52 protein-coding genes and 2 pseudogenes (2 of these 54 cut by a window edge) are annotated in these 57115 nt (G+C 67.8%); 22 read left to right on the forward strand and 32 right to left on the reverse strand.

Annotated features, from left to right (window positions below):
• The 10 genes from rapZ to AC1EJR_RS12860 all read right to left on the reverse strand — a co-directional run.
• On the reverse strand, positions 1-801 hold the 5' portion of the coding sequence (rapZ, locus tag AC1EJR_RS12815) for an RNase adapter RapZ (RefSeq protein WP_441593632.1). 102 nt of this gene lie to the left of the window's left edge; the window shows 801 of its 903 coding nt (coding positions 1-801); its start codon is at positions 799-801; its stop codon lies beyond the left edge, outside the window.
• A 64-nt stretch (positions 802-865) separates the two neighbouring features.
• A complete protein-coding gene (locus tag AC1EJR_RS12820; RefSeq protein WP_092291688.1) occupies positions 866-1198 on the reverse strand; it encodes a PsiF family protein in 333 nt (110 codons plus the stop codon).
• 108 nt (positions 1199-1306) lie between these two features.
• Positions 1307-2278: an HPr(Ser) kinase/phosphatase gene (gene hprK, locus AC1EJR_RS12825; protein ID WP_477147158.1), complete on the reverse strand. Its 972-nt coding sequence runs from the start codon at positions 2276-2278 to the stop codon at positions 1307-1309.
• A 56-nt stretch (positions 2279-2334) separates the two neighbouring features.
• Positions 2335-2790, reverse strand: a complete 456-nt coding sequence (locus AC1EJR_RS12830; RefSeq protein WP_092291690.1) for a PTS sugar transporter subunit IIA — start codon at positions 2788-2790, stop codon at positions 2335-2337.
• Positions 2791-3268: 478 nt separating this feature from the next.
• Positions 3269-3622: a ribosome hibernation-promoting factor, HPF/YfiA family gene (gene hpf / locus AC1EJR_RS12835; protein WP_092291692.1), complete on the reverse strand. Its 354-nt coding sequence runs from the start codon at positions 3620-3622 to the stop codon at positions 3269-3271.
• A 50-nt stretch (positions 3623-3672) separates the two neighbouring features.
• On the reverse strand, positions 3673-5154 hold the full coding sequence (locus tag AC1EJR_RS12840) for an RNA polymerase factor sigma-54 (RefSeq protein WP_092291696.1): 1482 nt from the start codon (positions 5152-5154) through the stop codon (positions 3673-3675).
• Positions 5155-5287: 133 nt separating this feature from the next.
• Positions 5288-6088 (reverse strand): LPS export ABC transporter ATP-binding protein, encoded by an 801-nt coding sequence (gene lptB, locus AC1EJR_RS12845; protein ID WP_092291698.1) that lies wholly within the window; start codon positions 6086-6088, stop codon positions 5288-5290.
• 40 nt (positions 6089-6128) lie between these two features.
• The gene (gene lptA, locus AC1EJR_RS12850) at positions 6129-6773 is read right to left on the reverse strand and encodes a lipopolysaccharide transport periplasmic protein LptA (protein ID WP_441593631.1); all 645 of its coding nucleotides are present in this window, start codon (positions 6771-6773) and stop codon (positions 6129-6131) included.
• A gap of 63 nt (positions 6774-6836) precedes the next feature.
• Complete coding sequence (gene lptC, locus AC1EJR_RS12855; protein ID WP_092291702.1) at positions 6837-7472, reverse strand: LPS export ABC transporter periplasmic protein LptC; 636 nt, start codon at positions 7470-7472, stop codon at positions 6837-6839.
• Between the two features lie 12 nt (positions 7473-7484).
• Positions 7485-8468 carry a KpsF/GutQ family sugar-phosphate isomerase gene (locus AC1EJR_RS12860; RefSeq protein ID WP_092292131.1) on the reverse strand — a complete coding sequence of 328 codons (984 nt, stop codon included), beginning with the start codon at positions 8466-8468 and terminating at the stop codon, positions 7485-7487.
• Between the two features lie 173 nt (positions 8469-8641).
• Between AC1EJR_RS12860 and AC1EJR_RS12865 the strand changes: the two genes are divergently transcribed.
• The gene (locus tag AC1EJR_RS12865; protein WP_477147159.1) at positions 8642-10621 is read left to right on the forward strand and encodes a monovalent cation:proton antiporter family protein; all 1980 of its coding nucleotides are present in this window, start codon (positions 8642-8644) and stop codon (positions 10619-10621) included.
• Positions 10622-10645: 24 nt separating this feature from the next.
• Here AC1EJR_RS12865 and AC1EJR_RS12870 read toward each other — a convergent pair whose 3' ends face one another.
• Positions 10646-11029: a ribbon-helix-helix domain-containing protein gene (locus AC1EJR_RS12870; RefSeq protein ID WP_092291706.1), complete on the reverse strand. Its 384-nt coding sequence runs from the start codon at positions 11027-11029 to the stop codon at positions 10646-10648.
• A 76-nt stretch (positions 11030-11105) separates the two neighbouring features.
• Complete coding sequence (locus AC1EJR_RS12875; RefSeq protein WP_477147160.1) at positions 11106-11684, reverse strand: DJ-1/PfpI family protein; 579 nt, start codon at positions 11682-11684, stop codon at positions 11106-11108.
• Between the two features lie 135 nt (positions 11685-11819).
• Here AC1EJR_RS12875 and AC1EJR_RS12880 point away from each other — a divergent pair, with 135 nt between their 5' ends.
• A complete protein-coding gene (locus AC1EJR_RS12880) occupies positions 11820-12392 on the forward strand; it encodes an adenine phosphoribosyltransferase (RefSeq protein WP_477147161.1) in 573 nt (190 codons plus the stop codon).
• Positions 12393-12539: 147 nt separating this feature from the next.
• Positions 12540-14222 (forward strand): Na/Pi cotransporter family protein, encoded by a 1683-nt coding sequence (locus AC1EJR_RS12885; protein WP_477147162.1) that lies wholly within the window; start codon positions 12540-12542, stop codon positions 14220-14222.
• An 18-nt stretch (positions 14223-14240) separates the two neighbouring features.
• On the opposite strand, the gene uvrA is transcribed toward AC1EJR_RS12885, so the two are convergent.
• Positions 14241-17105, reverse strand: coding sequence for an excinuclease ABC subunit UvrA (uvrA, locus tag AC1EJR_RS12890; protein WP_092291714.1), 2865 nt, complete (start codon positions 17103-17105; stop codon positions 14241-14243).
• Between the two features lie 291 nt (positions 17106-17396).
• Here uvrA and AC1EJR_RS12895 point away from each other — a divergent pair, with 291 nt between their 5' ends.
• Both AC1EJR_RS12895 and AC1EJR_RS12900 read left to right on the forward strand, forming a co-directional pair.
• The gene (locus tag AC1EJR_RS12895) at positions 17397-18653 is read left to right on the forward strand and encodes an MFS transporter (RefSeq protein ID WP_092291716.1); all 1257 of its coding nucleotides are present in this window, start codon (positions 17397-17399) and stop codon (positions 18651-18653) included.
• A gap of 207 nt (positions 18654-18860) precedes the next feature.
• Positions 18861-19424 carry a single-stranded DNA-binding protein gene (locus AC1EJR_RS12900; protein ID WP_092291718.1) on the forward strand — a complete coding sequence of 188 codons (564 nt, stop codon included), beginning with the start codon at positions 18861-18863 and terminating at the stop codon, positions 19422-19424.
• Positions 19425-19539: 115 nt separating this feature from the next.
• Here AC1EJR_RS12900 and AC1EJR_RS12905 read toward each other — a convergent pair whose 3' ends face one another.
• Positions 19540-20862: an HdeD family acid-resistance protein gene (locus tag AC1EJR_RS12905; protein ID WP_092291721.1), complete on the reverse strand. Its 1323-nt coding sequence runs from the start codon at positions 20860-20862 to the stop codon at positions 19540-19542.
• A 243-nt stretch (positions 20863-21105) separates the two neighbouring features.
• Between AC1EJR_RS12905 and AC1EJR_RS12910 the strand changes: the two are divergent.
• Positions 21106-21573 (forward strand): annotated as a pseudogene (locus AC1EJR_RS12910) (isochorismatase family protein); the annotation flags it as partial.
• Here AC1EJR_RS12910 and AC1EJR_RS12915 read toward each other — a convergent pair.
• Positions 21563-22255: pseudogene (locus AC1EJR_RS12915) on the reverse strand (IclR family transcriptional regulator); the annotation flags it as partial. The pseudogenes AC1EJR_RS12910 and AC1EJR_RS12915 sit on opposite strands and share 11 nt — an antisense overlap.
• Entirely contained in the window at positions 22252-23067 is an 816-nt protein-coding gene (locus AC1EJR_RS12920; RefSeq protein WP_477147163.1) for an IclR family transcriptional regulator, read from the reverse strand. The gene AC1EJR_RS12920 and the pseudogene AC1EJR_RS12915, both read right to left, overlap by 4 nt.
• Before the next feature lie 128 nt (positions 23068-23195).
• Here AC1EJR_RS12920 and AC1EJR_RS12925 point away from each other — a divergent pair, with 128 nt between their 5' ends.
• The 6 genes from AC1EJR_RS12925 to AC1EJR_RS12950 all read left to right on the forward strand — a co-directional run bounded on the left by AC1EJR_RS12925 (position 23196) and on the right by AC1EJR_RS12950 (position 28818).
• Entirely contained in the window at positions 23196-24125 is a 930-nt protein-coding gene (locus AC1EJR_RS12925; RefSeq protein ID WP_477147164.1) for a LysR family transcriptional regulator, read from the forward strand.
• Positions 24126-24255: 130 nt separating this feature from the next.
• Positions 24256-25215 carry an MBL fold metallo-hydrolase gene (locus AC1EJR_RS12930; protein ID WP_477147165.1) on the forward strand — a complete coding sequence of 320 codons (960 nt, stop codon included), beginning with the start codon at positions 24256-24258 and terminating at the stop codon, positions 25213-25215.
• 3 nt (positions 25216-25218) lie between these two features.
• Complete coding sequence (locus AC1EJR_RS12935) at positions 25219-26976, forward strand: FAD-dependent oxidoreductase (protein ID WP_477147166.1); 1758 nt, start codon at positions 25219-25221, stop codon at positions 26974-26976.
• A gap of 35 nt (positions 26977-27011) precedes the next feature.
• The gene (locus tag AC1EJR_RS12940; RefSeq protein WP_092291752.1) at positions 27012-27203 is read left to right on the forward strand and encodes a DUF2783 domain-containing protein; all 192 of its coding nucleotides are present in this window, start codon (positions 27012-27014) and stop codon (positions 27201-27203) included.
• Between the two features lie 48 nt (positions 27204-27251).
• Entirely contained in the window at positions 27252-27668 is a 417-nt protein-coding gene (locus AC1EJR_RS12945; protein WP_477147167.1) for a hypothetical protein, read from the forward strand.
• A gap of 229 nt (positions 27669-27897) precedes the next feature.
• Complete coding sequence (locus tag AC1EJR_RS12950; protein ID WP_477147168.1) at positions 27898-28818, forward strand: glutamate/aspartate ABC transporter substrate-binding protein; 921 nt, start codon at positions 27898-27900, stop codon at positions 28816-28818.
• Between the two features lie 18 nt (positions 28819-28836).
• Here AC1EJR_RS12950 and AC1EJR_RS12955 read toward each other — a convergent pair whose 3' ends face one another.
• Entirely contained in the window at positions 28837-29736 is a 900-nt protein-coding gene (locus AC1EJR_RS12955) for a MurR/RpiR family transcriptional regulator (RefSeq protein WP_477147169.1), read from the reverse strand.
• 182 nt (positions 29737-29918) lie between these two features.
• On the opposite strand from AC1EJR_RS12955, the gene AC1EJR_RS12960 reads away from it, so the two are divergent.
• Genes AC1EJR_RS12960 through AC1EJR_RS12970 form a run of 3 tightly spaced genes read left to right on the forward strand, consistent with a single transcriptional unit; the run spans position 29919 to position 33364 of the window.
• Positions 29919-31244, forward strand: coding sequence for an aspartate aminotransferase family protein (locus tag AC1EJR_RS12960; protein ID WP_092291759.1), 1326 nt, complete (start codon positions 29919-29921; stop codon positions 31242-31244).
• Positions 31245-31259: 15 nt separating this feature from the next.
• Positions 31260-32108, forward strand: coding sequence for a beta-keto acid cleavage family enzyme (locus AC1EJR_RS12965; RefSeq protein WP_218158018.1), 849 nt, complete (start codon positions 31260-31262; stop codon positions 32106-32108).
• Between the two features lie 59 nt (positions 32109-32167).
• Positions 32168-33364: a pyridoxal phosphate-dependent aminotransferase gene (locus AC1EJR_RS12970; RefSeq protein ID WP_092291761.1), complete on the forward strand. Its 1197-nt coding sequence runs from the start codon at positions 32168-32170 to the stop codon at positions 33362-33364.
• Between the two features lie 132 nt (positions 33365-33496).
• On the opposite strand, the gene AC1EJR_RS12975 is transcribed toward AC1EJR_RS12970, so the two are convergent.
• Genes AC1EJR_RS12975 through AC1EJR_RS12995 form a run of 5 tightly spaced genes read right to left on the reverse strand, consistent with a single transcriptional unit; the run spans position 33497 to position 38745 of the window.
• Positions 33497-34921, reverse strand: coding sequence for an efflux transporter outer membrane subunit (locus tag AC1EJR_RS12975; protein ID WP_477113344.1), 1425 nt, complete (start codon positions 34919-34921; stop codon positions 33497-33499).
• Positions 34922-34930: 9 nt separating this feature from the next.
• Positions 34931-36073: an ABC transporter permease gene (locus tag AC1EJR_RS12980; RefSeq protein ID WP_441591645.1), complete on the reverse strand. Its 1143-nt coding sequence runs from the start codon at positions 36071-36073 to the stop codon at positions 34931-34933.
• The gene (locus tag AC1EJR_RS12985; protein WP_477147170.1) at positions 36070-37056 is read right to left on the reverse strand and encodes an ABC transporter ATP-binding protein; all 987 of its coding nucleotides are present in this window, start codon (positions 37054-37056) and stop codon (positions 36070-36072) included. The genes AC1EJR_RS12980 and AC1EJR_RS12985 overlap by 4 nt, the downstream gene beginning before the upstream one ends.
• Positions 37053-38024, reverse strand: a complete 972-nt coding sequence (locus AC1EJR_RS12990; protein ID WP_477113346.1) for an HlyD family secretion protein — start codon at positions 38022-38024, stop codon at positions 37053-37055. Before AC1EJR_RS12990 ends, AC1EJR_RS12985 begins: the two co-directional genes overlap by 4 nt.
• A 16-nt stretch (positions 38025-38040) precedes the next feature.
• A complete protein-coding gene (locus AC1EJR_RS12995; RefSeq protein ID WP_092291771.1) occupies positions 38041-38745 on the reverse strand; it encodes a TetR/AcrR family transcriptional regulator in 705 nt (234 codons plus the stop codon).
• Positions 38746-38946: 201 nt separating this feature from the next.
• Between AC1EJR_RS12995 and AC1EJR_RS13000 the strand changes: the two genes are divergently transcribed.
• Positions 38947-40305, forward strand: coding sequence for a carbohydrate porin (locus tag AC1EJR_RS13000; RefSeq protein WP_477113347.1), 1359 nt, complete (start codon positions 38947-38949; stop codon positions 40303-40305).
• A gap of 13 nt (positions 40306-40318) precedes the next feature.
• On the opposite strand, the gene queF is transcribed toward AC1EJR_RS13000, so the two are convergent.
• Complete coding sequence (queF, locus tag AC1EJR_RS13005; RefSeq protein ID WP_477147171.1) at positions 40319-41152, reverse strand: NADPH-dependent 7-cyano-7-deazaguanine reductase QueF; 834 nt, start codon at positions 41150-41152, stop codon at positions 40319-40321.
• Between the two features lie 10 nt (positions 41153-41162).
• Positions 41163-42752, reverse strand: coding sequence for a threonine ammonia-lyase, biosynthetic (gene ilvA, locus AC1EJR_RS13010; protein ID WP_092291775.1), 1590 nt, complete (start codon positions 42750-42752; stop codon positions 41163-41165).
• A gap of 251 nt (positions 42753-43003) precedes the next feature.
• Between ilvA and otsB the strand changes: the two genes are divergently transcribed.
• The 3 genes from otsB (at position 43004) to AC1EJR_RS13025 (ending at position 47128) form a co-directional block, all read left to right on the forward strand.
• Positions 43004-43816: a trehalose-phosphatase gene (gene otsB / locus AC1EJR_RS13015; RefSeq protein ID WP_477147172.1), complete on the forward strand. Its 813-nt coding sequence runs from the start codon at positions 43004-43006 to the stop codon at positions 43814-43816.
• Positions 43817-43944: 128 nt separating this feature from the next.
• Positions 43945-45702 (forward strand): glycoside hydrolase family 15 protein, encoded by a 1758-nt coding sequence (locus tag AC1EJR_RS13020; RefSeq protein WP_092292137.1) that lies wholly within the window; start codon positions 43945-43947, stop codon positions 45700-45702.
• A 31-nt stretch (positions 45703-45733) separates the two neighbouring features.
• The gene (locus tag AC1EJR_RS13025; protein ID WP_092291779.1) at positions 45734-47128 is read left to right on the forward strand and encodes an alpha,alpha-trehalose-phosphate synthase (UDP-forming); all 1395 of its coding nucleotides are present in this window, start codon (positions 45734-45736) and stop codon (positions 47126-47128) included.
• A 132-nt stretch (positions 47129-47260) separates the two neighbouring features.
• Here the strand turns inward: AC1EJR_RS13025 and AC1EJR_RS13030 are convergent, their stop codons facing one another.
• The 5 genes from AC1EJR_RS13030 to AC1EJR_RS13050 are packed head-to-tail and all read right to left on the reverse strand — an operon-like array spanning position 47261 to position 51587.
• Entirely contained in the window at positions 47261-47878 is a 618-nt protein-coding gene (locus tag AC1EJR_RS13030; RefSeq protein ID WP_092291781.1) for a nucleotidyltransferase family protein, read from the reverse strand.
• Positions 47875-48930 carry an XdhC family protein gene (locus AC1EJR_RS13035; RefSeq protein WP_092291783.1) on the reverse strand — a complete coding sequence of 352 codons (1056 nt, stop codon included), beginning with the start codon at positions 48928-48930 and terminating at the stop codon, positions 47875-47877. Before AC1EJR_RS13035 ends, AC1EJR_RS13030 begins: the two co-directional genes overlap by 4 nt.
• Positions 48903-49466, reverse strand: coding sequence for an SRPBCC family protein (locus tag AC1EJR_RS13040; RefSeq protein WP_454756799.1), 564 nt, complete (start codon positions 49464-49466; stop codon positions 48903-48905). The genes AC1EJR_RS13035 and AC1EJR_RS13040 overlap by 28 nt, the downstream gene beginning before the upstream one ends.
• Positions 49457-50686, reverse strand: coding sequence for a vWA domain-containing protein (locus AC1EJR_RS13045; RefSeq protein WP_477147173.1), 1230 nt, complete (start codon positions 50684-50686; stop codon positions 49457-49459). Before AC1EJR_RS13045 ends, AC1EJR_RS13040 begins: the two co-directional genes overlap by 10 nt.
• 4 nt (positions 50687-50690) lie before the next feature.
• On the reverse strand, positions 50691-51587 hold the full coding sequence (locus tag AC1EJR_RS13050; RefSeq protein ID WP_092291789.1) for an AAA family ATPase: 897 nt from the start codon (positions 51585-51587) through the stop codon (positions 50691-50693).
• Positions 51588-51692: 105 nt separating this feature from the next.
• On the opposite strand from AC1EJR_RS13050, the gene AC1EJR_RS13055 reads away from it, so the two are divergent.
• Positions 51693-52127: a T6SS amidase immunity protein Tai4 family protein gene (locus tag AC1EJR_RS13055; RefSeq protein ID WP_218158019.1), complete on the forward strand. Its 435-nt coding sequence runs from the start codon at positions 51693-51695 to the stop codon at positions 52125-52127.
• Positions 52124-52627, forward strand: coding sequence for a type VI secretion system amidase effector protein Tae4 (locus tag AC1EJR_RS13060; protein ID WP_255370712.1), 504 nt, complete (start codon positions 52124-52126; stop codon positions 52625-52627). The genes AC1EJR_RS13055 and AC1EJR_RS13060 overlap by 4 nt, the downstream gene beginning before the upstream one ends.
• Before the next feature lie 59 nt (positions 52628-52686).
• Here AC1EJR_RS13060 and AC1EJR_RS13065 read toward each other — a convergent pair whose 3' ends face one another.
• Genes AC1EJR_RS13065 through AC1EJR_RS13075 form a run of 3 tightly spaced genes read right to left on the reverse strand, consistent with a single transcriptional unit; the run spans position 52687 to position 56387 of the window.
• A complete protein-coding gene (locus tag AC1EJR_RS13065) occupies positions 52687-53487 on the reverse strand; it encodes an FAD binding domain-containing protein (RefSeq protein ID WP_441591663.1) in 801 nt (266 codons plus the stop codon).
• 17 nt (positions 53488-53504) lie between these two features.
• Positions 53505-55883, reverse strand: coding sequence for a xanthine dehydrogenase family protein molybdopterin-binding subunit (locus AC1EJR_RS13070; RefSeq protein WP_477113349.1), 2379 nt, complete (start codon positions 55881-55883; stop codon positions 53505-53507).
• 9 nt (positions 55884-55892) lie between these two features.
• Complete coding sequence (locus tag AC1EJR_RS13075; protein ID WP_477113350.1) at positions 55893-56387, reverse strand: (2Fe-2S)-binding protein; 495 nt, start codon at positions 56385-56387, stop codon at positions 55893-55895.
• A 294-nt stretch (positions 56388-56681) separates the two neighbouring features.
• On the opposite strand from AC1EJR_RS13075, the gene AC1EJR_RS13080 reads away from it, so the two are divergent.
• A protein-coding gene (locus AC1EJR_RS13080) for a YqaA family protein (RefSeq protein WP_092291800.1) crosses the window boundary here: on the forward strand, positions 56682-57115 show its 5' portion. The gene runs 145 nt beyond the window's last position; 434 of the gene's 579 nt are visible here — the first part of the coding sequence; the start codon lies at positions 56682-56684; its stop codon lies beyond the right edge, outside the window.

The following is a 57115-nucleotide window of genomic DNA, read 5'->3' on the forward strand; positions in this document are numbered from 1 at the left end:
GCCCGTGCAGCCGATCGCCACGGTCAGGTAGCTGCGGTTATCGGCAATGAAACTCGGTAGCCACTTCTCCACGTAGGCGCGGATGTCCTCGGCCATCGCCAGCACCATCGGCTGGCTTTGCAGGAAGTCGATCACCGGCACGTCGCGGCCCGTGAGGGGGCGCAGCGCGAGGTCGTAGTAGGGGTTGGGTAGCGAGCGCACGTCGAAGACCATGTCCGCGTCACTCGGCACGCCATGCTTGAAGCCGAACGATTCGAACAGCAGCGTGAGCTGCTGGCTGTCCTCGCCCCGGATCAACTCTTTGATCCAGCTGCGCAGCGTGTTGGTGCGGACGTTGCTGGTGTCGATACGGTGCGCCGATTCGGCCAGCGGGCTCAGCAGCTCGCGCTCCATCTCGATGGCTTCGATCAGCGAGGTATCGTGCGGTGCCGCATCGGCATTGGCGCTGCCCGGCAGGGCGGGTACCTCGGCCACGCGCCCGGACAACGGGTGGCGGCGGCGTGTTTCGGAGTAGCGCTGCACCAGCGCGTCGGTGTTGGCGGTCAGGAACAGCACCTGCACCTGATGGCCGGCGGCGGCCAGTTGGCGCACGGTGTCCGGCAGCCGCGCCAGCGACTCGCGGCTGCGAATGTCGGTGGCCACGCCCAGGTGGGTATAGCCCTGCTCGGCCAGGTAGCTGGTCAGCTCGGGCAGGAATTGTGCCGGGAGGTTGTCGACGCAGTAGTAGCCTGCATCTTCCAGGACATTGAGGGCGACAGACTTGCCGGAGCCGGAGATTCCGGTGATGAGGAGGATCCGCATAGCCCTGCAAGGATAGCACCGGGTGATGGCTGCGTCATGACACCCGGCGCACAAAAAGTGACGATCAGGCCGCCGGCTTGGACAGGCAATCGCTCATGAACTTCTTGTAGTCGTCGCCCTTCTTGCCCTTGCCCTGCTTGCTGCAGGCGGTCATCTTGTCCTGCTGGGTCTTGGGTTCGGCGGCGGCGGCGGGCTTGTTGGAGAGGCAGTCGCTCATGAACTTGTTGCGCTCGTCGCCCTTCTTGCCGGTGGCCTGGGCGTTGCAGGCCTTCATCTTGTCCTGTTGGGCGTTGGGCGCCTTGGCGCCAGAGGCGGCGGGGGCCGAGGCACTCTGGGCAAACGCGCCCGTGGCCAGCAGCGGGGTCACCAGCAAACACATCGCGATCAGCTTCTTCATGCTTCTCTCCTTGGCTGTGGAAACACTACGAATGGGTCCGATCCATTGGCTCGATGCCCATTACAGCACAAACGATGGAGAGCCGTGGCGCGTTGACGCGCCACCGCATCAGAGCAGGCGGCCCTGGCCGCGCGAGACCACGTCCGCCTGCATGGCGGCGCGCTGACGGTCCATGAAGTCGCGCAAGGTGTCGATGCCGCGCAGGCGCAGTATCGTATTGCGCACCGCAGCCTCGAMCAGCACGGCCAGGTTGCGGCCGGCTGCCACCTGGATCTTCACCATGTGGATTGGCAGGCCCAGGACATCGAGGTATTGCGAGTCAAGCGGCAGGCGCTCGAACTCGCCGTCGTTGCGGCGCACGAGCTGCACCACGAGCTTGAGCTTCATCTTCCGGCGCACGGCCGTCTCGCCGAAGATCGTCTTGATGTCGAGCAGGCCCAGGCCGCGCACTTCCAGCAGGTTCTGCAGCAGCGGCGGGCAGCGGCCCTCGATGAAGTCGGGTCCGAGTCGCACGAAATCCACCGCATCGTCGGCCACGAGACCGTGGCCGCGCGAGATCAGTTCCAGGCCCAGTTCGCTCTTGCCCAGGCCGGACTCGCCCATGATCAGCACGCCCATGCCGAGGATGTCGAGGAACACGCCGTGCATCGTCACGCGCGGGGCGGAGATGCGCGACAGGTAGAGCCGCAGATGGTCGATCACAGCCGCCGACGACACCGGCGTGGTGAACAGCGGCGTGGACGAGCGCGTGCAGCGCAGCTCCAGGTCTGGCGGCGGCTCCATGCCATCCGCCACGACGAGGAACGGCGGCTCGAGCAGGATCAGCTCGCCCATCTGGCGCTTGCGCGGCTCGTCGTCGAGGCGCTGGTAGTAGAGGATTTCCGGCTTGCCGAGCACCTGGATCCGGTTCGGGTGGATCAGGTTCAAGTGGCCGACGAGGTCCGCCGCCGAGGTGGCTTCGCGGGCGAATTCCACGTCGAAGGCCCGGTCGGCCCCTTCCAGGCCAGCGACCCACGAGAGCTTGATATCGGCTGCGTTGTCGTCGAAGATCGACTGCGAGGTGACGCCGGTGAGTTCCATGCGCGTATGACTTTCGGGGGCGGACAGGCCGTTTCAGGCGGCCGTTGGGGCGGGAGTCAGGGGTGCCACTGCGTCAGCAGATCATGCACCGCTTCCGACGTGGGCAGTGTGGCGAGGCCCTCGCGCATCTCGCGGTCCGAGAGCAGTTGGGCGATTTCCGACAGGATTTCCAGATGTTGTTGCGTGGCCTGTTCCGGCACGAGCAGGAAGATCAACAGCGACACCGGCTTGCCGTCCGGCGATTCGAACGGAATGGGCTCGGCCAGGCGCATGAAGCCGGCCAGCGGCTGCTTGAGACCCTTGATGCGGCCATGCGGAATGGCCACGCCGGCACCCAGACCCGTGGAACCCAGCGATTCGCGCGCGAACAGGTTATCGGTCACGGTAGCACGCGCCACGCCATGGTTGTTCTCGAACAGGAGCCCGGCTTGCTCGAACACCCGCTTCTTGCTGGTGACGGTGACGTCGAGATGGATGTTGCCGGGTGGCAGCAATTTGGCCAAACGATTCATGGGCGATGCGCGAGAAGTCAGGTTAGCGGGCCGGGGCGCGAAGGCCGTCCCGCCGGATTCGGGGCGAAACTTGGGTACCGAGATCTTGTCTGGGACGCCCGCATTGGAGCGTCCGGCCATTATAGAGCAGGGCTCCACCGCGATTTTGCGATGCAGCGCCGGGGTCGCGGCGGTGCCACGACGTGCCGGCCGGCTTGCCCACCCGGGGTGTCCCGGGGCCGTCCTGTCGTTATTTGTATGGCGGAGCATACACCGAGGCGGGCGGCTTGCGAACACTTGTTCCCATTTTGACCGCTCCCGGGGGCCCCGGGTCGCCCTCCGGCGTGGCAATAAGGTAACGAAACATTCCAGGTGCCCGCACCGTCACCGCCATGGCGCGCGCCCATCAAAAAAGCCGCGCTGATTGCGCGGCTTGAGCTCTTCTTTTCAGTCCTCTGCAGGGTCGGCAACCGCTCTGTTTTCGGTTGCCTGCAGGTGTCTACTGCTGCGTCAGTTGCTGGGCGGCCATCTGGTACTTCACCGCCTCGCGATCGTGGCCCTGTACGCGGTCCTTGTAGCGGATGACCTGGCGGTCGAGCTTGTCGACCAGACAGTCGATCGCCGCATACAGATCTTCATGATGCGCTTCGACGAAGATGTCCTTCCCCTTCAGATGCAGATTGATTTCCGCGTACTGGCGCCGGTCCTTCTCCTTGTGGTTGTCCACCGATAGCAGCACGCTCACGCCGATGACCTGATCGAAATGCCTGACAATTCGCTCCAGTTTCGTTTCCACATACTCACGCAGCGGGGGCGTGATGTCGAGGTGGTGTCCACTGATCTTGAAGTTCATAGCGCTTCTCCTTCTGAAAGAGCCGCACCAGGCAGGCGGTTGCGGCTCGGCTACAAAGTCTTGCGGAGATTGACTGCGGGGATCTTGAGCGCTTCGCGGTATTTCGCCACCGTGCGGCGTGCGACCACGAAGCCTTGCTCACCCAGCAGTTCGGCGATCCGGCTGTCGGAAAGAGGATTCCTGGGGTCTTCGGCTCCTATCAGTTGCTTGATCAGCGCGCGGATTGCCGTGGAGGAGGCCGCGCCGCCAGTCTCCGTAGAGACGTGGCTCCCAAAGAAGTACTTCAACTCGAAAGTACCCATGGGCGTGGCCATGTACTTATTCGTGGTGACCCGGGAAATGGTCGACTCATGTAAACCGAGTGTATCGGCTATTTCCCGCAAAACCAAGGGGCGCATCGCGATTTCGCCATGCGTGAAAAAGTTCTTTTGACGTTCCACAATTGCCTGCGAAACACGCAGGATCGTATCGAATCGTTGCTGGATGTTCTTGATAAGCCACCGCGCCTCCTGAAGCTTCTGCTGCAGGCCTGCCGTCCCCGTTTCGCCCTTCGCGCCGCGCAGGATCTGCGCATACATGTCGTTGATGCGCAGCCGTGGCATGACATCCGGATTGAGCGCCGCGATCCACCCGCTGCCGCTCTTGCGCACGAACACGTCGGGCACCACGAAGTCGGCCTCGGGACGGTTGAACGCGTGCCCCGGATACGGCGCCAGCGAGCGAATCAGTTCGTGTGCCGCCTTCAGTGCTATTTCGTCCACCTGGAGCGCTTTCTTTAGCCGCGTGTAGTCGCGCACGGCCAGCAGTTCCAGATGATGATTGACGATGGTCAGCGCCAGCTCACGATGCGAGTGCTTCAGGCGACGCAATTGCAGGCTGAGGCACTCCGCGGCATTGCGCGCGCCCACGCCGGGCGGGTCGAAGCTCTGCAGCAGGGTCAGGATCGCGTGGACTTCGTCGATCTCGAATTCGAGTTCCTCGGGCAGTTCGGTGCAGATTTCCTCGAGCGAGGCGCTCAGGTAGCCGTCATCGTCGAGCGATTCGATCAGGAAGATGGCCAGGCCCTTGTCGCGCACCGAGATCTTCAGCGGGGCCAACTGCCCCATCAGGTGCTCGCGCAGCGTGGGTTCGGCATCGCGCAGTTGCATCGGCGACTTTTCGTCCTCGTCGCCCTGGGGGCGGCGGGCGAAGTCGTCGAGGCTCCAGTCGCTGCCGTAGTCCTCGCTGCCGTTGTCGTTGTAGTTGTCGTCCTCACCGCCGGACGCGCCATCGGTGCGCGCGTCGCCGTTGGGCTGAGGCTCGGAGGAGGCCGGCGCGGGGGCGCTCTGGAGGTTGACCGAGCCATCGGCGGCTACCCGCAACGGGCTTTCGATCCAGTCGTTTTCGCGTTCGAGCAGGGGATTTTCGGTCAGCGCCTGTTCCACTTCCTGCTGGAGTTCAAGCGTCGAGAGCTGCAACAATCGAATCGACTGTTGCAGCTGCGGGGTCAATGCCAGATGTTGCGAGAGACGAAGCTGAAGCGACGGTTTCATGCGACCTATTCTATGCGCATCCTTCCGACTATGGAACGGAAATTGCTATCGCCTATCGCTCTGACTTCCTGATCGACCCCGGCTGTCGCCGTGGAGGCCGGGAGAAGCGCGGCCGCACGCGGCGGCCGATGGGTCACATGCGGAAATTTTCGCCCAGGTACACGCGTCGCACGGACTCGTTGGCGATGATTTCCTCAGGCTGGCCGGCGGCCAGCACCGTGCCTTCGCTGATGATGTAGGCGTGGTCGCAGATGCCGAGCGTCTCGCGCACGTTGTGGTCGGTGATCAGCACGCCGATGTTGCGCGCCTTCAGGAAGCTCACGATGCGCTGGATTTCGCCCACGGCGATGGGGTCCACGCCGGCGAACGGCTCGTCCAGCAGGATGAAGCGCGGCGCGGAGGCCAGCGCCCGGGCAATTTCCACGCGGCGGCGCTCGCCGCCGGAGAGCGACAGCGCCGGGTTGTTGCGCAGATGGGCGATCTGCAGGTCATCCAGCAGCGAATCCAGGCGGCGTTCGATCTCGGCCTTCGGCAGCGGCTTGCCCTTCTCCAATTGCAACTCGAGCACGGCGCGGATGTTTTCCTCGACGTTGAGCTTGCGGAAGACCGAGGCCTCCTGCGGCAGGTAGGACAGGCCCATGCGGGCGCGCTCGTGGATCGGCAGGCCGCTGATGTGCTGGTCGTCCAGCACGATGTCGCCCTCATCCAGTGCCACCAGGCCCACGATCATGTAGAACGACGTGGTCTTGCCGGCGCCGTTCGGACCGAGCAGGCCGACCACCTCGCCGCTCTTCACGTCCAGCGAGACGTCCTTGACCACGGTGCGCGAACCGTAGCGCTTCTTCAGGTGGCGCACGACCAGCGTGCTGCTGTCGGTACGGGCGGCCGACGGGGCTGCGGAGGCGTTTGGGGCGAGCGTGGCGGAGTCGTTCATCAGGTCAATGCATGCGTGACGCGGCGGGCGCGTCCGGGGTTCAGGGCTTGCCGGGCGCGGGCGCCGGCTTMAGTTCCAGCGGCGGTGGCGGCGCGGCGGCGCCGCTGGCCGGGTCCGCGCGCGGCGAGAGCACGGCGCGCACGCGGCCGGACGGGTTGCCGGTGGAGGTGTTGTTGTCGCCGCCGGCAGCCGTGTAGTACTCGTTGCGGCTGTCGTAGGTGATCACGGCGCCGCGGATCTCGTCGACGGTCTTCGCGCCGGCGATGCGCGCCGCGCGGGCATGACCGATCAGCTTCGACATTTCCTGCTTGCCGTCGTACTCGATGCGGTCGCCCCAGCCATCGATGTATTCGTCCACGCCGTCGCGCTTCTGGCGGATATACGCCTGGCGTCCCGGATTGGCCGTGGCCACCGCGTACTGGTAGCCCTCGGGGTCGGTGCGGATCTGCGCGGCGTCCGACTTCAGCACCATCGTGCCCTTGGTCAGCACGACGTTGCCGGTCAGCGTATAGATCTGCTTCACGTCGTCATAGCTGGCGTTGTTGGCCTCCAGCACCAGCGGCTTGTCCTTGTCGGCACGCTCCGCCAGGGCCGGCTGGGCCAGGGTCGCGCCGAGCGCGGCGATTGCCACCGCCAGGGCGGGCACGATGCGGCGACAGGACAACGTCGTCAGGGATGGGGTCATGTTGGTCAGCTGAGAGAATGACGGGCGATCCGTTGCCGGCGCCTGGCGTGCTTGTTGTTGTGCTTACTGCGTGGTCCGGGCCTGCCCCGACGGCGGATTCATGACGATGGTGCCGCGTACGTTGCCGAGCAATTGTACTTCGCGCGTGACATTGTTGAAGACCAGTCCGTTGGCCGTCATCACCGACGGGCCGCGCGTGAGTTGTACCGCTTTATCGGTCTTGACGATGTCGTCATTGACCAGCAACTGGAAATATTGCGATGCAGCGGTCATGCGCGGGTCCTTCGACGGATCCACGCCGGGTTGCCGCACCAGGAAGGCATTGCCGTACAGGTCGATGACCGAGCCCTCCGAGTTCATCACGCCCCGGTCCGCGTTGACCGTGACCGGGGGGCGGTCCGGCTGGTAGGCGCGCATGGCCGGCGTGGTCACCTCGTAGGTCTGGTCGTCCTCGAAATGGATCATCTTCACGCCGGTGAAGCGCATCTTGGTGGCGCCGGTCGTGTCCAGTTCCGTGGCCGAGAAGCGGTCCATGTAGTAGTCCGCCTCATGGCGCTTGGCGCGGTTCTGGGCGGCCTCGTCCTCATGGGGCGAGTTGATCTGCACCAGCCAGAACGTGCTGCCGGCGACCATCGCCATTAGCAGCAGCGGCAGCAGCCGCATGACCAGACCGGAGATCCTGCCGAAGAAGTCGCGCATCGCCGGCCCCGCTCAGATGACCTTGGCGCGGGTCAGGTCATGGATGTGGAGCGCGCCCACGAGCTTGCCGTCGCCATCGACCACCAGCAGCTGGTTGATGCGGTTCGCTTCCATGATCTGCACCGCTTCCACGGCCAGCTGGTCCTGGTTCACCACGTGGGGGTTACGGTGCATGACCTCGCCGATGGGCACGGTGCGCCAGTCGCGCGGGGTTTCCAGCAGGCGGCGCAGGTCGCCGTCGGTGAACACGCCGATGGCGTGGCCGTCCGGGTCCACCACGGCCGTCATGGCCAGGCCCTTGCGGGTGATTTCCATCAGCGCCTGGGCCAGCGGGGTGTTTTCACGCACCTCGGGCACGCCGTTGCCGGTGCGCATGACGTCGCGCACGTGGGTCAGCAGCTTGCGGCCCAGCGCGCCGCCCGGGTGCGAACGGGCGAAGTCTTCCTCGCCAAAGCCGCGCGCATCCAGCACGGCCACGGCCAGGGCGTCGCCCAGCGCCAGCGCCGCCGTGGTGCTGGCCGTCGGGGCCAGGTTCAGCGGGCAGGCCTCCTGGGCCACGGCGCCGTCCAGATGGGCATCGGACAGCTTGGCGAGGTTCGATTCCGGGTTCCCGGTGACCGAGATCAGCCCGGCGCCGATGCGCTTGACGATCGGGACGATCGACAGCAGCTCGGCCGTCTCGCCGGAATTGGAGAACGCAATCAGCACGTCGTCGCGGGTGATCATGCCCAGGTCGCCGTGGCTGGCCTCGGCCGGGTGCACGAAGAACGACGGCGTACCCGTGGAAGCCAGCGTGGCCGCCACTTTGCGGCCGATATGGCCGGACTTGCCGATGCCGGACACGACCACGCGTCCGGTGCAGCCCAGGATCATCTGGACCGCCTTGGTAAACGCGGGCGTCAGTCGGTCAGCCAGCGCGGAAACGGCGTCGGCTTCGATCTGGAGGGTATGGCGGGCGAGCTTAAGTGCTCGTTCCGCATCGAAATTGGCTATCATGGCGACGAAGTATACCAACGAATGCGATGGCGACCGGCCCGGCTTTTCTGCCATGGGGTCCGGGCGACCGCCGCTTGCCGTGTTTCCCCGGCGAGGCACCGATGCCGGGACGGCGCGCGTGCCCGGCCGGCTCGTTCCAGGTCAAGCCCCAAGTCTTCCCCGAAGCCCGCCGAATGCATTCTCCGCTGGAACTGACCCTCGTGCTGCTGGCCGCCGCCGTCCTTGGCGTGGTGGCCTTCCGCATGCTGCAACTGCCACCCATGCTGGGCTACCTGGCGGTGGGCATCCTGATCGGTCCCCACGCGCTCGCGCTGGCCAACGATTCCGCCCAGACCAAGTACCTGGCCGAATTCGGCGTGGTCTTCCTGATGTTCTCGATCGGGCTCGAGTTCAACCTGGGCAAGCTCCGCTCGATGAAACGGCTCGTATTCGGGCTGGGCGGCTCCCAGGTGGTGCTGACGATGCTGCTCGTGGTAGCGGCCGGATGGGCGCTCTCGGCCTGGATCGGGCTGACCTGGCAGGCCTCGGTGGCGCTGGGCGGGGCGCTGGCCATGTCCTCGACGGCCATCGTCTCCAAGATGCTTTCCGAGCGCATGGAGCTGGAGGCGGAGCACGGCCGCAACATCATCAGCGTGCTGCTGTTCCAGGATCTGGCCGTGGTGCCGCTGCTGATCGTCATCCCGGCGCTCTCGCGCGACCCCGGCGAGCTGGCGGCGGCGCTGGGGGTGGCCACGGTCAAGATCGTGGTGGCCCTCGGCCTGATCTTCTTCCTTGGCCAGCGCGTGATGAGCCGCTGGTTCCACGTGGTGGCGGCGCGGCGCTCGCAGGAACTGTTCATGCTGAACCTGCTGCTGGTCACGCTCGGCATGGCCGCGCTGACCGAGCGGCTGGGCCTGTCGATGGCGCTCGGCGCGTTCATGGCCGGCATGCTGATCTCGGAAACGCCTTACCGGCACCAGGTGGAGGAGGACATCAAGCCGTTCCGCGACGTGCTGCTGGGGCTGTTCTTCGTCACCATCGGCATGCTGTTGAACATCAATGTGGTGATCGACCACATCTGGCTGGTGCTGGGCCTGCTGTTCGTGCCGATCCTGTTCAAGCTGGTGCTGATCACGGTGCTGGCGCGGCTGTTCGGCTCCCGGCAGGGCGTGGCCATCCGTACCGGGCTGGGGCTGGCGCAGGCGGGGKAGTTCGGCTTCGTGCTGCTGAACCAGATCGATGGTATCGGGCTGGTGGATCCGGTGCTGATCCAGGTCATCCTGGCCTCGATGCTGCTGTCGATGCTGGCGGCGCCGTTCCTGATCCAGTACAGCGACACCATCGTGCTGCGCTTTGCCGCCAACGAATGGCTGATGCAGTMGCTGAACATGACCCGCATCGCCGCCCAGAGCCTGCAGACCGAGAAGCACGCGATCATCTGCGGATTTGGCCGCAGCGGGCAGAACCTGGCGCATATGCTCGAGCGCGAGGGCATCAACTACGTGGCGCTCGACCTCGACCCGGACCGCGTGCGCGAGGCCGCCGGGGCCGGCGACACCGTGGTCTATGGCGATGCCGGCCGCCGCGAGGCGCTGATCGCCGCTGGTATCCACCGCGCCGCCGCGCTGATTGTGACCTATGCCAACACGCCGTCGGCGCTGCGGGTGCTGCACCACGTGCAGGAGCTGGCGCCGGCGCTGCCCGTGATCGTGCGGACCGTGGACGATTCCGAGCTGGACACGCTCCAGAAGGCCGGCGCCACCGAGGTGGTGCCCGAGATCATCGAGGGCAGCCTGATGCTGGCCTCGCACGCGCTGGTGTTGCTGGGTGTGCCGATGCGCCGCGTGGTGCGCGGCGTGCAGCAGGCCCGTGACGCGCGCTACAGCCTGCTGCGCGGCTACTTCCACGGTCGGGACGACGAAGAGGACATGATCGAGCGCGACACCGTGCGGCTCCATTCGGTCTCGCTCGGCGCCGAGCACACGGCCGTGGGCCGCCGGCTGGGCGCGCTGGGGCTGGAGCGGATCGGGGTGGAGGTGACGGCGGTGCGCCGGCGCGGCATCCGCGCCTTCGATCCGCAGCCGGAGACCGTGCTGGAACCGGGCGATATCGTGGTGCTGCGCGGCACGCCGGAGGCACTGGAGTCCGCCGAGGAACGGCTGCTGCGGGATTGAGCGCCTCTATATATAGAGAGCGGCTCAGGAATTGAGGGAGGAGCCTTCGCCGCCCCAGGACGGCGGCAGGCCGTCCAGCACCGCGTGGGCGTCAAGTGATCGGATCGGCACGTGGCTATCGGCTGGAATCCGCCCTTCGCCCTGCAGCATCAGGTAACGCAAGCAGCACACACGCAGGAATGACGCGAAATTGGCCGACAGCGACACTTCGCCGCGATGCTCGGCCAGTTCGTCATGGAGCCGGGTCAGCAACTGGTTGACCGTCATCGCGTCGCGCTGCGCCAGTTCCTCCAGCACTTCCCAGAACAGGTTTTCCAGGCGGATGCTCGTGGCCACGCCGTGCAGCCGCAGCGAGCGGGACTGGGTCTGGTAGGAATCGGGATTGGCCCGGACGAAGATCTCGCACATCGGCATGCCTCCTGCGACGGCGGCGCCGGGGGCTGGCGCCGCGTTCGGAAGGCTCTACTGTACGTCGACTGGATGACTACTGGGTGATCCGGGTCCCGAGCACGGTCAGGAACTGGGCCAGCCATGCCGGGTGGGCCGGCCACGCGGGCGCGGTGACGAGGTTGCCGTCGGTATGGGCCTGATCGACCGGAATATCGGCGTACTTGCCGCCCGCCAGCCGGACTTCCGGCGCACAGGCCGGGTAGGCGGAGCAGGTGCGGCCTTCGAGCACGCCGGCCGCGGCCAGCAACTGGGCGCCGTGGCAGACCGCCGCGATCGGCTTGTTCGCCGTGGCGAAGTGGCGCACGATCTCCAGCACGCGGTCGTTCAGGCGGAGGTATTCGGGGGCGCGGCCGCCCGGAATGACGATTGCGTCATACGCAGCCGGATCGACATCGGCAAACGTCGCGTTCAGCGTGAAATTGTGGCCGCGCTTCTCGGTGTAGGTCTGGTCGCCCTCGAAGTCGTGGATGGCCGTGGCGCAGTGGTCGCCGGCCTTCTTGTCCGGGCAGACGGCGTGGACCACGTGGCCCACCATCTGGAGTGMCTGGAAGGGCACCATCGTTTCGTAGTCTTCGGCGAAGTCGCCAACCAGCATCAGAATTTTCTTGGCCATTGCAGTCTCCTGTATGGTTACGGGTGTCCGKAGCCGGTCCAGGCCGGCCGGGCCATTGTGCGGCGGCCCTGCGCGGGGCGGGTGGTAGCCCGTTACCGCAGGCGGCACGCGATTTCCATTTCGACGCAAATCCCCATGGCAGATTCCCTCATCCAGTCCCCCGACCTCGGCGACGTCACCGGTTACCTGCGTGACCGCATCCGCACCGTGCCGGACTGGCCCCAGCCCGGCGTGATGTTCCGCGACATCACCCCGCTGCTGCAGAACCCCAAGACCCTGCGCGTGCTGATCGACGTATTCGTGCACCGCTACATGGACCAGGAGCTGGACCTCGTGGCCGGCATCGACGCGMGCGGCTTCATCCTTGGCTCGATCATCGCGTACGAGCTGAACCTCGGCTTCGTGCCGATCCGCAAGAAGGGCAAGCTGCCGTTCCAGACCGTGGCCGAGGAGTACGAGCTCGAGTACGGCAGCGCCACCGTGGAGATCCACGCCGATGCCTGCAAGCCCGGTGATCGCGTGCTGCTGGTCGACGACCTGATCGCCACCGGCGGCACCATGATGGCCGGCCGCAAGCTGCTGGAGCGTCTGGGTGCGACCGTGGTGGAGGGCGCGGCGATCGTCGACCTGCCTGAACTCGGCGGCTCGAAGCTGTTGCACAAGAGCGGCCTGCCGCTGTTCACGGTCTGCAATTTCGAGGGCCACTGAGCCCTGCGCCCGCGCCCGCCGTTGTTTTCCCCTCCATTGCCGGGTCCGGGGGCGCGGCGCATAATGCCCCCTTGACAACAACATGATGACCGGGCGGAGCCTCGATTGCTGACATCGGCACCGGTCACGAAGGAATAAGGACGCGCAATGGGCGTACTTCTCCATCTTCTATCTGGCGTGGCGCTMCTGGTCTGGGGCACCAACATCGTCAARGTCGGCATCCTGCGCGTGTATGGCGCCAATCTGCGCCATGTGCTGTCAGTCAGCGTGTCGAACCGCTTCACGGCTTTCGCGGCCGGGCTCGGCGTGACCGGGCTTGTGCAGAGCAGCAACGCCACCGCCGTCATCGTCAGTTCGTTCGTGGGACAGGGCCTGATCGCCGTGGCGCCCGCGCTCGCCATCATGCTCGGCGCCAACGTCGGCACCGCGCTGATGGTGCAGGTCTTCTCGATGGACCTGTCGTGGCTCTCGCCGCTGCTGATCTTCGTCGGCGTGATTCTCCACCTGAGCTGGAAGGGCAGCCGCCCCGGGCACGTGGGCCGGGTGCTGATCGGGCTCGGGCTGATTACGCTCGCGCTGGAGCTGATCTCGATCGCCACGCGCCCCGTGGTGCAGGCGGCCGGCGTGAAGGTGCTGTTCAGCACGCTGACCGGCGATGCCGCGCTCGACATGCTGATTGGCGCGGTGCTGACCATCCTCTGCTATTCGAGCCTGGCCGTGGTGCTGTTCTGCGGCGCGCTGGCGTCGGCGGGCGTGGTKTCGATCCATGTGGCGCTGGCGCTGGTGCTCGGCGCCAACCTGGGGTCGGGGATCTCGGCGCTGCTGACCACCTCGGGCAACAACCAGCCGGGCAAGCGCGTGACGCTGGGCAACCTGCTGTCGCGGCTGCTCGGGTGCGTGATCGCGCTGCCGCTGCTGAACCAGGCCGAGGAACTGCTGGCGCTGGTCAGCACCGACCCGCAGCGGCTCATCGTCAATTTCCACCTGCTGTTCAACCTGACGCTGGCTGCGCTGCTGCTGGGCGCCACGGCGCCCCTGGCGCGGATCTGCGAGGCCATCCTGCCCGGCCGCAACACCGGCGACAGCCAGGTCACGCCKCGCCACCTCGACCCCGCCGCGCTGCCCACGCCCACGCTGGCGCTGTCCAATGCCKCGCGCGAKGTGCTGCGCATCGGCGACCGCATCGAGCAGATGCTGGACAACATGCTGCGCGTGCTGCGCACCAACGACGCCAAGCTCGCCACGGCCACCTGCCGCATCGACAACGAGGTGGACGACCTCTACACGGCCATCAAGCTGTACCTGACCCAGATCAGCACCGAGGCGCTGGACGAGCACGACGGCCAGCGCTGGACGGAAATCATCTCGCTGACCATCAACCTCGAACATGCGGGCGACCTGATCGAACGGGTGATCCTGGACGCCAAGGACAAGAAGATCGCCCACAACCTGGCGTTCTCCGAGGCCGGCATGCAGGAGATCACCGAGATGCATGGCCGGCTGGTGGCCAACCTGCGCCTGGGTTTGTCGGTGTTCCTGAACGGGGATATCCGCAGCGCCCAGCAGCTGATGGGCGAGAAGGCCAACTTCCGCGAACTGGAGCGGAAGTACGCGCGGACGCATTTGCAGCGCGTGGCGGTGCAGACGACGGAGAGCATCGAGACCAGCTCGCTCCACCTGGACGTCATCAGCGAAATGAAGCGACTCAACTCGCTGTTCTGCGCCACGGCCTACCCGGTGCTGGAGCAGGCCGGGCTGATGAACCGCAGCCGGATGAAGGAAGACCCGCCCGCCGGCGTGACCGGTGTGCCGGAAGCCCAGACGCGGTAGCGCGCCCGGGGTGCGGTCTTATCCCCGCTTGAGCAGCGGGGCGAGGTACTTGCCAGTGAAGCTGGCGCGGCTCTTGGCCACGGTCTCGGGCGTGCCCTTGGCGATCACCTGCCCGCCGCCGGCGCCGCCTTCGGGGCCCATGTCCAGCAGCCAGTCGGCGGTCTTGATGACATCCAGGTTGTGTTCGATGATCACCACCGTGTTGCCCTGGTCACGCAGCTTGTGGATGACCTTGAGCAGCAGCTCGATGTCATGGAAGTGCAGGCCCGTGGTCGGCTCGTCGAGGATGTAGAGCGTGCGGCCGGTGTCGCGCTTGGACAGTTCGAGCGACAGCTTCACCCGCTGCGCCTCCCCGCCAGACAGCGTGGTGGCCGACTGGCCCAGCCGGATATAGCCCAGCCCCACATCCAGCAGTGTCTGCAGCTTGCGGCGCACCACAGGCACGGCGCTGAAGAACTCGTGGGCCTGCTCCACGGTCAGGTCCAGCACCTCGGAAATGCTCTTGCCCTTGTAGAGGACTTCCAGCGTCTCGCGGTTGTAGCGCTGGCCGTGGCAGACATCGCACGGCACGTAGACGTCGGGCAGGAAGTGCATCTCCACCTTGATCACGCCGTCGCCCTGGCAGGACTCGCAGCGGCCCCCCTTCACATTGAACGAGAACCGGCCCGGATCGTAGCCGCGCTCCTTGGCCGACGGCACGCCCGCGAACAGCTCGCGGATCGGCGTGAACAGGCCGGTGTAGGTGGCGGGGTTCGAGCGCGGCGTGCGACCGATCGGGCTCTGGTCGACGTTGATGACCTTGTCGAAGTGCTCCAGCCCTTCGATATGGTCGTGCGCGGCCGGCTCGGCCGTGCTGCCGTACAGGTGGCGCGCCACGGCGTGGTAGAGCGTGTCGTTGATCAGCGTGGACTTGCCCGAGCCGGACACCCCGGTGATGCAGGTCAGCAGCCCCACCGGAATCTCGGCGGTCACGTTGCGCAGGTTGTTGCCGGTGGCGTTGACGATGCGCAGCAGCCGCTCCTCGTCCGGATTGGCGCGCGTCTTGGGCACCTCGATGCGGCGCTTGCCGGACAGGTACTGGCCCGTCAGCGAGCCCGGCGCCTCCTCGATCTGCGGCGGCGTGCCCTCGGCCACGATCATCCCGCCATGTACCCCGGCACCGGGGCCGATGTCCACGACGTAGTCGCAGGCGCGGATCATGTCCTCGTCGTGCTCCACCACCAGCACCGAGTTGCCGATGTCGCGCAGATGCTTGAGCGTGCCGATCAGGCGGTCGTTGTCGCGTTGGTGCAGGCCGATGGATGGCTCATCGAGCACATACATCACGCCTGTCAGCCCGGAGCCGATCTGGGAGGCCAGCCGGATGCGCTGGGCCTCGCCGCCCGAGAGCGTGTCGGCGCTGCGCTCCAGCGACAGGTAGTCCAGCCCCACGTTGTTCAGGAAGTTCAGCCGCGCAGTGATTTCCTTGACGATCTTGTCGGCAATCTCGCGCTTGGCGCCGTGCAGGTTCAGGGTCAGGAACCACGTCAGCGCGTCGCGCAGCGGCCAGCCGTTGACCTCGTAGATGGCCCGCGCCTGGTCGTCCTCGCCCACCTTCACGTGGCGCGCCTCGGTGCGCAGCCGGGTGCCTTCGCAGGACGGGCAGGGCTGGTTGTTCTGGTACTTGGCGAGTTCCTCGCGCACGGCCGCCGAATCGGTCTCGCGGTAGCGGCGCTCCAGGTTCGGGATGATCCCCTCGAACACATGGGCGCGCACCGTGGTGCGGCCTTTCTCGTTGATATACGTGAACGGGATCTCTACCTCGCCCGAGCCGTGCAGCACCACCTGCTGGACGTTGGCGGGCAGGTCCTCGAACGCGGTATCGGTGTCGAAGTCGTAGAACGCCGCCAGGCTTTGCAGCATCTGGAAGTAGAACTGGTTGCGGCGGTCCCAGCCCTTGATGGCGCCCGAGGCCAGCGAGAGATTGGGGAAGGCCACCACGCGCTTCGGATCGAAGAAGGTGATCTGGCCCAGCCCGTCGCAGCTCTGGCAGGCGCCCATCGGGTTGTTGAACGAGAACAGCCGGGGCTCCAGTTCCTGAAGGGAATACGAGCAGATCGGGCAGGCGAAGCGCGAACTGAACACGTGCTCGTGCCCGGTATCCATCTCCAGCGCGATGGCACGGCCGTCGGCCAGCCGCAGCGCGGTTTCGAACGATTCGGCCAGGCGCTGCTTGAGGTCGGCGCGTACCTTCACGCGGTCCACCACCACCTCGATGCTGTGTTTCTCGGTCTTCTTGAGCTTGGGCAGCGAGTCGATGTCGTAGACCTTCGCCTCGGCCTCATGGGCCGTGCCGCCGCCCGAGCGCACGCGGAAACGCACGAAGCCCTGGGCCTGCATCGTATCGAACAAGTCCGAATGCTCGCCCTTGCGGTCCGCCACCACGGGCGCCAGGATCATCAGCTTGGTGTCCTCGGGCAGGGCCAGCGCGGCGTCCACCATCTGGGAGACGCTCTGCGCCTGGAGCGCGATGTGGTGGTCCGGGCAGTAGGGCGTGCCGGCGCGCGCGAACAGCAGGCGCAGGTAGTCGTGGATCTCGGTGACCGTGCCCACGGTGGAGCGCGGGTTGTGGCTGGTGGCCTTCTGCTCGATCGAGATGGCCGGGGAGAGGCCCTCGATGAGGTCGACATCGGGCTTCTCCATCAACTGCAGGAACTGGCGGGCGTAGGCGGACAGCGATTCGACGTAGCGGCGCTGGCCCTCGGCATAGAGCGTGTCGAACGCCAGCGACGACTTGCCGGACCCCGACAGCCCCGTGATCACGATGAGCTTGTTGCGCGGCAGGTCGAGGTTGATGTTCTTCAGGTTGTGGGTACGCGCCCCACGGATCTTGATTTCTTCCATATACCGATTAGTTGCCCAGCCAGGCCGCCGCTGCCGCCGGGGGCGGACAGGTCGGTCTCACGGAATGTTCAAAGTGCCTTGCACAACGCCTGAAGCGCCGCTCCGATCCAGGCGCCAGGCGGCGGTTCGGCCGCCGCGTGACCCGGAAAGCGCGGGGAAGCAAACCTGCTAATATACCGAACTTCGGTTTCCCGGGTTGCCCGTTGGCCATCCGGCATGCGGACGGGCGCCACATGGCCCACCATCCGGGTGCTTCGCATCGACCGAGTCAGATTTCCATTCACGAGCGCAATGCCGTCGATTCCTTCTTCTCCCCAGCCCGCCAATCTTGCCGACCCGGCCGCCCAGACGGCGCCCGCGCGCGACCGCATGACGAAAAGCGAGTTGCGTGCCAGTCTCTCGCTGGCGAGCATCTTCGCGCTGCGCATGCTGGGCCTGTTCCTGATCCTGCCGGTGTTCGCCGAGTACGCGCGCGGCCTGCCCGACGGACAGGACGCCCAGCGCATCGGCCTGGCCATGGGCATCTATGGCCTGATGCAGGCCTTCCTCCACATTCCGCTGGGCTGGCTGTCCGACCGCATCGGCCGCAAGCCGGTCATGGTGGCCGGGCTGCTGCTGTTCGTGGCCGGCGCGCTGGTCGCGGCGTTCTCGGACACCCTGGCTGGCATCACCATCGGCCGGGCGATGCAGGGCATGGGCGCCATCTCGGCGGCCATCACCGCCTGCATTGCCGACCTGACGCGCGAGCGCCATCGCACCAAGGCCATGGCGATGGTCGGCGGCAGCATCGGGCTGACCTTCGCGCTCTCGCTGGTGATTGCCTCGCCGCTGCTGAAGAGCATCGGCATGTCCGGCATCTTCGGGCTGATGGCGGTGCTGGGCGTGCTGGCCATCGGCGTGACGCTGTTCCTGGTGCCGGCCCCCCCGCCGCCGCATCCGGTGCGCATGCCGTTCCGGCAGGTGCTGCTGAATGCGGACCTGATCCGCATGAACGTGGGCGTGCTGGCGCTGCACGCCAGCCAGGTGGCGATGTTCATGGTCGTGCCGGCCATGCTGGCCGACGCCGGTATGCCGCTGGACCAGCATTGGAAGGTCTACCTGCCCGTGGTGCTGGTCTCCTTCGTGCTGATGCTGGGGCCGATGATGGCTGCCGAGCGCTATGGCCGGGTGCGCCCGGTGCTGCTGGCCTCGGTGGCGCTGATGACGGTGGTGCAGCTGCTGTTCGCGGCGGTGCAGGGCCTGTGGCCGATAGTGGGTGTACTGCTGCTGTTCTTTGTTGCATTCAACGTGCTGGAGGCCATGCAGCCGTCGCTGGTGTCGCGCTACGCGGCGGCCGGGCGGGGCGCGGCGCTGGGGGTTTACAACACCACGCAGGCGCTGGGGCTGTTCCTGGGCGGTGTGGTGGGCGGCTGGCTGCTCAAGCACGAGGGGCGCAGCGCGGTATTCCTCGGTTGCGCGGCCGTGCTGGTGCTCTGGCTTATAATCGCGTGGAGCATGAAGGCGCCACCGGCCCGCGGGCAGGAGGGTGCGTCGGCAGTGGCGGGTTAGACACACTTGTTGTCATATCCGTAGCAGTCCGAAACGCTTTTTCGTCTTAACGGGGTTAGCATCTACACGCGCCCGACCGGATATCCGGGGGCGCGTGATGTCGTTTACCGTGTTGTCGTTTACGTCCTGTGACGGACGACCCACAAGCAAATCAGTCATGCCGTGCCGCCGCAGGGAAGCGGGGCGCGGTTCTTGGAGAACATTTACATGGCATCGGTCAACAAAGTCATTCTCGTCGGTAACCTGGGCGCCGACCCGGAAACCCGCTACATGCCCAGCGGCGACGCCGTGACGAACATTCGCCTGGCGACGACCGATCGCTACAAGGACAAGCAGTCCGGCGAGTTCAAGGAAGCCACCGAGTGGCACCGCATCGCGTTCTTCGGCAAGCTGGCGGAGATCGCCGGCCAGTACCTGAAGAAGGGCTCGTCGGTCTATATCGAAGGCCGTATCCGCACGCGCAAGTGGCAGGACCAGGCTGGCCAGGACAAGTACAGCACCGAAATCGTCGCGGACCAGATGCAGATGCTGGGCGGCCGCTCGGCGGGCGGCGGTGAGGAAGGCAGCTTCGGCGGCGGTGGCGGCGGCTACAGCCGCGAAGCCCAGGGCGGCGCCGGTGGTGCTGGCGCAGGCGGTGGTGGCGGCGGCTACGGCGGCGGCCGTGCCCAGGGCGGCGCCCAGGGTGGCGGCGCACAAGGCGGCGGTCAACGCCGCCCGCAGCAAAGCCCGTCGAACGGCTTTGAAGATATGGATGACGATATTCCGTTCTGATCCTCCGTCAGCCGTTCTTGTGAAGAAAAACCCCGCAATGTGCGGGGTTTTTTTATCTGCGGCATCGGCGCCTGTGTCGGATGGCAGCGTGGCTGGTCAGGAACCGTCCGGTGAACTAGCGCGACTGGCGCCCGGATCGTCGTGCAGTCAGCCCGTCCAGCACCGTCGCCCAAGCGAAGGGGCGCGGATCGGCCAGCATGCTCATGGCGCGCGCGTAGTCGAGCGTCAGGCCGGGCGTCCACGCCATGGTGGTAGCGCGCTTGCGCAGATGGGCGGCAACCCACAGTTCCGGCGTCAGAAGCAGCCGCAACAGCGGCCACCAGCCATCGAGGCGCGCCCAGACGCGCGCGGCGGCGCCCTCCAGCGCGGCGTCCAGCGCTTGCGCCACGGTACTTGAGCAGTTGCGGTGCGTCAGGTTGTAGGTGGTGTTCTGCCGATCGTCGTGCCAGAAGGTTCGCAGGCGTTCGGCATCGTAGTTGCGAATGCGCACCTGCACCGTGGACGGACACCACGCGCTTGATTCGGTGGGATAGTCCGGCTGGAACAATCCGGGCACGTCGTTCTCGCGCGTGGCGCGCAGCAGGCGAGCAAAATCGTCCGGAGAGCGGTCGATCTCGACGGCCGGATAGAGGCTGATATAGATCCCCTCCGGCGACTCCAGCGCGGCATGGCCTGTCGAAATGACGCCGTCGCGGTCCACGGCGGCGATGTAGCGGTCGATGATCGGCTGGCGCTGCGCCTCGGCCTTGGCGGTGCCCACCGGCGTCCACACATGAACGATCAACGCGCGCTCGTCTGCGGCAGGCGGGCCGCGCCATGTCGTCAGCCGCCGTCTGGCAGCCCCGTCCGACGTGAACGCCGGATCATCCCTCGAGCCAGGACCGGCGGGCAGACGCCGTACGCGCGACGCCAGCAGCAACATGTTCCAGCCGCCGAAGATCAACCCGAGCCCCACGCAGTACGGCACCGTGCCAACGTAGTGAGTCGGATAGGGTTGGATGAAGAAGATGGCAAGCGCGATTTCGAGCAGGCCGCCGGCCATTGCCAGACGCCAGGTGCGAAAGCGCACGACATGCGCCGAAGCCACCTGCAGCAGGCCATCGGCAAGAAACAGCGTGCCAAAGATCAACGACAGGATCATGTGGCCATGGTGATGGCCGGCCAGCACGAGAATCGCCGCCACACTGAAGGCGACGCCCTTGACGTAGCGCAGCGTCCGCTGCCCGCCCATGCCGGTCGAGGCCACGGCCAGCGTGGCCAGTCCTTCGAGCAGCAGCAGCCAGGCGAAGGGCTCGATCGGAAAATCGAGTTTGCCGTCCAGCGCATCGACGAACAGCACGGTGCCCACCACCATGCTGACCGCCCCGGCCCAGGCCAGCCCCTTCCATCGGGTACGCAGGTAATCGACTCCCAGCAGCAGCATCAGCAGGCGGACCATCGGCAGCTCCGGCGCCGTGTCAAGAACGGCTCGGGTGGAGTCTATCGTGCAAAAGCGCGGTGGAAAAATCCAATTTCAAAAAAGTTGAATAACTAAGTGAGACTTCAGCGGATTTACGTCACTTATCGCCCCGTATAGTTCATCCCATCGCAACGCCACAACAAAACAACGGCGAACAGCGAAAAGCAATAAAACTGAACGAATCAACCTTTAGCTACCGGAGAAACCACCATGTCGAACGCCACGTCGTTCTCCGGTTACACCTACCCCGAAATCCTCGAYGTCTTCCCGGGCCAGCAGACGCTGGAACGSACCTCGATGAACTCSTGGGATGACCAGAAGGTGCGCGACGCGCTGGCCGCCAACGGCCGCAAGAAGATCGTCGTGGCCGGCCTGTGGACCGAGGTCTGCAACACGACCTTYGCCCTGAGCGCGATGCTGGAAGGKGACTACGAGATCTAYATGGTSGCCGAYGCCTCGGGCGGCACGACCAAGGAAGCGCACGACTACGCCATGCAACGCATGATCCAGGCCGGCGTGGTGCCGGTGACGTGGCAGCAGGTGCTGCTGGAATGGCAGCGTGACTGGAAGAACAAGGAAACGTACGACGCCGTGACCGGCCTGGCCAAGCAACACTCGGGCGCCTACGGCATGGGCATCGACTACGCCTACACGATGGTCCACAAGGCCGCGCAGCGCACGCAGACATGACCGCGATGACGATGGCCAGCACTCCGGTATGGTCGAACACCGGCGCGGCCAGCGTGTCGATGCCGGGCACCGGCTTGCTGACGGCGTTGTCGATCCCTGTCGCTCTCACCGCCTTCAGCCGGTTGGCATAGCCCGCCGGCGTCCCGCCCGGGGTGCCGGCCATGCGGATGGCGTCCTGCGCCAGCGCGCCGGCCAGTACGTCGGCCGGCAGATGGGCGGCGAAGGTCCGCCCGATCGCCGTGTTGACCATCGACAACACCGTGCCAACCCGCAGGCTCACATGCTGGGGTCGCGCCGCTTCCTCCAGCCGGATCACGGTGGGCCCCAGCGGGCCAAGCACCGCCATCGCCACAGACAACCCGGTGGCATGGGCCAGGGCGATGATCTCCGGCTCGGCCTCCCGGGTGGGCGACAGCCGCTGCAGCGCCACCAGCCCCAAATCCAGGCTCAACGCCCCGGCCACGAAATCCCCCGATGCATTGCGCGACAGCAGCCCGATCTTCTGCAGGCTGACCAGATGCGGAAACGCCTTGGCCGGCACCATGCCGGCCGCGCGCGCCAGTTCGCCCAGCGGCAGGGGCCGTCCGGCCGCGACCAGTGCCATCAGCAGCTGCCCCGTGTTGTCGAGCGACTGGATGCCGCGTTGCGGCTTGGCGCCGCCGGGGAGCGTGTCGTCGTTCATGCGGGCGCCTTGTCGATGTTGGCGGCGATGGCGGAGGCGATGTCCTCCGCGGCGTCGCGCAGGGCGGCGGCCACCGGGCCGGTCCAGTCCACGTCGATGCCACCCGTGGAGCCGATCACCGTTAGCACCAGCCGTAGCGCGCCATCGCCATCCCGCAACGGCACGGCGAGGCTGCTCACGGCGGGGCTGGGCGAGTCGATGCTGCGCTCCATGCCGCGCGCGCGGATGTCCTCTAGCTGATGCAGGAAGCCGGGCAGGTCGGCGCCCTGCGGATGCTGCCGCGCCCAGATGTCCTGCCAGTGCCCGGGCGGCTGGAACGCGCAGTAGGTGCGGMCGGTGGCGGTGGCGGCGAGCGCCATGACCGTGCCGACGTGCAGGTTCACATGCAGCGGCGTGCCGGCGTGGGCGTAATGGACGATGGTCGGCCCCTGTGGCGTAGGCAGGCTGATCGCCACGCTGAAGCCGATGCGGGCGGCCAGCGCCTGCACGCGCGGCACGGCGGCGCGATAGGCTGGATCGTGGTCGAGGTGAAGCATGCCGAGCCGCAGCGCCAGCGGGCCGGGCTCGTAGTAACCGTCGATATGGTCGCGCTTGATCAGCCCGAGCCGCGTCAGGCTGACCAGATAGGTGTGCGCCTGCGCAGGCGCCAGTTGGGCGGCGGCGGCGAGGTCGGCCAGCGACATCGGCCGGCGCGCGTCGGCCAGCGCGCGCAGCACGCGGCCGCCCACCTCCACGCTCTGGATGCCGCGCTGCGTGCGCTCGGTGCTGTCGGCGCTATCGGTACTGTCGATGCTGTCGATGGGTGGGGCCATGCGGCGTCTGCCCGGGGTCCATGCTGGGGAAGCCCAGATAGTAATGGAATCCCTCCGGGAAACCATCCGCAGATCATGCCGCCCGGCGTACCATGCCTGCTTCATTGACAACCAGAGGTTGGCAACGCATGGACAAGGCCAGGGTGTTGACGCTGTTCCTGGGCGTGGTGCGCGCCAAGAGCTTCGCGCGGGCGGCCGTGGAGGCCGAGGTCACGCCGCAGGCGGTCAGCAAGGCAGTGCGCACGCTGGAGGAATACCTCGGCGTGCGGCTGTTCCATCGCACCACGCGCAAGCTGAGCCTGACCACCGAGGGCGCCCGGCTGTTCGAGCTGGCCGAGCCGGGCATGCGCCAGCTTGACGAGGCGCTCGAGCAGGTGCGCAGCAGCCGCAGCGAGGATGACGGCATGGTCCGCGTGACCGCGCCGCACTCGGTGGGCGCCCGCGTGCTGGTGCCGCTGATCCGGGCCTTCCGGGAGGAATACCCGGGCATCACCTTCGATGTGGTGCTCACTGACCTGTTCACCGATCTGGTCGAGGCGAAGATCKACATCGGCTTCCGCGCCGGCACCAGCCCCGGCCAGAACCTCGTCGCCCGCAAGCTGTGCGACCTGCCGCTGCTGATCTGCGCCGCCCCCGAATACCTGGCTCGCCATGGCACGCCGGACTCGCTCGACGCCCTGCGCAGCCACGCCTGCACCGGCTTCCGCCGGGCGGTCACGGGCCGGCTGCTGCCGTGGGAGCTGATGGTCGATGGCGATCTCGTCTACCTGGAGGTGCCGGCCGTGGCCACCTTCAGCGATGTGGAGACCGAGATCGAGGCGGTGCGCGCCGGCATCGGCATCGGGCAGCTACAGGCCTACATGGTGCAGGACGATCTGGCGGCCGGTCGGCTGGTGTCGATCCTGCCCGCCTACCGCAGCAACAACGTCGGCCTCTATATGTATTACCCGCACCGCACCCACGTGCCCGCGCGGGTGCGCCGGTTCATCGACTTCGTGATGGCGGCCAGCCAGGAGACGCTGCCGGCGCTGGCCGGGGAGGGGGGTAACGGCGGGTAGGGAGTTTCCCGGACGCCGCCACAGCGGCATGCGGTCTGGCGGGTGACTTAGCAAATGACAATTCGATTTGCCATTGACTAAGATTGGTCGGCTTCCTAAGCTTGGCCTATCCCCCCGCATCGAGACCGACATGGCAAAAGCATTCGCATCCCAGGCCGACCTGGAAGCCAAGCAGATCACCTTCACCCAGTTGTCCGAGAACGCCTACGCCTACACGGCCGAGGGCGACCCCAACTCGGGCGTGATCATCGGCGACGACGGCGTGCTGATCGTCGACACCACCGCCACCCCGGCGATGGCGCAGGATCTGATCGCCCGCATCCGCCAGATTACCGACAAGCCGATCAAGTACGTGGTGCTCTCGCACTACCACGCGGTGCGCGTGCTGGGCGCGTCGGCGTACTTCGCCGAAGGGGCGCAGCAGGTTATCGCCAGCCGGGGCACCTACGAGATGATCGTGGAGCGCGGCGAGGCCGACATGAAGTCCGAGATCGAGCGCTTTCCGCGCCTGTTCGCCGGCGTGGAGACCGTGCCGGGCCTGACCTGGCCGACGCTGGTCTTCGACAAGGAAATCACCCTGTTCCTCGGCAAGCTGGAGGTACGCATTGCCCATCTGGGCGCCGGCCACACCAAAGGCGACACCGTGGTCTGGCTGCCGCAGCAGAAGGTGCTGTTCTCGGGCGATCTGGTCGAGTACGACGCGGCCTGTTACTGCGGCGATGCCCAGMTCGCCCAATGGCCGGCCACGCTCGACGCGCTGGCCGCGCTGCAGCCGCAGAAGCTGGTGCCGGGCCGCGGCCCCGCGCTGACMACGCCCGCCGATGTGGCCAAGGGCATCGCCTACACCAAGGACTTCGTCACCACGCTGCTGCAGGCCGGCAAGGAGGCCGTGGCGGACCGTATGGACCTGAAGGCCGCCATGGCGCACACGCGCAAGTCCATGGACCCGAAGTTCGGCCAGGTGTTCATCTACGAGCACTGCCTGCCGTTCGATGTGTCGCGCGCGTTCGACGAGGCCGCCGGCATCACCCATCCGCGCATCTGGACCGCCCAGCGCGACCAGGAGATGTGGGCCGCGCTGCAGGACTGAGCCATGGCCACGGATGCCATCGACCCGGATTACCAGCGCCAGCAGTACGCCTACACCCCGTGCGCGGAGCAGCGCCCGGGCCATGCCGCCGGCGCGCCGCATCCTGTGGTGGTAGTCGGGGCCGGCCCGGTCGGGCTGGCCACCGCCATCGACCTCGCCCGGCATGGCGTGCCGGTGGTGCTGATCGACGAGGACTGCACGCTCTCCACCGGCTCCCGCGCCATCTGCTTCGCCAAGCGCACGCTGGATATCTTCGACCGCCTCGGCTGCGCCGGGCGCATGGTCGAGAAGGGCGTGCGCTGGCACCTCGGCAAGGTCTTCCTGCGCGACAGCCTGGTCTACGCGTTCGACCTCCTGCCCGAGTCCGGCCACCAGCGCCCGGCCTTCATCAACCTCCAGCAGTATTACGTCGAGGGCTATCTGCTCGATCTGGCGMGCGCGCTGCCCCTGATCGACATCCGCTGGAAAAGCCGCGCGGTGAACCTGGAGTCGCGCGATGACCACGTGGCGCTGACCGTGGAGACGCCCGACGGCGGCTACACGCTGTGCGGCCGCTACGTGGTGGCCGCCGACGGCTCGCGCAGCGGCCTGCGCAAGCTGATGGGGCTGGAGAGCCACGGCCATACCTTCCGGGACCGCTTCCTGATTGCCGATGTGAAGATGGAGGCCGCGTTTCCGCCCGAGCGCTGGTTCTGGTTCGATCCGCCGTTTCATCCGAACCAGTCGGTGCTGCTGCACCGGCAACCGGACAACGTCTGGCGCATCGACTTCCAGCTCGGCTGGGATGCCGACCCGGTGTTGGAGAAAACACCCGAACGGGTGATCCCGCGCGTGCGGGCGCTGCTCGGCCCGGATGCGAAGTTCGAGCTGGAGTGGGTCAGCGTCTACACCTTCTCCTGCGTGCGGATGGACCACTTCCGCCATGGCCGGGTGCTGTTCGCGGGCGATGCGGCGCATGGCGTCTCGCCGTTCGGCGCGCGCGGCGCCAACAGCGGCGTGCAGGATGCCGAGAACCTCGCCTGGAAACTCGCCTATGTGCTGGCGGGCCGCGCGCCGGACAGCCTGCTGGACTCCTACGCCAGCGAGCGCGAGTTCGCCGCCGACGAGAACATCCGCCATTCCACGCGTTCGACTGATTTCATCACCCCCAAGAGCGCCGTCAGCCGCACCTTCCGCGACGCTGTACTCACGCTGGCGCGGGACCATGGGTTTGCCCGGCAACTGGTGAACAGCGGGCGGCTCTCGGTGCCGGCGGTACTGCACGCATCGCCGCTCAATACGGCCGATGGCGACGGCGAGGCCTTCGCCGGGGCGATGGTGCCGGGCGCGGCCTGCGCCGATGCGCCGGTATGCAGCATGAGCGGTGAACCGTGGCTGCTGTCCCGGCTGGGCGACCAGTTCGTGGCGCTGATCTTCGGCGCCCCGGCCGGGCTCGATGCCGCGACCCGCCGCGCGCTGCAAGCCTTGCAGCAGGGCGCGGCGCCGCTGCGGCTGGTCTTCGTGACCGATGCAGCCATCGCCGCCTCCGCCGATCCGTGGCCCGGCGCCACCGTGGTCCGCGACGTGGAAGGGCTGGCCGCCCGCCGCTACGACGCCCGCGCGGGTACCTGCTACCTGATCCGCCCGGACCAGCACGTCTGCGCGCGCTGGCGGACGGTGGATGCGGCGCGCGTCGGCGCTGCGCTGGACCGGGCCATCGGTCAGGCGGGGCAGGGCCGGCCAGCGGTGGCCCCGGCTCCCAAGCCGATGGCGATGGCGTGACTTGCCGCCCGTCGCGACAATCAGGAGACCCGCCGATGCCCCTCAACACCGCGCCGAACCTCGCGCGCCCCGACGATTTCTACGAGGCGCTGATCGACATGCATCGCGACCTCGACGACGCCGCCAGCCAGGCCGCCAACGCCCGGCTGATCCTGCTACTGGCCAACCATATCGGCGATCACCAGACGCTGCTCGAAGCCCTCGCGCTGGCCCGCGAGGCGCCGTAGGGCACCCCCGGTCGCCCTTGGGGCCGTCCGGACGCGTTAGGCGTTACCATGGCAGCACCGACCACAGGGAAGGAGTTCGTCATGCCGAGCCGTTGCCTTGCCGCAGTGAAGTGCCATGCCGTCGTTCTCCTCGCGCTGGGTGCCTGCCTCCCGGCCTATGCCCAGAATCCGCCCCAGCCCGGCGGCACGGCCGCCATCGACAACGTGATTGGCGATGCCGTGAAGGAAGGCGAGTCGCCCTACCGCCCCATGCCGMGCCCGCCCGGCGCCGCCGCGCCCACCCAGCAGACCATCGACGACGCCGAATGCCAGCAACTGATGGCGCAGATGAACGAGACACCCAAGCGCAGCTACAAGTCAGGCGCGCCGGTGGAGAACAGCCAGGGCAACGACGTGCTGTCCGTCGAGCGCGACCGCAGCCGCCGGCAGTTGCAGAAGACGTTCAAGGAGAAGTGCGGGGCGTAGAACTGCTGCGCCGCAGCATTCCCCGGCCATCCCAACGCCGTGCCACCAACGCCCCGACCCGGGGCGTTTTTCTTTCCGGCTGCCCCCCTTGTGGCTCCCTTCTCGCTCCTTTGTTGCACCATCCCCGGGAATAACACATTTGTTTCATGGTAATCCATGATGGAACACTTGTTGCTCAATGCCTAGCATTGCAACACCTGACGCATCCATTCAAACAGGAGTGTTTTCCATGCCCAAGTCGATTTCCGTCCGCCCGGTGCTGCGCCTGATCGCTGCCGCCGCCGTCCTGGCCACCGCAGCCCCGGCCTTCGCGGTCGACGTGGCCGCCAGCCCGACGCTCACCAAGATCAAGTCGTCCGGCACGATCTCGATCGGGCACCKGACCTCGTCGATCCCGTTCTCGTACTACGACGCCAGCCAGAAGGTGATCGGCTTCTCGCAGGACATCTGCGACCGGGTGATCGATAGCGTGAAGAAGGAAGTGGGCGCGGCCAGCCTGCAGGTGCGCATGGTGCCGGTGACCTCGCAGAACCGGATCTCGCTGGTACAGAACGGCACGGTGGACCTGGAGTGCGGCGTCACCACGAACCTCAAGTCCCGCCAGCAGCAGGTGGCGTTCTCGACCACGTTCTTCGTGGCCGGCACGCGGCTGCTGGTGAAGAAGGGCAGCCCGATCCATGACTTTGGCGATTTGTCGGGCAAGGCCGTGGTGACCAATGCCGGCACGACTTCGGAGCGGATCCTGCGCAAGCTCAACGACGAGAAGCAGGCCAATATCACCATCCAAAGCGCCAAGGACTACGGCGAGTCCTTCCTGATCCTGCAGTCGGGCCGGGTGGCCGCGTTCATGATGGATGACGTGCTGCTGTCGGGCGCCCGCACGCTGGCGCAGAACCCCGGCGACTGGACCGTGGTCGGCACGCCGCAGTCGTTCGAGGCCTACGCGTTCATGCTGCGCAAGGACGATCCCGGCTTCAAGCAGGTGGTGGACGGCGCCATCAGCGGCCTGATCAAGAGCGGCGAGATCAACACGCTGTACGCCAAATGGTTCGCCAAGCCGGTGCCGCCCAAGAACATCAGCTTCGACCTGCCGCTCAGCGAGCCGATGAAGAAGGCCTACGCCAGCCCCAACGACGAGGCGTTCGAATAAGTCCGAAAGACGGCCGGCTTAGCCGCGCTGGGCGGGCAGGTAGGCGCCGGTGCGGTGGAGCTGGCCCTCGGTCTGCTCCAGCGCGCGAATCGCACCCTTGCCCTTGCGGGCCAGCAGTTGCTCGACCAAGGCCTCGACCATCGCCACGCCAGCCGTGATCGACGGGAAGAAAGACGGGCTGTCGATGGCGAACAGCAGCGTGCAGTCCGCCTCCAGCGCGATGGGCGCCACCGTGCTGTCGGTCAGCGCCACGACCTTGCAACCGGCCTCCCGCGCGGCCGAGGCCACGCGCAGGCTCTCCTGCGAGTACGGCGCGAAGGCGGTGACCAGCACCACGTCCTTGGCGGTCAGCGCGCGCAGCTCCATCTCCAGCGTGCCGGCGTCGCCGCGCACCAGATGCACCGAACTGCGGAACAGCCGGTAGATATAGTGGAACGTGAACGCGATCGGGAAGCACGAGMGGAAGCCGGCCACGTAGACATTGGGCGCCGCCGCGAGCAGGTCGGCGGCCTGCGGCAGCGTCTCGGCATTGTTGGCCAGCAGGGCGTCCAGGTTGTGATGCTGCACCTCGATCATCTCGGCCAGCATCCGGTTGGAGCCGCTCTCCTTCACCACCTTGCGCGCCCGCTTGGCGTAGGGCTGCGCCCCCTGGTCGCGCATCGCCTCCATGAACAGCTCGCGCAGGCCCTGCCAGCCTTCGAAACCGAGCGACTGCGACAGCCGCACAAGTGTCGCGGGCTGCACTCCGGCATTGGCGGCCACCTTGCGCATCGAATGCAGCGCGATGTCATGCGGATGGTCGAGCAGGTAGCGCGCGCCGCTCTGGAACTGCGCGCTCAGCGTCGGGAAATCGGCGCGGAGCTGGGTCAGCAGGGCATCGAGCGAAGAGGGCGAGGCAGGGGTGGTGTCAGGGGACATGGGCGAGGGCGGAGCGCGGAATGCAACGATTGTTGCACAGGTCGGCGCCCCGTCCCCACGTCGATTGCTGGATCGAGTGTTTCTTTTTTATCGATCAATGAAACACATGTTGCAAAGAGGGTGCGCTTGTTCCTATACTCGCACCTGATCTCGGCGCCCCGCACAGGACAGCTTCTTCCATCATGACGCACGTATTCCATCGCAATCCCAAGCAAACCATGCCCGTGGCCGTTGGCGGCCAGGGGATCGAGCTGATCGACAGCACCGGCCGCCGTTACCTGGATGCCTCGGGCGGCGCGGCGGTGTCGTGCCTCGGTCACGGCCACCCGCGCGTGGTGGCGGCCATCAAGGCGCAGGTGGATACGCTTGCCTACGCCCACACCTCGTTCTTCACCACGGAAGTCTCCGAGACACTGGCGCGCACGCTGGCCGAGGCCGCGCCGGGGGATCTCGATCACGTCTACTTCGTCTCGGGCGGCTCGGAGGCCGTGGAAGCCGCGCTGAAGCTCGCGCGCCAGTATTTCGTCGAGACCGGCCAGCCGGCGCGCCGCCACTTCATCGCGCGCCGCCAGAGCTACCACGGCAACACGCTCGGCGCGCTGGCGATTGGCGGCAACGCGTGGCGGCGCGAGCCGTTCCTGCCGCTGCTGGTGCCTGCGCACCATGTGTCGCCGTGCTATGCGTACCGCGACCAGGCCGCCGGCGAGACGGACGCCCAGTATGCGCAACGGCTGGCGGACGAACTCGAAGCCAAGATCCTCGAACTGGGGCCGGAGAGCGTGGCCGCCTTCGTCGCCGAAACCGTGGTCGGCGCCACGGCCGGCGCGGTGCCGCCGGTGGGCGACTACCTGAAGCGCATCCGCGCCGTGTGCGACAAGTACGGCGTGCTGCTGATCCTCGACGAGGTGATGTCGGGCATGGGCCGCACCGGCCACCTGTTCGCCTGCGCGGAAGACGGCGTGGTGCCGGACATCGTCACCATCGCCAAGGGCCTCGGCGCCGGCTACCAGCCGATTGGCGCGATGATGTCCACGCGCCGGATCTACGAAGCCATCGTAGGCGGCAGCGGTTTCTTCCAGCACGGCCATACCTATATCGGCCACGCCACGGCCTGCGCGGCGGCGCTCGCCGTGCAGCAGACCATCGCCGAGGACAATCTGCTCGATAACGTGCTGGCGCGTGGCGAGCAGTTGCGCGCGCGGCTGCGCGAGGCGCTGGGCGATCATCCGAATCTGGGCGATGTGCGTGGGCGCGGGCTGTTCGTCGGCGTGGAGTTCGTGGCCGACCGCGCCACCCAGGCCACGCTCGACCCGGCCCGCAAGACCCACGCGGCGCTMAAGCGCACGTGCATGGCGCACGGCGTGCTGGTCTATCCGATGGGCGGCACCGTCGATGGCGTGCACGGTGACCATGTGCTGTTTGCACCGCCTTTCATCTGCACGGCCGCGGACATCGACAATATCGTGGACCGTTTCGCACAGGCCGTGCGCGTGGTCCTGCCCGCTTGAGATTGAGATACCCCCATGACTGAAGACATCCTGCGCCGTCCCTTCGCGCTGGCCGTGGCGCCCAACGGCGCCCGCAAGACCCACGCGGATCACGCGCGGCTGCCCATGACCCCGGACGAGCTGGCGCAATGCGCCCGCGAATGCGTGGAGGCCGGCGCCGCCATGATCCACCTGCACGTGCGACGCGCCGATGGCACGCACAGCCTGGAGGTGGCCGACTACGCGCCGGCCATCGCGGCGGTGCGGCAGGCCGTGGGCGACGCGCTGGTCCTGCAACTGACCACCGAGGCCGTCGGCATTTACCAGCCGGCCCAGCAGATCGCCACCGTCCGGGCGCTGCGCCCCGAGGCGGCGTCCGTGGCCGTGCGCGAACTGGTGCCGGACCCCGCCGCCCTGCCGGTCGCCGCCGAGTTCTTCGGCTGGATGCACCGCGAGCACGTGGTGGCCCAGTACATCCTCTACGACGCCGCCGACGTGCACCGCTACGCCGCGCTGCGCGAAAGCGGGGCGATCCCGGCCGGGCGCCACTGGGTGCTGTTCGTGCTGGGCCGCTATTCGGCGGGACAGAAGTCGACGCCGGCGGACCTGCTGCCGTTCCTCGCCGCCTGGCGCGAGACCGGCCTGGAAGGCACCGGCGTGGAATGGGCCGTCTGCGCGTTCGGCAAGCAGGAAGCCGACTGCGCGGCCACCGCCGTGATGCTCGGCGGCCACGCGCGCATCGGCTTCGAAAACAACATGGCCCTGCCGGATGGCGCTACGGCGCCGGACAATGCGGCGCTGCTGCGCGCCGTGGCGTCGCCGCTGGGCGGGCTGGGCTATGGGGCGATGACKGCCGCGCAACTGCGCGAGCGGTTCGCAGACTGACGACTTTCGCCGTTTCCGCTACGCTGGCGGCTTCATCGTCCCTCACCCCCGGAGCACAGATGTCCCAGCCGCCTGTTTCCCCTGCCACTGCGCCGCTGGCGCGAGACACCGTGCGCAGCCTGCGCGCGTCGCGCATCCGCGAGGTGGCCAACGCGGGTATCGGCCTGCCCGATGTACTGCCGTTCTGGTTCGGCGAGTCGGATCAGGTCACGCCGGCATTCATCCGGGATGCCGCCAGCCAGGCGCTGGCGTCCGGCGCCACGTTCTACACCCACAACCTTGGCATTCCGCCGCTGCGCGCCGCGCTGGCCGGCTACGTGAGCCGCCTGCACGGCGACACGCCGGTCGGCAACGTGGCCGTGACCAGCGCCGGCGTCAACGCGCTGATGCTGGCCGCCCAGCTCGTCACCGGCCCCGGCGACCGCGTGGTGGCCGTGACGCCGCTCTGGCCCAACCTCGTCGAGATCCCGCGCATCCTCGGCGCCACGGTGGAGACGGTGACGCTGGACTACGGCCCACACGGCTGGGCGCTCGACCTGGACAAGCTGCTCGCCGCGCTGACGCCGGGCACGCGCGCGGTGATGATCAATTCGCCGAACAATCCCACCGGCTGGGTCATGCCGCGCGCCGCCCAGCAGGCCGTGTTCGACCACTGCCAGCGGCACGGCATCTGGATCATCGCCGACGAGGTCTACGAACGGCTCTACTACGGCCCGGAAGGGACCATCGCGCCGTCCTTCCTCGACATCGCCCCGCGCGAGGCCCGCGTGATTGCCGTCAATTCGTTCTCCAAGGCATGGCTGATGACCGGCTGGCGCCTCGGCTGGATGGTGCTGCCGGCGGCGCTGATGGACGACCTCGGCAAGCTGGTGGAATACAACACCTCCTGCGCGCCGTCGTTCGTGCAGGAAGCCGGCGTGGTGGCGGTGACCGAAGGCGAGGCGTTCACGCAGGATCTGGTGCAGCGCCTGCGCGGCGCCCGCGATCACCTCGTCGGTGCGCTGTCGGCGCTGCCCGGCGTGGATGCCCACGCGCCGGAAGGCGCGATGTACGTCTTCTTCAAGCTGGCCGGCACCACGGACAGCCTCGCGCTCTGCAAGCAACTGGTGCGGGAAGCCCACCTCGGGCTGGCCCCCGGCAGCGCGTTCGGAGATGAGGGCGAGGGCTTCGTGCGCTGGTGCTATGCGTGTGACGTGGAGCGGCTGGATGAGGGGGTTCGGCGGTTGAGGGGGTTTTTGGCGGCTGGACTTCGCTGAAGCGCTGGCCCTCTCCCCCGGCCCCTCTCCCAGAGGGAGAGGGGAGCTAACCGAGGGCCTATCAAAGGCTGTCTGGGGTCTCCTCTCGCCCGCTTGCGGGAGAGGGGCCGGGGGAGAGGGCAGGCGTGTCAGTCACTCCCATCCCCCGCCCAGCGCCTGCATCAGTGCCGCGGAGTCTGCCAGCCGGGCGGCGGTGGCCTGGGACAGGTCGAGGGCGGCCTGGCGGGATTGGCGCTCGGCGTCCAGCAGGGTGAACTGGCTGACGCCGCCGAGCCGGTATTGCTCCGTGACGATGGCCAGCGTGCCGCGCGTCTGGCGGGCGTTGTCCTCGCGGGCCTGGAGCGTGGCGGCGTCGGCGTCGAGCGCGCGCAGGGTATCGGCCACGTTCTGCAGGCCTTGCAGCACCGCCTGCTGGTAGGCGCCGAGCGACTGCTCGTAGGCCGCCTCCTTGGCCCGCTTGCGGGCGCGCAGCTCGCCGCCATGGAACACGGGCTGGACCACGCCGGCCGCCAGGCTCCACACATTCATGCTGCTGAACAGGTCGCGCGCGCGCATCTCCTGCGTGCCGCCGCTGGCCGTCAGCGTGATCTGCGGATAGAGGTTGGCCGTGGCCACGCCGATATCGGCCGATGCCTGATGCAGCAGCGCCTCCGCCGCGCGGATGTCGGGGCGGCGGCGGGCCAGTTCGGCGGGCAGGCTGACTGGCAGCGTCTCCGGCAGGGTCAGGTCGGCGAGCCCGAATTCGGGCAACTGCGCGCTGGCCGGGGTCTGGCCGAGGTAGACGGCCAACTGGTGGCGCGTGACATCGATCTTCTGGGAGAGGCCCGGAATCAGCGCCTGCGTCTGCGCCAGTTCGGCCTGCTGGCGCTGTACGTCCACGCGCGCCACGCCGCCCACCTTGAGGCGCTCGGTCATGATGCCGAGCTGGCGGCGCTGCGCGTCGGCCATCGCCACGGTATCGGCCAGCTGGGCGCGCAGCCCGGCTTCGCGGATCGCCGCCGTCACCACATTGGCGGCCAGCGAGAGCCGTGCGGCCTCAAGTTCGTAGCGCTGGTAATCGACCGCCGCCTGCAAGCCTTCCAGTTCGCGCCGCTGCCCGCCGAAGAGGTCCAGCGCGTAGGAGACCTGCACGGTGGCGTTGTAGAGCGTGAACGGGCCCGGGCTGGGGAACTGGGTGATGCCGACCGAGGTCAGGTCCACCTGCTGGCGCGTGGCGTTGAGCGAGGCATCGACAGTGGGAAACCGCGTGGCGCCGGTGCGCGCGTTGAGGTTCTCCTGCGCCTCCCGCAGCCGGGCGCGGGCCTGCGTGAGCGTGGGACTGGCTTCCAGCGCGGCGCGCACGGTGGCGTCCAGTTTGTCGCTGCCGAACAGGGTCCACCATTGCTGGGGCAGGTCCCCCGGCACGAAGGACTGGGACTTGCCCAGCGCCGGCACGGTCGCCACTGGCTGCGGCCCCGGCGTGTAGCGCGCGTCCGGCACGGCATCGGGGGACTTGAAATCGGGGCCGACCGCGCAGCCGGCCAGCGAGAGCAACAGGACAAGCGAGAAGACTCGCATGGCATTCCCTCAGTCGAGCGTGCGCTTGTAGAAGCGCACCGCGATGGTCATGACGATGGCCGTGAACAGCGCCACCGGCCAGACGTTCGGCCACAACTCCAGCCAGCCGCTGCCCTTGAGCAGGATGCTGCGGATCATCCGGTTGAAGTAGGTCATCGGCAGCACGTTGCCGATCCACTGCGCCCACGTCGGCATCCCGGCGAACGGGAACATGAAGCCGGACAGCAGGATGTTGGGCAGGAAGTAGAAGAACGTGAGCTGCACCGCCTGGAGCTGGTTCTTGGCCAGCGAGGACAGCGTGATGCCCACCGTCAGGTTGGCCGCGATGAACAGCAGCGCCGCCAGGTACACGCCCACCACCGAGCCGAGAAAGGGCACCTGGAACACATAACGCGCCGCCAGCAGGATGATGGTGGACTGGATCAGGCCGATGAAGATGTACGGCACGATCTTGCCGGAGATGACCTCCAGCGGCTGCACCGGCGTGGCGAGCAGGTTTTCCATCGTGCCGCGCTCGCGTTCGCGGGTCATCGCCAGGCCGGTCATCATCACCATCGTCATGGTCAGGATCACGCCCATCAGGCCCGGGACGATGTTGTACTGGGTGATGCCCTCGGGGTTGTAGAGGCGCTGCACGTTGACGTCGAAGGCGGGTTTGCCGCCGGCCAGCGGGGCCAGCGCGCCCTTGAGGTCGATGCGCGCCACGCTGACCGGCAGCTGCGCCAGTGCGCCGATCGCCGGGCCGGTGGCCGAGGGGTCGGTGGCGTCGGCCTCGACCAGGATCTCGGGGCGCTCGCCGCGCAGCAGCTTGCGCGAGAAATCGGTGGGGATGCTGACCACGAACTGCACGTCGCCGCGCAGCAGCGCCTCGCGCCCGGCGGCCTCGTCCGGCAGGGTGCGCACCACGCGGAAATAGGTGGTGTTCTCCAGCGCGTGGACGAAGGTGCGCGAGAAGTCGCTATGTTCGGCGACGATCACCGCAGTCGGCATATGGCGCGGGTCGCTGTTGATGGCGAAGCCGAACAGCAGCAGCTGCATGATCGGCAGGCCGACGATCATGCCGAAGGTGATGCGGTCGCGCCGTAGCTGGAGGAACTCCTTCAGCACGATGCTCCACCAGCGCTGGACGGAGAAGCGGGCGTTGGCGCTCACGATTGCCCCTTCGCTGGCTTGGCGGACTTGCCCGGCTGCGCGGCCATGTTGTCCTGCGCGCCGCTCATCATGTGGATGAACACGTCCTCCAGGCTGGTTTCGGTCAGGTGGATGCGGTGATGCGCGCCGGCGTAGCGCTTCAGCGTCTGCTCGAGCTGGCCGGCGTCCTTGCCGGTGACGTGCAGCGCCGTGCCGAAGGCCACGGTCTGGTCCACGCCGGGCTGGCCCTGCAGCTGGGCGGAGAGCGCGGCGAGGTCGTCGCCCTCCACGCTCCACGTGGCCAGGTCCTGGCTGGCCACCACCTCCGCCGACGTGCCCTGCGCCAGCAGCCGGCCATAGGCGATATAGGCGAGCTTGTGGCAGCGCTCGGCCTCGTCCATATAGTGCGTGCTGACCAGCACCGAGATGCCGCGCGCGGCGAGCTGGTGGAGCTGCTCCCAGAAGTCGCGCCGGGCCTTGGGATCGACGCCAGCGGTGGGTTCGTCGAGCAGCAGCAGCTTGGGTTCGTGCAGCAGGCACGCCGCCAGCGCCAGCCGCTGCTTCCATCCGCCCGACAGCGAGCCGGCGAGCTGCGCGGCGCGCGATTGCAGGCCGAGGTCTTCCAGCGCTCGGTCCACGGCCTCGCGGCGATTGGGCATGGCGTAGACGCGGGCGACGAAGTCGAGGTTCTCGCGGATCGACAGGTCTTCCCAGTAGGAAAAGCGCTGCGTCATATAGCCGACGTTGCGCTTGATCTMGGCGGCCTGCTTCAGGATGTCGAAGCCCAGGCAGGTGCCCGAGCCCGAGTCCGGCGTCAGCAGCCCGCACATCATGCGGATGGAGGTGGTCTTGCCGCTGCCGTTCGGGCCGAGGAAGCCGAAGATCTCGCCGCGCGCCACCTGCATGGTCAGGTCGTTGACCACGTGCTTGTCGCCGAAGCGCTTGTTCAGCCCCTTGACGTCGATCGCCAGCGCGCCGTTGGCGCGATCCTCGGTGCCGTTCATGACTGCGCCACCTCCACGGGCTGGCCGGGGCGCAGCTTGGGGGCGTCCTCGGGCGTGGGGCGGGCCTCGATCAGGAAGACCAGCTTGCGGCGCGTTTCGTTGCTGTAGATGACGGGCGGCGTGAACTCGGCCTCGTTCGACACATAGGTGATCTTMGCTGCGACAGGCGCCGCGCAGCCGTCGCAGCGGATCTGCACCGACTGGCCGTTCTTCAGCGCGCCCACCGCCGCCTCGGGCACGTAGAAGCGCACCTTGACGTTGCCGGGCGGCAGCATGCGCACCACGGGGCTGCCGGCAGGCACCCATTCGCCGGGGCGGTAGGGCACGTCGTAGACCAGCCCGGCGGCCGTGGCGTTGACCGACTTGCGCGAGAGCTTCCATTCGGCCTGCGCCAGCGCGGCACGCGCGGCCTCTACCTGGGCCTGCTGGGCGGCGAGCTGGTCCTTGCGGCCGGGCAGGCGGGCCACGTCGATGTCCCGTTGCAGTTCGCGCACGCGCGCCGTGTCCGCATCGGCGGTGGCGCGGGTCTCATCCAGCTGCGCGCGGGAGATGCCGCCGATCTCGAACTGCGCCTCGTCGCGCTTGCGCTGGGCCGCACTGCGCGTGGCCTGGGCGCGAGCCTGCGCCAGCTGGGCCTGGTTCACGGCCACTTCCACGGGCCGCTTGCCGATCTGGATATCGGCCAGTTGCGCCTCGGCCACGCGCACCTGCTCGGCGGCCTGCTGGCGCGCGGCGCGTTCGTCGTCGGATTCGAGCACGAACAACGGCGCGCCGTCGGCGACCTGCTGGCCGCGATCGACGGTCAGCTTTTCCAGCCGCCCCGCGAAGGGCGACGCCACGGCGACGAATTCGCCCTCGACATAGCCTTGCCAGGTGACGGGCTTGTCGTTGCTGCAGGCGGCCAGCGCGGCGCAGGCGGCGAGCAGGAGGAGGCACTGCAGGAGGCACTGCGGAAGGCGGGAGGGCATGCGCGGCTCCATGGCGTTAGGTCGACGAGGGGGATGCAGGTGCGGACAGCCCGTGGGCCAGCAGGGCGGTCACGTGGCGCACCAGCGTGTCGGTGTCGATGGCTTCCGCGCCGGGCAGGCGCTGCCAGATATGGGTGGTGGCCAGCGGCAGCAGCGTGAGGCCGATCAGCGAGACCATGACCAGCGCCGGCTCCAGGCCAGGATTGAGCTGGCCGCGCGCCTGCGCCGCCATCAGCGGGCCGGTGATCAGCGTGGCGCGCTGCATGGCCACGCGCTGCACCAGCCGTTCGCGCAACTGGCCCTCGACGCCGACGATCTCGCGGATCCACAGCCCCGGGAACCACGGCGTGGCCGACGCCACCCGGATCAGCCGCCCCGCGAGACCCTGGATCAGCGTGCCGACATCGGGTGGCGACCCCTCGCCGGCGGGCGGGGCGCCGCTGAAGACCTGATCGACCAGCGGCAGCAGCCGTTCCTCGAACACGGCTTCCAGCAGTTGCTCGCGCTCGCGGAAGTAGTAGTGGACCAGCGCCGGGGTCACGCCGGCTTCGGCGGCAATCGCCTTGGTCGATGTGGCGGCTACGCCATGCCGGGCGAACAGGGTTACGGCCGCCTCGATCAGGCGGTCGCGCTGGCCGGCATCGGCGCGGGCGACGGGGCGCCCCGGGCGCCGGGCGTCAGGGCTGGGTGTGGAGTTTGGGGATGGTGGCTTGGTCGGCATGGGCGTGGCACTTCGTATCGGCTGAATATTAATTTTCGAATTAATTAATTCAAGGCGCGTTACAAAGTCGCCGGATGGGGGGAACCGTGCCTTTCTTGTTGCGTTGCAGCAATCACGGTAGACACGTCAGAAGCGGTTGGCTATGCTTCGCGCCAGTCTCGGATGGCCGCTGTGGCGCATCCGTCCCAGCCGAATTTTCCGATGCCGCGTTTCCGACTGATGGCCTGCGCCGGCCTTGCCTGGGCGACGCTGGCCACTGCGCCGGCCGCGTTCGCCCAGGACGCCGCCGCCGCCCCTGTTGCCGCTGCCGAGCCCGACACCGAAAGCCCGTTCGCCATCCACGGGCAGACCACCTATATCTGGCAGCGCAAGCCGTCCTTCGGCGCCGCGTACTCGGGCGAGAACAGCCTGACCACCGAGCGCGCCAAGAGCTACTCGTTCACGGGCACGCTCGACCTTGGCCTGCGGCTGTGGCAGGGCGCCGAGTTCCATTTCAACCCGGAAGTGGCGCAGGGCGTGCCGTTCTCGGACCTGCATGGCCTGGGTGGGCTGTCCAACGGGGAGCTGGCCAAGACGGCCAGCACCAGCCCGAAGTTCTATCGCGCGCGCGCCTTTATCCGCCAGACCTGGGGCCTGGGCGGCGGGGACGAAAAACTCGAATCGGATTTCAACCAGTTCGCCCGCACCGTKGACAAGCGCCGCGTGGTGCTGACCGCCGGCAACTTCGGCGTGATCGACGTATTCGACCAGAACCCCTACGGCTCGGACCCGCGCACGCAGTTCATGAACTGGTCGTTCATGACGCACGGCTCGTTCGACTACCCGGCCGATTCGCGCGGCTATAACTGGGGCGCGGCGCTGGAGTACATCGGCGACGGCTGGTCGGCGCGCTTCGGCCATTTCCTGCTGCCGCTGGAGTCGAACGGGCGCGAACTGGACACCCGGCTGTTCCAGCACTACGGCGATGTCCTCGAACTCGAAAAGCGCTACACGCTGGCGGGCCGCCCGGGACAGGCGCGGCTGCTGCTGTGGCGGAACAAGGCCAATATGGGGTCGTTCAACGACGCCATCGCCTACGGGCAGGCCAATGGCGTGACGCCGGACCTCGCCGCTGTGCGGCGCGAGCACACCAAGCTCGGCATCGGCGTGGCGATGGTGCAGGAGGTGACCGATGCGCTGGGGGTGTTCTTCCGCGCCAATATGTCGGACGACAAGACCGAGACCTACGCCTTCACCGAGATCGGCCGGCAGGTGGCCGGCGGCGGCACGCTGAAAGGCAAGGCCTGGGGGCGGCCCAATGACGAGGTGGGCGTGGCGGTGGCGGCGAACATGCTCGGCTCATCGCACCGCAACTACCTGGCGGCGGGCGGCCTGGGCGCGTTCCTGGGCGATGGCGCGCTGCGCTACGGCCCGGAGCAAGTGTTCGAGATTTATTACAGTTTCGCGGTCTGGAAGACCCTGAGCCTGAGCCCGGACTTCCAGTACATCCGCAATCCCGGCTACAACCGGGACCGCGGACCCGCCAAGTTCTACGGCATCCGCGCGCACGCGGAGTTCTGACTGGCGGCTTGCCTTACTGGCGCGCGTTGCGCCGGTTGTCCGGCCACGGCGTGTTGAAGTTGGTGCGGAACGGGTTGATGTCCAGCCCGCCGCGCCGCGTGTAGCGCGCGTAGACGGCCAGCTTCACCGGCTTGCACATGCGCAGCACGTCCGCGAAGATCCGCTCCACGCACTGCTCGTGGAACTCGTTGTGGTTGCGGAACGAGATCAGGTACTTGAGTAGCCCTTCCTGGTCGATCGGCGCACCCACGTAGCGGATTTGCACGCTGCCCCAGTCCGGCTGCCCGGTGACCAGGCAGTTCGACTTCAGCAGGTGCGAGACCAGCGATTCCTCCACCGGCGTCTCATCCTGATCCGCCGACAGCAGGGTCGKGTCCGGCTCGTAGATGTCGGTCTCGATGTCCAGCCGGTCCAGCAGCAGCCCATCCAGCTCGCCCATCTTCTGCGTGCCGAGGTCCGCCTCGGTGACCAGTCGCACCTGCACCGTGCCGCCGGTGGCCTCGGAGAGGTCGTGGTGCAGCAGTTGCTGGAGCGCCTCGGCCGAGGCGACCTTGCTCTGGTTGAACGAGTTCAGGTACAGCTTGAACGACTTCGACTCGACGATATTCGGCGTATCGGCCGGAATGATGAAGGTCGCCAGCGCCACCTGCGGCTTGCCCTTCAGGTTCAGCCAGGACACCTCGTAGGCATTCCAGATATCCACGCCGAAGAACGGCAGCGCGCGCCCTTCGGCCAGGCCGATCTCGGTGCGCTTGGGCTGCCGGGGAATCGGGAACAGCAGCGTCGGGTCGTATTCGGTCTTGTAGGCCGAGGGCTTGCCCAGCGGCGAGTGTTCGGGGAGCGTCATGATCGCGATCTCAGGACAGGAACAGCTTGTAGACCGGGTTGTCGGTCTCGTCCCAGTGTACGTAACCCAGCGTGGAAAGGAAGTCGCGGAAGGCGCGCTTCTCGTTCTTCGGCACCTGGATACCCACCAGGATGTTGGAGGCGTCGGCGCCCTGGTTCCGGTAGTGGAACAGGCTGATGTTCCAGTTCGGGCTCATGCTCGACAGGAACTTCATCAGCGCGCCCGGGCGCTCGGGGAATTCGAAGCGGAACAGCAGTTCGTCGTGCGCCAGCGGCGAGCGGCCGCCCACCATGTAGCGGATATGCTGCTTGGCCAGCTCGTTGTTGGAGAGGTCGAGCGTATCGAAGCCATGGCGGCGGAAGTTGGCGGCGATCTTGTCGCTCTCGGCGCGGTCGGCGATCTGCACGCCCACGAAGATGTGCGCCACGCCCTGGTCGGCGATGCGGTAGTTGAACTCGGTCACGCTGCGCGTGCCCACCTGCTCGCAGAAGCGCTTGAAGCTGCCGCGCTCCTCGGGAATCGTCACGGCGAACACGGCCTCGCGGGCCTCGCCCACCTCGGCGCGCTCGGCCACGAAACGCAGGCGGTCAAAGTTCATGTTGGCGCCGCAGGCAATCGCCACGAGCTGCTCGCCCTTGAGCTTCTCGCGCTCGGCGTAGCGCTTCAGGCCGGCCACGGCCAGCGCGCCGGACGGCTCGAGGATGCTGCGGGTGTCCTGGAACACGTCCTTCAGGCCGGCGCAGATCTCGTCGGTGTCCACCAGGATGATCTCGTCCACCAGTTCGCGCGTGATGCGGAAGGTTTCCTTGCCCACCAGCTTCACGGCGGTGCCGTCCGCGAACAGGCCCACATCCTTCAGTTCGATGCGCTTGCCGGCTTCCACCGAGCGCTTCATCGCGTCCGAGTCGAAGGTCTGCACGCCAATCACCTTGATCTCCGGCCGCACGGCCTTGACGTAGGCCGCCACGCCCGAGATCAGCCCGCCGCCGCCAATCGCCACGAAGATGGCGTGGATCGGGCCCGGGTGCTGGCGCAGGATCTCCATGGCGATGGTGCCCTGGCCGGCGATGACTTCGGGATCGTCGAACGGGTGGATGAAGGTCAGCTTTTGCTTCAGCCCCAGTGCCGCCGCGTGCTGGTAGGCGTCGCTGTAGGACTCGCCGTGCAGCACGATCTTGACCCAGTCGCCGCCGCGTTCGCGCACCGCATCGATCTTCACCTGGGGGGTGGTCGTCGGCATCGCAATAATCGCCTTGCACTGGAGCCGCGCTGCCGACAACGCCACGCCCTGCGCGTGGTTGCCGGCGGAAGCGGCGATCACGCCACGCTTYAGCTCGTCGGGCGTCAGCGACGCCATCTTGTTGTATGCGCCGCGCAGCTTGAACGAGAACACCGGCTGGGTGTCCTCGCGCTTGAACCAGACCGCGTTGCCGGTGCGGGCCGACAGCGCGTGCGCGTAGGTCAGCTCGGTTTCCTGGGCGACGTCGTACACCTTGGCGGTGAGGATCTTGCGCAGGTAGTCGGGCGTGGCGGCGCGGGGGGCCTTGGCGGCGCGGGCTGGCTTGGCGGGTTTTGCAGTCTTGGCGGTCTTGGCGGTCATGATGGGCAGGGCAGGGGCGCGGCAGGGGCGCGGGCAAAAAAAGCCGGAAAATTCGGCGGAAACCGCCAATGATAATGGATGGCGCCCATCCGGGCGGCGCTGGCGTGACGCGGGCGGAACGTGCCCGGCAGCGCCGTGCTGGCGCGTGGTGTGTCGGCGCGGGTGCCGAATGCGCCACAGCCGCGCCGGGCCGCGATGTAGGACAGCATCGGGTGGACGCTCGTCAAACACACGTGTTACGGTTTAACGCGATGCCCCCGCTACCCCTAATCGAACCCCATATCGCGCTGTTCCTGGACTTCGACGGCACGCTGGCCGACCTTGCGCCGCGCCCCGACCTGGTGCAGGTAGAGCCCCAACTGGTTGGCACGCTGCGTGCGTTGCATACCTGCCTGGACGGCGCGCTGGCCATCGTCTCGGGCCGACCCGTGGCCGAGCTCGACCATTTCCTGCAACCGTTGCGCTTGCCTTCCGCCGGGATCCACGGGGCGGAATTCCGCCATGGCGGCGAACGGGTCGTCACGCMGCCCGCGCCTGGCATCGGCGCCTTGCTGCCGAAGCTGGAAGCGCTTGTGGCCCGGCATCCCGGGCTGCAACTCGAACGAAAATCGGTCGCCGTGGCCATCCACTACCGGCAGGTGCCGGAACTGGAGCCGCTGGTGCGGGCCGCCGTGGCCGACGTGCTGCGCGACGCGGCCGGCCTGGAGGCGCTGCCCGGCAAGATGGTCGTCGAGATCAAGCCGGCTGGCGTGGACAAGGGCGATGCCATCGCGGCCTTCATGCGCTCGCCGCCGTTTGCGGGCCGCATGCCGCTGTTTGCCGGCGATGACGTGACCGACGAGGCCGGATTCGTCGTCGTGCGTGAGTTGGGCGGCGTGGGCCTGCTGGTGGGCCAGCGCGCCACCGCCGCCACGGCGGTGCTGCCCAACCCCGACGCCCTGCGGGCCTGGCTGCACGAATCGGCCCACGCCCTGACGCACTGGATGGCCACCCGGGGCGATGCCCCGGAAGCGGCGCCCAAGGAACCCATCATCACACCGACGCTAAGGGAGGATTCGTTGTGAACCAGCCTGCCACTGATCACACCGATGCCGCCGATGCCGCCAACGTCGGGCGACAGCCCGAGGCGCCGGCAATCAACACCGACTCGGACACCTCGTGCCGCTACGCCGACCCGTCGCTCTCGCTCGGCATGATCGGCAATTGCGGCTTCTCGGCGCTGGTCGACGGCCGGGGCCGCATCGTCTGGTGCTGCATGCCGCGCTTCGACGGCGACCCGGTCTTCAACGCCCTGCTGGACCCGAGCGAGAACGCCGGCCACTGGGCCATCGAGATCGAGGACTTCCTCGAAGCCAAGCAGTGGTATGAGCCGAACACGGCCATCCTGCGCACGCAGCTGATCGACAAGCACGACAACTGCCTCGAAATCACCGATTTCTGCCCGCGCTTCTTCCGCCTTGGCCGCTATTTCCGGCCGCTGACGCTGGTGCGGCGCATCCGCCCGGTGCGCGGCGCGCCGCGCGTGCGCGTGACCGTGGCGCCGCGCTTCAACTGGGGCCGCAACAAGCCGCAGATGACGCGCGGGAGCAGTCACGCGCGCTTTATCGGCGAAGACATGACGCTGCGCATGACCACGGACGCGCCGCTGGCCTACGTGCTCTCGAACACGCCGTTTCTGGTCACGCGCGGCTACAACTTCATCCTCGGCCCGGACGAGACGCTGGCGCAGGGCGTGGAGGAAACTGCGCGGGACTTCGAGCAGGAAACCACCTCCTACTGGCGGCTCTGGACGCGCCGCCTGGCGGTCCCGCGCGAGTGGCAGGAGGCGGTGATCCGCGCCGCCATCACGCTCAAGCTGTCTCTGTACGAGGAAACCGGCGCCATCGTCGCCGCCATGACCACCAGCATGCCGGAGGCGCCCGGCAGTGGCCGCAACTGGGATTACCGCTTCTGCTGGCTGCGCGACGCCTTCTTCGTGGTGCGCGCGCTGAACAGCCTGTCCGAAGTCGGCACGATGGAGGACTACCTGCGCTGGCTCTCCAACGTCGTGATGCAGTCGCAGGACGGCCATATCCAGCCGCTGTACGGCATCGGGCTGGAGCGCGAACTGCCGGAGAGCATTCTCGATCACTTGCCCGGTTATCGCGGCATGGGGCCGGTGCGCGTGGGCAACCAGGCGCAGGAGCACTTCCAGCACGATGTCTACGGCAACGTGGTGCTCGGCGCCGCGCAGGCCTTCCACGACCATCGCCTGCTGCACCGGGGCGGGCCGGCCGAGTATGCGCGGCTGGAGGAAGTCGGCGAGCAGGCCGTGCGCGTGTTCGGCACGCCGGACGCAGGTATGTGGGAGCTGCGCACCCGGGCGCGCGTGCACACCTCGTCGGCGCTGATGAGCTGGGCCGCCTGCGACCGGCTGGCCAAGGTGGGCGAGGCGCTCGGGCAGCCGGCGCGCGCCGCCTACTGGCACGACCACGCCAACCGCATGAAGAAGCAGATCCTGGACGAGTCCTGGAACGAGTCGCGCCAGGCCTTCGCGGAGAGCTTCGGCGGGAAGGAACTCGACGCCAGCGTGCTGCTGATGGCCGAGGTCAACTTCATCGACCCGAAGGACCCGCGCTTCGTCTCCACGGTCAAGGCGCTGGAAGCCTCGCTCTGCGACGGCCCGTACATGCGCCGCTACGAGGCGCCCGACGACTTCGGCAAGCCCGAGACCGCGTTCAATATCTGCACGTTCTGGCGCATCGACGCGCTGGCCCGCATCGGCCGCCGCGACGAGGCGCGCGAGATCTTCGAGGCCATGCTGGCCTCGCGCAACCCGCTGGGGCTGCTCTCGGAAGACACACACCCGGTCACCGGAGAGATGTGGGGCAATTTCCCCCAGACCTATTCGATGGTCGGCCTGATCAACGGCGCCATGCGGCTATCTGCCCCGTGGGATTCGGTGATCTGACGACAGGATTGGCAACAACAAGAAGCGATCTATGGGAAGACTTGTAGCGGTATCGAACCGGGTCGCCGATCCGCGCAACCACGCGGCGGGCGGCCTGGCCGTGGCGCTCTCGGAGGCGCTGAGCAAGACCGGCGGCCTGTGGTTCGGCTGGAGCGGTCGCGCGGTGGAACCCAGCCACGGCGGCACGCCGGGCGAGGGCGAGCTGCACATCTCGCAGGCCGGCAACGTGACGCTGGCCACGGTGGACCTGAGCCGGGAAGACTACGACGCCTACTACCTGGGCTACAGCAACGGCGTGCTCTGGCCGGTGTTCCACTACCGGCTCGATCTGGCCGACTTCGACGCGGGCGGCAACCTGAACGCCTACCGGCGCGTGAACCAGCTGTTCGCGCGCAAGCTGGCGCCGCTGCTCAAGCCGGACGACGTGATCTGGATCCACGACTACCACCTGATCCCGCTCGCGGCGGAGCTGCGCGCCATCGGCTGCAGCCAGCGCATCGGCTTCTTCCTCCATATTCCGCTGCCGCCGCCGCTGATTCTCGCGGCCATCCCGCAGCACGAGTGGCTGATGCGGGCGCTGTTCGCCTACGACCTGCTGGGCTTCCAGAGCCAGGCCGATCTTGACCACTTCTCCCGCTACGTGCAGGGCGAGGCCAGCGCCGAGCCGATGGGCGAGTACCGCTTCCGCGCCTTCCACCGCACGGTGCGCGCGCAGGCGTTCCCGATCGGCATCGACGTGGACGAGTTCATCGACCTGGGCCGTGGCGATGAGGCGCGCGAGACCTACGAGATGATGCGCCACCAGTACGCGCGGCGCCGGCTGCTGCTCGGCATCGACCGGCTCGACTATTCGAAGGGGCTGCCGCAGCGGCTCAAGGCGTTCCAGGTCCTGCTGGCGGAGTACCCCGAGAACCGCTCCAGCGCCACGCTGATCCAGATCGCGGCGCCCTCGCGCGAATCGGTCGATGCCTACGCCGACCTGCGGCGCGACATGGAGGGCATCACCGGGGCGATCAATAGTGAATATGGCGAGCTGGACTGGATGCCGGTGCGCTACATCCACCGCTCCACCTCGCGCCGCCGGCTGCCGGGGCTGTGCCGCGCCAGCAGCGTGGCGCTGGTCACGCCGCTGCGCGACGGGATGAACCTTGTGGCGAAGGAGTACATCGCCGCGCAGGACCCGGAGGATCCGGGCGTGCTGGTGCTGTCCCGCTTTGCCGGCGCGGCGGAGCAGCTCAAGGAAGCGCTGCTGGTGAACCCTTACGACACGCGCGCCACGGCGCAGGCGGTGCAGCAGGCGCTGCACATGCCGCTGGCCGAACGGCGGGCGCGGCACGAGAAGCTGCTCGAGCGCATCCGCCAGCAGGACGTGCACTGGTGGAGCCGGGAGTATCTGCGGACGCTGATGGAGACCGAGGGCGGTTGAACGGTCGGGGCTGCGTCATGGCGCTGGCCCTCTCCCCCGGCCCCTCTCCCGCAAGCGGGCGAGGGGAGCAAACCAACGGTGTTCTCCCCTCTCCCTCTGGGAGAGGGGCGGGGGAGAGGGCAGGCGTAGCTACTACCGCGAACGCGGGGCCAGATCGCCCGGTGTGTCGATGTCCCGGAACGGGCCGTCGTCCTCGGTCAGGATGCGGGTGACCGGCTGGTCGGTCAGCAAGGCGCGTGCGCCTTCGTCGCCGTCCAGCTTCAGCAGGGCATCGCGCCAGGCGGCGCCGAAGCCGACCGGGTGGCCGCGCTTGCCGTCGCGCCACGGCGCGGCGATGGTTTCCGGCGTGGTGATGGTCAGCGCCACGGCGCGGACCAACTCCATTGGCAGCCACGGCATGTCCGCCAGCGCCACCACCCAGCCGCGTGCCTCGGCAGTCGCCGCCACACCGGCGCGCAGCGCCACCCCCATGCCAGCCTCGGCATCGGGCGCTTCCACCACGCGGCAGCCGCCGCGCCGCAGTTCCTCGGCCAGGGCCGCGTTGCCGGGCCGCACCACCGCAATCGAGTTCGGCAGGGCTGCCGCCAGCGTGCGCGCGCTGCGCCACGCCACGGTGCGGCCATCGGGMAGTACCTCCAGCAGCTTGTTGCGCGTGCCGGTGGCATCGAAACGCTTGCCGAAACCAGCGGCGAGCAGGATGCCGACCGGCAGGTCGGTCGGCGTGAGCGGGGCGCGTGCGGGCTTCTTCATGATTGCGTGGCCGTCGCCGTGGCCGTGGCGGGCAGCACAGGACATTCCGCCTCGCCCGCCGCGATCTCGCGTGCGGCCTTGGCACCTTCCACCTGGAGGATGTCCGGCAGCGAGACGTGGTTCTTGGCGGCGATGACCTCGGCCAGGATCGAGATGGCAATCTCGGGCGGCGTGCGGCTGCCGATATAGATGCCGACCGGGCCGTGCAGCCGCGCCAACTGGAGTTCGGTCAGGTCGAACTCCTTGAGGCGCTCGCGGCGCGCATGGTTGTTGCGGCGCGAGCCGAGCGCGCCCACGTAGAAGGCCGGCGTGCGCAGCGCCTCCATCAGCGCCAGGTCGTCGAGCTTGGGATCGTGCGTGAGCGCGATTACCGCGCTGCGCTCGTCGAGCTTCATGTCCATGACGGTGTCGTCGGGCATCGTGCGTACCATCGCCACGCCGGGGATGTCCCACGTCTCGGTGTATTCCTCGCGCGGGTCGCAGACGGTGACATGGAAGCCCAGCCCCACGGCGATCTGGCACAGGTATTTCGATAACTGCCCGGCGCCGATCACCAGCATGCGGTAGCGCGGGCCGTGGATGGTCAGCAGCTTGTCACCGTCGAACGCCAGGCCGTCCGTGGCCTGGGCGGGGCCGAGCGTGGCGGCGCCGGTGGCCAGGTCGAGCGTCCGCGCGACCAGCCGGCCGCTCTCCACGGCATCGAGCAGGTCGGCGATGCCGCTGGCGGCCTTGAGCGGCTCCGCCACCAGTTCGATGGTGCCGCCGCAGGGCAGGCCGAAGCGGTGGGCTTCCTCGGCGCTGATGCCGTACTTGATCGCCTCCGGGCGGCTGGCGTGGATCCCCTCGCGCCGCACGCGGTCGATGATGTCGTCCTCGATGCACCCGCCCGAGACCGAACCGACCACAAGGCCGTCATCGCGCACGGCCAGCATCGCGCCTTCGGGGCGGGGCGACGAGCCCCAGGTTCTCACCACCGTCACCAGCAATACCCCGTGGCCTTCCTGTTGCCACCGCACGCTGCTCTTCAGGACTTCGAGATCCACGCTGTCCATGATCGTTTCCGCTTCTCGCTACCTTGTTGCTCATCGCCGCCGTCCGCTTGCGCGGCGTCGGCTTCCTCGTTGACGTCCTGGCCTTCGGCTTCCTTGCCGCCGCTCACCGCCTCGGTGAAGCGCGTGAAGAAGGCCTCGGCCAGCTTGCGCGCGGCGCCATCCACCAGCCGCGAGCCGATCTGCGCGATCTTGCCGCCCACCTGGGCGTGCACCACATAGGTCAGCTCGGTCTCGTCGCCTTGATCCACCAGTGAAACATGGGCGGTGCCCTTGCCGAAGCCGGCCGCGCCGCCTTGCCCGTCGAACTGGATCGTATAGCTTTCCGGCGCCTGGATGTCCGTCAGCGCCATGCGGCCCTTGAAGCGCGCCTTGACCGGCCCCACCGCGGCGGTCATCGCCAGCAGGTAGGCGTTTTCGCCATCGGGCTCGATGCTCTCACATCCCGGAATACATTGCTTGAGGACGTCCGTGTCGTTCAAGGCCCCCCATGCCACGTCGCGGGGCACGGGCAGGCGCTGGGTCTGGGTCATCTCCATGGGGGGCTTCCTTTGGGGGTTGCGATGAAGGGCCGGCGCGCGTCGTCCGCGAGCAGGGATTCGAGCGCGAACAGGCTGTCGAGGTTGTGCGCGGGGCGCAGGGCGTCCACGTGCGGCAGGATGGCCTGCATGCCGCGCGCCTGCGGCGAGAAGCCGGCGTAGCGCAGCAGCGGATTGAGCCAGATGATGCGGTGCGCAAAACGGCGCAGGCGCGCCATCTCGGCGTCGAGCAGGTCGATGTGTTCGAGGTCGATGCCGTCGCTGACCAGCAGCACCGTGGCGCGGCCGGACAGCGTGCGGCGTGCCCACTGGCGGTTGAACTGCGCCAGCGCCGCGCCGATGCGCGTGCCGCCGGCCCAGTCGCGCACCTGGCCGGTGATCAGGTCGACGGCTTCGTCGGGATCGCGCTCKCGCAGCGCCCKCGTGACGTTGGTCAGCCGGGTGCCGAACAGGAAGACGTGCATGCGCTCGCGCGACTGCATCAGCGCGTGGCAGAAGTACAGCACCGCGCGCGAGTACTGGCTCATCGATCCCGAGATGTCGAGCAGCAGCACCACAGGCGGCTTGCGCTCGGCGTGCTTGCGGTATTTCCAGCGCAGCCATTCGCCATGCTGGCGCACGGCCAGCCGCGCGCTGGMGCGCAGGTCGGCGTGGGTGCCGCAGGCCGCCGCGCGCAGCCGGCGCGTACGCTGGAGCGCCAGGTGGGCACGCCGCGTACGCACGAGGTGCTGGAGCGCGCGCCATTCCTCGGCGGTCAGCGTCTCGAAATCGCGCTGAGCCAGCCGCTCCTGATCGGAAAACGTCAGCGGGGCGGTGAAGCGCTCCTCGCGGGCGGGCTGGCCGGGGGACGGAGGCGGCGGCTGGCGCGCGGCAAGCGCATCGGCGAGCCGGTTGCTGCGCTTGGGCGGCGGCGCGCCGGCATCGACGCGCGGCAGCAGCATCGCGCGCATCTTGCCTTCCCAGTCCGGGTCGCGCCAGAACAGGTCGAAGGCGGCATCGAACAGTGGACGCTGGTCGGGGCCGGACAGCACCAGCGCGGCCAGCGCGGCGCGCACCTCGCCGCGCGCGCCGATGTCGATATGACGCAGGGCGTCGAGCGCATCCACGGCGTGGGCTGGCGACAGCCCGAAGCCGGCATCGCGCAGCAGCCGCATGAAATGCGTGACGTTGCGCGCGAGCATGGGGAGGGCCGGGGTGGGGTGCGGMATGGGGTGCGGCATGGCGCTAGCGCTCCGGCGGGGCGCCAGCGAGCAGTTCGGCCACCGTGGGGCCATCGGCGCGGGCGAGGTCGTCCTGGTATTTCAGCAGCACGCCCAGCGTGTCGCGTACCGACTGCGGGTCCAGTTCGGTCACGCCCAGCGCGGCCAGCGCGCGGCACCAGTCGATGGCCTCGGCGATGCCGGGCGCCTTGAACAGGTCGATGCCGCGCAACCGATGGACGAAGTCGATCGCCTGATGCTGCAGCGCCGCGGCCGCCTCGGGCGCGCGGGCGGCCACGATCTCCAGCTCGCGCTGGCGGTCCGGGTAGCCCATCCACTGGTAGAGGCAGCGCCGCTTGAGCGCGTCGTGCACCTCGCGCGTGCGGTTGGAAGTGACCACGATCAGCGGCGGCCGCTCGGCCCGCACGACGCCGATCTCCGGAATCGACACCTGGTATTCGGACAGCACTTCGAGCAGGAAGGCTTCGAACGGCTCGTCGGCCCGGTCGATCTCATCGATCAGCAGCACGCGCGGCACGCCCGGCGCAGCGGGGTCGGGCAGCAAGGCTTCGAGCAGCGGGCGCTTGAGCAGGAAATCGTCGTGATAGAGCGACTGCTGCTCGGGCCGCTCGCCACGCGCCTCCGCCAGCCGCAGCGCCATGATCTGGCGCGGGTAATCCCATTCGTAAAGCGCGCTGGCGGCATCGAGCCCTTCGTAGCACTGCAGCCGCAGCAGCCGCGTMCCGAGCGCCGCCGCCATGGCCTGCGCGAGCGCGGTCTTGCCCACGCCGGGCTCGCCCTCCAGGAACAGCGGGCGCTGCATGCGCAGGGCGAGATAAAGCACGGTCGCCGTCTCGCGGTCGGCGAAATACTGCTGGCGGTGCAGCAGGGCGGCGGTGTCGTCGATGGAGGCGGGGAGCATGGGTTCAATTTAGTCGATTTACGATTTTCATGGGCAGAAGAAGGCGGTAGAAGCGCCTCTGGTGCGTGATGTCATGCACTGCAACCGCTCTTCCTGGAGACACTCATGCTTCGAATCCGTTGGCTCATGCTGGCTTCGTGCGCGGCCTGGGCCCTAACCGCGAATGCCAAGGCGCCCGACACGCACGCGTCCGACGCGCAGGGTCGAACGTACGGCCAGAATTACAAGGACATGGTGCTGGCGCGCTGCATCGCCAGGGCATACGAGGGCGACGCAGCCGCATCGGCAGACGCCGGCCAGACGGCGGATGAACTGAGCGCATCCCTCTACTACGACATGGCATCAAGTATTGATGCGATCCCGCCCCTCGTCGACCAGTTCCTGGCACGCGACTACCGCAATCCACGGCTGAAGGCCCATTCCATGGGCCAGCAATTTCGTCTGTTGAAGTGCCTGGACCTCTATCACAGCAGGGCGCTTCAGGATCAGGTCAAGCGCCACGTCCCGAGGCCGAACCAGACCCACCGACAGGAGCCATGATGACGAGACCTTCCTTTCATGCGGCATGGGCTGCGGCCAATCGCATCTACGATCCCTCCAATTCCTCTGTGCGCGTGGCGAACGTCATTGGCGGTATGGTGAAGCGCAACATCCTGCACCCGGATCCGAAGCAACGTTGGGAGAACACCTGCGCCGTGCGCATCAGTTATGTCCTAAACCAAACTGGCGCACGAATCCCATTTGTCAAGAAGGAAACCGTCTCCGGCGCCGATGGCAGCTGGTACTTCTATCGCATCGAGAGGGTGCTCGACTACCTCAAGGTGCGATGGGGCCGGCCGGAAGTGGTTGCGCATCCGCCTTCCCACGGCGGCGCGTTGGCCGGACAACAAGGGTTACTGGTGTTCGAAATATCGGGCTGGACGGACGCCAAGGGACACGCCACCTTATGGGACGGCACCCACTGCTACGACAAGTGTTACTTCAACAGCGCCGCCGCGACCTATCGGACCGACCGCGCCAACTTCTGGCGCCTGCCATAGCCGGATAGGGCAGGCTGTTGGCTCCCCATCCCGGATGGATGGGGGGCCACAGCCTAGCATCACCCCTTCAACGCCTGCTCCACCGCCCTTGCTGTCAGCACCGGAATCAGATGCGCGCGGTATGCCGCTGACGCGTGCAGGTCCGTGTTGAGCCGGGCGGCGTCCACCTTTACCGCGCGGGCGGCGGCGGGGGTGAAGCTGGCGGTCAGGGCCTGTTCCAGGTCGGGGGCGCGGTAAACGCTGTCTGCCGCGCCGGTGATGGCCACGCGCACCAGTTTGCCGGTGCGCGCCACCATCACGCCGACCAGCGCGAAGCGCGAGGCCGGGTTGCGGAACTTGATGTAGGCGGCCTGGTCCGGGGTGGGGAAGCGGACCGCCGTGATCAGCTCGTCGGGGGCGAGCGCCGTTTCATAGAGCCCCTTGAAGAAGCTGTCGGCGGCGATGTTGCGCCGGTCGGTGACCACGGTGGCGTTGAGGCCGAGCACGGCGGCGGGGTAGTCGGCGCCGGGGTCGTCGTTGGCCAGCGAGCCGCCGATGGTGCCCATCGCCCGTACCTGACGGTCGCCGATGCCATTGGCCATGGCCGCCAGCGCCGGGATGCGGCGCATGACTTCCGCATGGGCGGCCACGTCGGCATGGCGCGCGGCGGCGCCGATCACCAACTCGTCGCCCTCCACGCGGATGTCCGCCATGCCCGGGATGCGCGACACGTCCACCAGCATGCTGGGCGCCGCGAGCCGCAGCTTCATCGCCGCGAGCAGGCTCTGGCCGCCGCCCAGGAACTTGGCGTCGGCGTCGGCCTGGAGCTTGGCCACGGCGGCCTTGGCATCCGTGGCGCGTTCGAACTGGAATGCGTACATGATGTCTTTCTCCCGATTCAGGCCGATGTGGATTGTGCGGACTGGATGGCCTGCCACACGCGGTGCGGCGTGGCTGGCATCTGTACGTCGCGCACGCCGAGCGGTGCCAGCGCATCGACCAGCGCGTTGATGAACGCCGGTGGCGAGCCGATGGCGCCGGCCTCCCCGCAGCCCTTCACGCCGAGCGGGTTGTGCGTGCATGGCGTGCCCTTGGCGGTCTCCACGGTGAAGTCGGGCAGGTCGGCCGCGCGCGGCATGGCGTAGTCCATGTAGGAGCCGGTCAGCAACTGGCCGCTGTCGGCGTCGTACACGCACTGCTCCAGCATGGCCTGGCCCAGGCCCTGGCCGATGCCGCCATGCACCTGGCCTTCCACGATCATCGGATTGATGATGTTGCCGAAGTCATCCACGGCGGTGAACTTGACCACCTGCGACTCGCCGGTGTCGGGGTCCACCTCCACCTCGCAGACGTAGGCGCCGGACGGGTAGGTGAAGTTGGTCGGATCGTAGAACGCGTTCTCGTTCAGGCCCGGTTCGAGCTTGTCGAGCGGGTAGTTGTGCGGCACGTAGGCGGTCAGCGCCACCTCGCCGAAGGTCTTGGTGCGATCGGTGCCGGCCACGCGGAACACGCCGTCCTGGAACTCGATGTCGGCGTCGGATGCCTCCAGCAGATGCGCGGCGATCTTCTTGGCTTTCGCCTCGATCTTGTCCAGCGCCTTCATGATGGCCGAGCCGCCCACCGCCAGCGAGCGCGAGCCGTAGGTGCCCATGCCGAACGGCACCCGGCCGGTGTCGCCATGGACGATCTCCACCGCCTCCAGCCCGATGCCGAGCCGGTCCGCCACGATCTGCGCGAAGGTGGTCTCGTGGCCCTGCCCATGGCTGTGGGAGCCGGTGAACACGGTGACCGTGCCGGTGGGGTGGACGCGGATCTCGCCCACTTCGAACAGGCCCGCCCGCGCGCCGAGTGCCCCGGCGATGTTCGATGGCGCCAGTCCGCACGCCTCGATGTAGCAGGAGTAGCCCAGCCCGCGCAGCTTGCCGCGCTGCTTGGCGGCCTCGCGCCGGGCCGGGAAGCCGGCCACGTCGGCCAGTTCCTCGGCACGCGCCAGGCAGGGCTCGTAGTCGCCCGTGTCGTAGGTCAGGCCCACCGGCGTGGCGTAGGGGAAGTCGTGGATGAAGTTCTTGCGCCGCAGCGTGGCGGGGGCGATGTTCATCTCGCGCGCGGCGGTTTCCACCAGCCGCTCGACCACGTAGGTGGCCTCCGGGCGGCCGGCGCCCCGGTAGGCATCGACCGGCGAGGTGTTGGTGAACACCGCCTTGACCTCGGCGTAGATCGCCGGCGTGGCGTACTGGCCGGCCAGCAGCGTGGCGTAGAGGATGGTCGGCACGCTGCTGGCGAAGGTGGACAGGTAGGCGCCCATGTTCGCCACCGTGTGCACGCGCATGGCCAGGAACTTGCCGTCGGCGTCGAGCGCCAGCTCGGCCTTGGTCACGTGGTCGCGGCCGTGCGCGTCAGTCAGGAAGGACTCGGACCGCTCGGCGGTCCACTTCACCGGCCGGCCGATCTTCTTCGACGCCCAGGTCAGCGCCACGTCCTCGGGATAGAGGAAGATCTTCGAGCCGAAGCCGCCGCCCACGTCCGGCGCGATGATGCGCAGGCGGGACTCCGGCAGCCCGAGCACGAAGGCGCCCATCAGCAGGCGCTCCACGTGCGGGTTCTGGTTCGAGACGTAGACCGTGTAGCTGTCGTCCTGGCGCGTGTAGCTGGCGTTGACCGCGCGCGGCTCGATCGCGTTCGGGATCAGCCGGTTGTTGACGATATCGAGCGTGGTCACGTGCGCGGCCTTGCCGAAGGCGGCGTCCGTGGCGGCCTTGTCGCCATGGCCCCAGGTGTAGCAGGTGTTGGCCGGCACGTCGTCGTGGACCATCGTGGCGGCTGCGGCGGCGTCCGCCGGGCTGACCACGGCGGGCAACTCCTCGTAGTCGACATCGACCATCTCGGCGGCGTCACGCGCCTGCTGGAGCGTTTCGGCGATGACCAGCGCCACCTGGTCGCCCACGTGGCGGGCCTTGCCGTGCGCCAGCGCGGGGTGGGGTGGCTCTTTCATCGGCGTGCCGTCGATGCTGTGGATCAGCCAGCCGCAGGGCAGGCCGCCCACCTTGTCGGCGGCCATCTCCTCGCCGGTCAGCACGGCAATCACGCCGGGCGAGGCCAGGGCCTCGGTCTTGTCGATGGAGCGGATGCGCGCGTGCGCGTGCGGCGAGCGGACGAAACAGGCGTAGCTCTGGCGCGGCAGGGTCACGTCGTCGGTGTACTGGCCGTTGCCGGTCAGGAAGCGGTAGTCCTCCTTGCGGCGGACCGGCGCGCCGATCAACTTCTCGGGTGCGTTCATGGTCGGCTCCTATTCCGCACTGGCGACGGCCTGGCCGCTGCGCATGCTCGATTGGCCCTGCTGCACGGCGCGGACGATGTTCTGGTAGCCGGTGCAGCGGCACATATTGCCTTCCAGCTGCTCGCGGATGGTCTGGGCATCGGCGTTGGGACGCTCGCGCAGCAGCGCGGTGGCGGCCATCACCATGCCGGGCGTGCAGAAGCCGCATTGCAGGCCGTGGCACTCGCGGAACGCTTCCTGCATCGGATGGAGTTGTCCGTCCGGCGCCAGGCCCTCGATGGTGGTGACCTTGGCGCCGTCCGCCTGGAGCGCCAGCACGTTGCACGACTTCACCACCCGGCCGTCGAGGTGGACGGTGCAGGCGCCGCACTGGGCGGTGTCGCAGCCGACATGCGTGCCGGTGAGGCGCAGGGTTTCGCGCAGGAACTGGACCAGAAGGGTGTGGGGTTCTACCTGCGCGTCAACGGGCTTGCCATTGACCGTCAGGCGGATCGGAATCGCCATGCTTGTCTCCAATATGGGGTGGACGCGCATGGCCTGCCGCAAGAATCCCGAACGACTGCGCGGGACGGGCCACGACGCGGTACTGCCGCTTGGTTGTTACGGCTATTTCGTGATATTGGTGCTGCCGGGCCTGGGGCCCGGCCTTGCCGGAGATGCCTGGCGTGGCGAATTCCGCGACGCGGCCGTGAACGATCGGCCAGAACCGGCTCTAACAGTTAATCACAAAACCCCCGGTGCTGCCATGCGGGTTCCCCACCATGGGGCGGCCCGGCGCACATCGATCTGCCCCGGACCATGCAAGCGTTCATCGACTGGCTGTTTGGAACCGTCGCCCTGCCCAGCGTGGGCCTGCCGGCCATCTTCGTGGTCAGCCTGGTCTCGGCCACGCTGCTGCCGCTGGGCTCGGAGCCGGCCGTGTTCGGCTATATCAAGCTCAACCCGGACATGTTCTGGCCGGCCATCCTCGTGGCCACGGTTGGGAATACGGTCGGCGGGGCCATCGACTGGTGGCTCGGCTACGCCGCCAAGCTGGCGCTGGTGCGCTACCGCCAGCGGCGCCAGCATATCCAACACGAGCGGGAGCACGCCGAGCATCGCGGCCATCCGGTGAAGAAACACAAGCCCAAGCTGGACGCCAAATACTTCCGCTGGATGCGCCGGCTGGGCCCGCCCACGTTGCTGCTGTCCTGGCTGCCCGCTATAGGTGATCCGTTGTGCACTTTGGCGGG

Source organism: Cupriavidus sp. 05T42 (genome assembly GCF_056396345.1).

What these genes read in the sequence shown, in the direction of transcription:
- AC1EJR_RS12820 (WP_092291688.1), bottom strand. Translation starts at nt 1,198, where the DNA reads ATGAAGAAGCTGATCGCGATGTGTTTGCTGGTGACCCCGCTGCTGGCC.
- AC1EJR_RS12830 (WP_092291690.1), bottom strand. Translation starts at nt 2,790, where the DNA reads ATGAATCGTTTGGCCAAATTGCTGCCACCCGGCAACATCCATCTCGAC.
- hpf (WP_092291692.1), bottom strand. Translation starts at nt 3,622, where the DNA reads ATGAACTTCAAGATCAGTGGACACCACCTCGACATCACGCCCCCGCTG.
- AC1EJR_RS12840 (WP_092291696.1), bottom strand. Translation starts at nt 5,154, where the DNA reads ATGAAACCGTCGCTTCAGCTTCGTCTCTCGCAACATCTGGCATTGACC.
- lptB (WP_092291698.1), bottom strand. Translation starts at nt 6,088, where the DNA reads ATGAACGACTCCGCCACGCTCGCCCCAAACGCCTCCGCAGCCCCGTCG.
- lptC (WP_092291702.1), bottom strand. Translation starts at nt 7,472, where the DNA reads ATGCGCGACTTCTTCGGCAGGATCTCCGGTCTGGTCATGCGGCTGCTG.
- AC1EJR_RS12860 (WP_092292131.1), bottom strand. Translation starts at nt 8,468, where the DNA reads ATGATAGCCAATTTCGATGCGGAACGAGCACTTAAGCTCGCCCGCCAT.
- AC1EJR_RS12870 (WP_092291706.1), bottom strand. Translation starts at nt 11,029, where the DNA reads ATGTGCGAGATCTTCGTCCGGGCCAATCCCGATTCCTACCAGACCCAG.
- uvrA (WP_092291714.1), bottom strand. Translation starts at nt 17,105, where the DNA reads ATGGAAGAAATCAAGATCCGTGGGGCGCGTACCCACAACCTGAAGAAC.
- AC1EJR_RS12895 (WP_092291716.1), top strand. Translation starts at nt 17,397, where the DNA reads ATGCCGTCGATTCCTTCTTCTCCCCAGCCCGCCAATCTTGCCGACCCG.
- AC1EJR_RS12900 (WP_092291718.1), top strand. Translation starts at nt 18,861, where the DNA reads ATGGCATCGGTCAACAAAGTCATTCTCGTCGGTAACCTGGGCGCCGAC.
- AC1EJR_RS12905 (WP_092291721.1), bottom strand. Translation starts at nt 20,862, where the DNA reads ATGGTCCGCCTGCTGATGCTGCTGCTGGGAGTCGATTACCTGCGTACC.
- AC1EJR_RS12940 (WP_092291752.1), top strand. Translation starts at nt 27,012, where the DNA reads ATGCCCCTCAACACCGCGCCGAACCTCGCGCGCCCCGACGATTTCTAC.
- AC1EJR_RS12970 (WP_092291761.1), top strand. Translation starts at nt 32,168, where the DNA reads ATGTCCCAGCCGCCTGTTTCCCCTGCCACTGCGCCGCTGGCGCGAGAC.
- AC1EJR_RS12975 (WP_477113344.1), bottom strand. Translation starts at nt 34,921, where the DNA reads ATGCGAGTCTTCTCGCTTGTCCTGTTGCTCTCGCTGGCCGGCTGCGCG.
- AC1EJR_RS12995 (WP_092291771.1), bottom strand. Translation starts at nt 38,745, where the DNA reads ATGCCGACCAAGCCACCATCCCCAAACTCCACACCCAGCCCTGACGCC.
- AC1EJR_RS13020 (WP_092292137.1), top strand. Translation starts at nt 43,945, where the DNA reads ATGATCGGCAATTGCGGCTTCTCGGCGCTGGTCGACGGCCGGGGCCGC.
- AC1EJR_RS13025 (WP_092291779.1), top strand. Translation starts at nt 45,734, where the DNA reads ATGGGAAGACTTGTAGCGGTATCGAACCGGGTCGCCGATCCGCGCAAC.
- AC1EJR_RS13035 (WP_092291783.1), bottom strand. Translation starts at nt 48,930, where the DNA reads ATGGACAGCGTGGATCTCGAAGTCCTGAAGAGCAGCGTGCGGTGGCAA.
- AC1EJR_RS13040 (WP_454756799.1), bottom strand. Translation starts at nt 49,466, where the DNA reads ATGGAGATGACCCAGACCCAGCGCCTGCCCGTGCCCCGCGACGTGGCA.
- AC1EJR_RS13055 (WP_218158019.1), top strand. Translation starts at nt 51,693, where the DNA reads ATGCTTCGAATCCGTTGGCTCATGCTGGCTTCGTGCGCGGCCTGGGCC.
- AC1EJR_RS13060 (WP_255370712.1), top strand. Translation starts at nt 52,124, where the DNA reads ATGATGACGAGACCTTCCTTTCATGCGGCATGGGCTGCGGCCAATCGC.
- AC1EJR_RS13065 (WP_441591663.1), bottom strand. Translation starts at nt 53,487, where the DNA reads ATGTACGCATTCCAGTTCGAACGCGCCACGGATGCCAAGGCCGCCGTG.
- AC1EJR_RS13070 (WP_477113349.1), bottom strand. Translation starts at nt 55,883, where the DNA reads ATGAACGCACCCGAGAAGTTGATCGGCGCGCCGGTCCGCCGCAAGGAG.
- AC1EJR_RS13075 (WP_477113350.1), bottom strand. Translation starts at nt 56,387, where the DNA reads ATGGCGATTCCGATCCGCCTGACGGTCAATGGCAAGCCCGTTGACGCG.